42 protein-coding genes and 2 pseudogenes are annotated in these 52,964 nt (G+C 59.3%); 27 read left to right on the top strand and 17 right to left on the bottom strand.

Annotated features, from left to right (window positions below; translation table 11 throughout):
* Positions 1 to 808, bottom strand: an 808-nt coding sequence (locus tag F8N12_RS21010) for an MATE family efflux transporter (RefSeq protein ID WP_150582110.1), incomplete at its 3' end; no start/stop codon positions are given.
* A 333-nt stretch (positions 809 to 1,141) separates the two neighbouring features.
* Between F8N12_RS21010 and pdxB the strand changes: the two genes are divergently transcribed.
* On the top strand, positions 1,142 to 2,284 hold the full coding sequence (pdxB, locus tag F8N12_RS21000) for a 4-phosphoerythronate dehydrogenase PdxB (protein ID WP_150582108.1): 1,143 nt from the start codon (positions 1,142 to 1,144) through the stop codon (positions 2,282 to 2,284).
* Positions 2,285 to 2,467: 183 nt separating this feature from the next.
* Here the strand turns inward: pdxB and F8N12_RS20995 are convergent, their stop codons facing one another.
* Positions 2,468 to 2,647: a PA1571 family protein gene (locus tag F8N12_RS20995; protein WP_150582107.1), complete on the bottom strand. Its 180-nt coding sequence runs from the start codon at positions 2,645 to 2,647 to the stop codon at positions 2,468 to 2,470.
* 255 nt (positions 2,648 to 2,902) lie between these two features.
* Between F8N12_RS20995 and F8N12_RS20990 the strand changes: the two genes are divergently transcribed.
* From F8N12_RS20990 to F8N12_RS20980, 3 genes and pseudogenes are all read left to right on the top strand, one after another.
* Positions 2,903 to 4,681, top strand: coding sequence for an ABC transporter transmembrane domain-containing protein (locus tag F8N12_RS20990; RefSeq protein ID WP_150582106.1), 1,779 nt, complete (start codon positions 2,903 to 2,905; stop codon positions 4,679 to 4,681).
* A gap of 114 nt (positions 4,682 to 4,795) precedes the next feature.
* Positions 4,796 to 5,253 (top strand): annotated as a pseudogene (locus F8N12_RS20985) (REP-associated tyrosine transposase).
* Between the two features lie 255 nt (positions 5,254 to 5,508).
* Positions 5,509 to 5,763 (top strand): Fic family protein, encoded by a 255-nt coding sequence (locus F8N12_RS20980; protein ID WP_318189656.1) that lies wholly within the window; start codon positions 5,509 to 5,511, stop codon positions 5,761 to 5,763.
* A 66-nt stretch (positions 5,764 to 5,829) separates the two neighbouring features.
* On the opposite strand, the gene F8N12_RS20975 is transcribed toward F8N12_RS20980, so the two are convergent.
* Positions 5,830 to 7,758: a transglycosylase SLT domain-containing protein gene (locus tag F8N12_RS20975; RefSeq protein WP_150582105.1), complete on the bottom strand. Its 1,929-nt coding sequence runs from the start codon at positions 7,756 to 7,758 to the stop codon at positions 5,830 to 5,832.
* 213 nt (positions 7,759 to 7,971) lie between these two features.
* Here F8N12_RS20975 and F8N12_RS20970 point away from each other — a divergent pair, with 213 nt between their 5' ends.
* The gene (locus F8N12_RS20970; protein ID WP_150582104.1) at positions 7,972 to 9,891 is read left to right on the top strand and encodes an ATP-binding cassette domain-containing protein; all 1,920 of its coding nucleotides are present in this window, start codon (positions 7,972 to 7,974) and stop codon (positions 9,889 to 9,891) included.
* Between the two features lie 178 nt (positions 9,892 to 10,069).
* Here the strand turns inward: F8N12_RS20970 and F8N12_RS20965 are convergent, their stop codons facing one another.
* Positions 10,070 to 10,510: a universal stress protein gene (locus tag F8N12_RS20965; protein ID WP_150582103.1), complete on the bottom strand. Its 441-nt coding sequence runs from the start codon at positions 10,508 to 10,510 to the stop codon at positions 10,070 to 10,072.
* 104 nt (positions 10,511 to 10,614) lie between these two features.
* Between F8N12_RS20965 and F8N12_RS20960 the strand changes: the two genes are divergently transcribed.
* The 7 genes from F8N12_RS20960 (at position 10,615) to F8N12_RS20930 (ending at position 19,237) form a co-directional block, all read left to right on the top strand.
* Positions 10,615 to 11,052 (top strand): hypothetical protein, encoded by a 438-nt coding sequence (locus tag F8N12_RS20960; protein WP_150582102.1) that lies wholly within the window; start codon positions 10,615 to 10,617, stop codon positions 11,050 to 11,052.
* Positions 11,053 to 11,725: 673 nt separating this feature from the next.
* Positions 11,726 to 13,873: a fatty acid oxidation complex subunit alpha FadB gene (fadB, locus tag F8N12_RS20955; protein ID WP_150582101.1), complete on the top strand. Its 2,148-nt coding sequence runs from the start codon at positions 11,726 to 11,728 to the stop codon at positions 13,871 to 13,873.
* A gap of 32 nt (positions 13,874 to 13,905) precedes the next feature.
* Complete coding sequence (gene fadA / locus F8N12_RS20950; protein ID WP_007944141.1) at positions 13,906 to 15,081, top strand: acetyl-CoA C-acyltransferase FadA; 1,176 nt, start codon at positions 13,906 to 13,908, stop codon at positions 15,079 to 15,081.
* Positions 15,082 to 15,180: 99 nt separating this feature from the next.
* The gene (locus tag F8N12_RS20945; RefSeq protein ID WP_150582100.1) at positions 15,181 to 15,417 is read left to right on the top strand and encodes a DUF1653 domain-containing protein; all 237 of its coding nucleotides are present in this window, start codon (positions 15,181 to 15,183) and stop codon (positions 15,415 to 15,417) included.
* Between the two features lie 114 nt (positions 15,418 to 15,531).
* Positions 15,532 to 18,162 carry a type I DNA topoisomerase gene (gene topA, locus F8N12_RS20940; protein ID WP_150582099.1) on the top strand — a complete coding sequence of 877 codons (2,631 nt, stop codon included), beginning with the start codon at positions 15,532 to 15,534 and terminating at the stop codon, positions 18,160 to 18,162.
* 164 nt (positions 18,163 to 18,326) lie between these two features.
* On the top strand, positions 18,327 to 18,851 hold the full coding sequence (locus F8N12_RS20935; RefSeq protein ID WP_150582098.1) for a DUF6586 family protein: 525 nt from the start codon (positions 18,327 to 18,329) through the stop codon (positions 18,849 to 18,851).
* A gap of 152 nt (positions 18,852 to 19,003) precedes the next feature.
* Complete coding sequence (locus tag F8N12_RS20930) at positions 19,004 to 19,237, top strand: hypothetical protein (RefSeq protein WP_150582097.1); 234 nt, start codon at positions 19,004 to 19,006, stop codon at positions 19,235 to 19,237.
* Positions 19,238 to 19,324: 87 nt separating this feature from the next.
* Here F8N12_RS20930 and sulA read toward each other — a convergent pair whose 3' ends face one another.
* Positions 19,325 to 19,798 (bottom strand): SOS-induced cell division inhibitor SulA, encoded by a 474-nt coding sequence (gene sulA / locus F8N12_RS20925; RefSeq protein ID WP_150582096.1) that lies wholly within the window; start codon positions 19,796 to 19,798, stop codon positions 19,325 to 19,327.
* A gap of 10 nt (positions 19,799 to 19,808) precedes the next feature.
* Positions 19,809 to 20,417, bottom strand: coding sequence for a transcriptional repressor LexA (gene lexA / locus F8N12_RS20920; protein WP_150582095.1), 609 nt, complete (start codon positions 20,415 to 20,417; stop codon positions 19,809 to 19,811).
* A gap of 229 nt (positions 20,418 to 20,646) precedes the next feature.
* On the opposite strand from lexA, the gene F8N12_RS20915 reads away from it, so the two are divergent.
* From F8N12_RS20915 to F8N12_RS20905, 3 genes are all read left to right on the top strand, one after another.
* Positions 20,647 to 21,354, top strand: coding sequence for a TetR/AcrR family transcriptional regulator (locus F8N12_RS20915; protein WP_150582094.1), 708 nt, complete (start codon positions 20,647 to 20,649; stop codon positions 21,352 to 21,354).
* 169 nt (positions 21,355 to 21,523) lie between these two features.
* A complete protein-coding gene (nagZ, locus tag F8N12_RS20910) occupies positions 21,524 to 22,522 on the top strand; it encodes a beta-N-acetylhexosaminidase (protein WP_191623198.1) in 999 nt (332 codons plus the stop codon).
* Positions 22,523 to 22,534: 12 nt separating this feature from the next.
* Positions 22,535 to 23,272 carry an S-methyl-5'-thioinosine phosphorylase gene (locus tag F8N12_RS20905; protein ID WP_150582092.1) on the top strand — a complete coding sequence of 246 codons (738 nt, stop codon included), beginning with the start codon at positions 22,535 to 22,537 and terminating at the stop codon, positions 23,270 to 23,272.
* Positions 23,273 to 23,317: 45 nt separating this feature from the next.
* On the opposite strand, the gene F8N12_RS20900 is transcribed toward F8N12_RS20905, so the two are convergent.
* From F8N12_RS20900 to mfd, 3 genes are read right to left on the bottom strand one after another with little or no spacing between them, the layout of a single operon-like run.
* Positions 23,318 to 26,011: a DEAD/DEAH box helicase gene (locus tag F8N12_RS20900; protein WP_150582091.1), complete on the bottom strand. Its 2,694-nt coding sequence runs from the start codon at positions 26,009 to 26,011 to the stop codon at positions 23,318 to 23,320.
* Positions 26,012 to 26,022: 11 nt separating this feature from the next.
* Positions 26,023 to 26,589, bottom strand: coding sequence for a CsiV family protein (locus F8N12_RS20895; RefSeq protein WP_150582090.1), 567 nt, complete (start codon positions 26,587 to 26,589; stop codon positions 26,023 to 26,025).
* Between the two features lie 10 nt (positions 26,590 to 26,599).
* On the bottom strand, positions 26,600 to 30,049 hold the full coding sequence (gene mfd, locus F8N12_RS20890) for a transcription-repair coupling factor (RefSeq protein WP_150582089.1): 3,450 nt from the start codon (positions 30,047 to 30,049) through the stop codon (positions 26,600 to 26,602).
* A gap of 363 nt (positions 30,050 to 30,412) precedes the next feature.
* Between mfd and F8N12_RS20885 the strand changes: the two genes are divergently transcribed.
* Entirely contained in the window at positions 30,413 to 31,876 is a 1,464-nt protein-coding gene (locus F8N12_RS20885) for a glyceraldehyde-3-phosphate dehydrogenase (protein WP_150582088.1), read from the top strand.
* A 172-nt stretch (positions 31,877 to 32,048) separates the two neighbouring features.
* On the opposite strand, the gene F8N12_RS20880 is transcribed toward F8N12_RS20885, so the two are convergent.
* A complete protein-coding gene (locus tag F8N12_RS20880; RefSeq protein ID WP_150582087.1) occupies positions 32,049 to 33,347 on the bottom strand; it encodes an MFS transporter in 1,299 nt (432 codons plus the stop codon).
* A gap of 183 nt (positions 33,348 to 33,530) precedes the next feature.
* Here F8N12_RS20880 and F8N12_RS20875 point away from each other — a divergent pair, with 183 nt between their 5' ends.
* The gene (locus F8N12_RS20875; RefSeq protein WP_150582086.1) at positions 33,531 to 34,580 is read left to right on the top strand and encodes an FAD:protein FMN transferase; all 1,050 of its coding nucleotides are present in this window, start codon (positions 33,531 to 33,533) and stop codon (positions 34,578 to 34,580) included.
* A 208-nt stretch (positions 34,581 to 34,788) separates the two neighbouring features.
* A complete protein-coding gene (gene sthA / locus F8N12_RS20870) occupies positions 34,789 to 36,183 on the top strand; it encodes a Si-specific NAD(P)(+) transhydrogenase (protein ID WP_150582085.1) in 1,395 nt (464 codons plus the stop codon).
* Between the two features lie 42 nt (positions 36,184 to 36,225).
* Here sthA and F8N12_RS20865 read toward each other — a convergent pair whose 3' ends face one another.
* Positions 36,226 to 36,948 carry a glycerophosphodiester phosphodiesterase gene (locus tag F8N12_RS20865; protein ID WP_150582084.1) on the bottom strand — a complete coding sequence of 241 codons (723 nt, stop codon included), beginning with the start codon at positions 36,946 to 36,948 and terminating at the stop codon, positions 36,226 to 36,228.
* 14 nt (positions 36,949 to 36,962) lie between these two features.
* Positions 36,963 to 37,544, bottom strand: coding sequence for a PilZ domain-containing protein (locus F8N12_RS20860; protein WP_150582083.1), 582 nt, complete (start codon positions 37,542 to 37,544; stop codon positions 36,963 to 36,965).
* Between the two features lie 94 nt (positions 37,545 to 37,638).
* Between F8N12_RS20860 and F8N12_RS20855 the strand changes: the two genes are divergently transcribed.
* From F8N12_RS20855 to F8N12_RS20845, 3 genes are all read left to right on the top strand, one after another.
* Positions 37,639 to 38,889 (top strand): lipoprotein-releasing ABC transporter permease subunit, encoded by a 1,251-nt coding sequence (locus tag F8N12_RS20855; protein ID WP_150582082.1) that lies wholly within the window; start codon positions 37,639 to 37,641, stop codon positions 38,887 to 38,889.
* A 7-nt stretch (positions 38,890 to 38,896) separates the two neighbouring features.
* The gene (lolD, locus tag F8N12_RS20850) at positions 38,897 to 39,583 is read left to right on the top strand and encodes a lipoprotein-releasing ABC transporter ATP-binding protein LolD (RefSeq protein WP_191623197.1); all 687 of its coding nucleotides are present in this window, start codon (positions 38,897 to 38,899) and stop codon (positions 39,581 to 39,583) included.
* A gap of 61 nt (positions 39,584 to 39,644) precedes the next feature.
* Positions 39,645 to 40,889 (top strand): lipoprotein-releasing ABC transporter permease subunit, encoded by a 1,245-nt coding sequence (locus tag F8N12_RS20845; protein WP_150582080.1) that lies wholly within the window; start codon positions 39,645 to 39,647, stop codon positions 40,887 to 40,889.
* Between the two features lie 249 nt (positions 40,890 to 41,138).
* Here the strand turns inward: F8N12_RS20845 and infA are convergent, their stop codons facing one another.
* From infA to aat, 3 genes are all read right to left on the bottom strand, one after another.
* Positions 41,139 to 41,357 carry a translation initiation factor IF-1 gene (gene infA / locus F8N12_RS20840; RefSeq protein ID WP_002553999.1) on the bottom strand — a complete coding sequence of 73 codons (219 nt, stop codon included), beginning with the start codon at positions 41,355 to 41,357 and terminating at the stop codon, positions 41,139 to 41,141.
* A gap of 100 nt (positions 41,358 to 41,457) precedes the next feature.
* The gene (locus F8N12_RS20835; protein WP_150582079.1) at positions 41,458 to 42,165 is read right to left on the bottom strand and encodes an arginyltransferase; all 708 of its coding nucleotides are present in this window, start codon (positions 42,163 to 42,165) and stop codon (positions 41,458 to 41,460) included.
* 55 nt (positions 42,166 to 42,220) lie between these two features.
* A complete protein-coding gene (aat, locus tag F8N12_RS20830; protein WP_150582078.1) occupies positions 42,221 to 42,901 on the bottom strand; it encodes a leucyl/phenylalanyl-tRNA--protein transferase in 681 nt (226 codons plus the stop codon).
* Between the two features lie 499 nt (positions 42,902 to 43,400).
* On the opposite strand from aat, the gene F8N12_RS20825 reads away from it, so the two are divergent.
* The 6 genes from F8N12_RS20825 to cysG all read left to right on the top strand — a co-directional run bounded on the left by F8N12_RS20825 (position 43,401) and on the right by cysG (position 51,152).
* Positions 43,401 to 45,812, top strand: coding sequence for a DNA translocase FtsK (locus tag F8N12_RS20825; protein ID WP_150582077.1), 2,412 nt, complete (start codon positions 43,401 to 43,403; stop codon positions 45,810 to 45,812).
* Positions 45,813 to 45,878: 66 nt separating this feature from the next.
* A complete protein-coding gene (lolA, locus tag F8N12_RS20820; RefSeq protein ID WP_150582076.1) occupies positions 45,879 to 46,502 on the top strand; it encodes an outer membrane lipoprotein chaperone LolA in 624 nt (207 codons plus the stop codon).
* A 262-nt stretch (positions 46,503 to 46,764) separates the two neighbouring features.
* Complete coding sequence (locus F8N12_RS20810) at positions 46,765 to 48,087, top strand: replication-associated recombination protein A (RefSeq protein ID WP_150582111.1); 1,323 nt, start codon at positions 46,765 to 46,767, stop codon at positions 48,085 to 48,087.
* Positions 48,087 to 48,461: a fluoride efflux transporter CrcB gene (gene crcB, locus F8N12_RS20805; protein WP_150582074.1), complete on the top strand. Its 375-nt coding sequence runs from the start codon at positions 48,087 to 48,089 to the stop codon at positions 48,459 to 48,461. Before F8N12_RS20810 ends, crcB begins: the two co-directional genes overlap by 1 nt.
* A gap of 15 nt (positions 48,462 to 48,476) precedes the next feature.
* Entirely contained in the window at positions 48,477 to 49,757 is a 1,281-nt protein-coding gene (gene serS, locus F8N12_RS20800) for a serine--tRNA ligase (protein ID WP_150582073.1), read from the top strand.
* Complete coding sequence (cysG, locus tag F8N12_RS20795) at positions 49,758 to 51,152, top strand: siroheme synthase CysG (RefSeq protein ID WP_150582072.1); 1,395 nt, start codon at positions 49,758 to 49,760, stop codon at positions 51,150 to 51,152.
* 121 nt (positions 51,153 to 51,273) lie between these two features.
* Here the strand turns inward: cysG and F8N12_RS20790 are convergent, their stop codons facing one another.
* Positions 51,274 to 52,278 carry a glutathione S-transferase family protein gene (locus F8N12_RS20790; RefSeq protein WP_150582071.1) on the bottom strand — a complete coding sequence of 335 codons (1,005 nt, stop codon included), beginning with the start codon at positions 52,276 to 52,278 and terminating at the stop codon, positions 51,274 to 51,276.
* A gap of 90 nt (positions 52,279 to 52,368) precedes the next feature.
* Positions 52,369 to 52,964 (bottom strand): annotated as a pseudogene (locus F8N12_RS20785) (hypothetical protein); the annotation flags it as partial.

Below are 52,964 nucleotides of genomic sequence, written 5' to 3'. Positions count from 1 at the left end.
AGATGCTCGACTCGGCAAACACCGCGATGCCGATGGGCAAACCAATGCTCAGCAGACGCTTGATCACCGTCCATTGCGGCCAGTCGAAACGGCTGAACAGTTGACTCGACTGATACACCGGCGCCCAGCGTTCCCATCCCGCCATGCCCAGCGCCATCACCCACATGACAATGGCCGTCGCCCAGCCGCAACCGACGCCGCCCATGGCCGGCACGCCAAAATGGCCATAAATGAAAATGTAGTTAAGCGGAATATTCAGCGCCAGCCCGCACAGGCCAAGGACCATCGCCGGCCGCGTGCGCCCGAGCCCGTCACTGAAGCAGCGCAGTACATGATAAATCGCCACCGCCGGCAAGCCGCTGGCGATGCCGTGCAGGTATTGCATGCAGGGGCCGATCAGTTCGGGATCGACGTTCATGATGTGCAGAATCGGCTCGGCGCCAAGCAACATGGCGGTCGCCAGCACGCCCACGACCAGCGCCAGCCACAGGGCCTGGCGCACGATCGGACCAATCTCGCTGTGGGTGCCGGCACCGAAGCGCTGGGCGACTTTCGGCGTGGTCGCCAGCAGCGTGCCGGTCATCAATAGAAATACCGGCACCCAGATCGAGTTGCCCAGGGCCACCGCCGCCAGATCGCGCGGCCCGACTCGGCCGGCCATCACTGCGTCGACGAAACCCATCGCGGTCGTCGCCAGCTGCGCAACCATGATCGGTAGCGCCAGGCCGAGCAGGTTTTTCAGCTCCAGGCGAACCCGGGCAGGGCGGGTGAGGGGGGCGGCGTCAGAGCGTTCGGTCACGGAATTCAAGGGCAGAGCGTCCAGAAAAATTTATGCACAAAGGCGGCGCATTCTACGCCTTGACGCATCGGTCAGGAAAAGACCTGTGTTAGCGATTTGTAATCACCTTCGAACGTGTCTCGACCCCTGTGGCGAGGGGACTTGTCCCCGTCGGGCTGCGAAGCAGTCCCCTCCCATGCGAGCGACCCGGTTTCAATAGATACACCTGAGGGCTGCTTCGCAGCCCAACGGGGACAAGTCCCCTCGCCACAAGTGCGAGTAATGCCCCCAATGCCCCCAATGCCCGCTGGCCCACCACAGTCATCTGCGCCTACACTGCCGGTCCGCCAAAGGAGCCTGCCCATGCTGATAGTTGCCGACGAAAATATTCCGCTGCTCGATGCCTTCTTCGAAGGGTTCGGCGAAATTCGCCGGGTGCCGGGACGCTCGATCGACCGCGCGACCGTCGCCCAGGCCGACGTGCTGCTGGTGCGCTCGGTGACCAACGTGAACCGCGCTTTGCTCGAAGGCAGCAAGGTGGGCTTCGTCGGCACGTGCACCATTGGCACCGACCATCTGGACCTCGACTATTTTCAACAGGCCGGCATCACCTGGTCCAGCGCCCCCGGTTGCAATGCCCGCGGCGTGGTCGATTATGTACTGGGCAGTTTGCTCACTCTGGCTGAAATCGAGGGCGTGGACCTTGCCTCGCGCACGTATGGCGTCGTTGGCGCCGGTGAAGTGGGCGGTCGCTTGGTCAAGGTTCTGCAGGGGCTGGGCTGGAAGGTCCTGGTTTGCGATCCGCCACGTGAAGCCGCCGAAGGAGGCGATTATGTCAGCCTCGAGCAGATCATTGAGCAGTGCGACGTGGTCAGTCTGCATACGCCGCTGAAGAAACACGGCAGCGGTTCAACCTGGCACCTGTTTGATAAAAGTCGCTTGAATCGACTCAAATCCGGTACTTGGCTGATCAACGCCAGTCGAGGGCCGGTGGTTGATAACGCTGCACTGCGCCAGGTGTTGCTGGAGCGCGAGGATTTGCAAGCGGTGCTGGACGTCTGGGAAGGCGAGCCTGAGGTCGATGTGGCGCTGGCTGAGTTGTGCGTGCTGGCGACGCCGCACATTGCCGGTTACAGCCTGGATGGCAAGCAGCGCGGTACGGCGCAGGTTTATCGGGCGTACTGCGATTTTCTCGGGCAACCGGCATCGGTCAGTTTGAACGATCTGCTGCCGCAACCGTGGCTGTCGCAGGTGACTTTGCACGCAGGCACCGATCCTGCCTGGGCGCTGGCGATGTTGTGCCGAGGTGTGTACGACCCGCGCCGCGACGATGCGGATTTCCGCCGCAGTCTGGTGGGCAGCGTGACCGAACAGCGTGCGGCGTTCGACGTTCTGCGCAAACAGTACCCGTCGCGGCGGGAGATTGATGGGCTGCAGGTGCGGATTGAGGGGGAGTCGGCTGAGTTGCTGAAGATTGTGTCGGCATTGGGGGCTGCGGCTGTCTAGAAAACGTGTTGGCCCATTCGCGGGCAAGCCACGCTCCCACAAGATTAGCGTTGCCTGGAAGTGAGCACATGAGCTGTGCATGCGTGCGGCGATCCGGTTGCCCGTGACAGGGTGCGCAGCACCCTCAAATAACACTCACAAAAAACCCGGCAATCAGGCCGGGTCAGAAATACGGTGGCTACATCACTCTTGTTCGGCAGGCTTGACCAATCGCTTTTCCAGTTCGCTGCAGGCGTCCTGGATCATGCTTTCAGTGATCGGTACTTCGCGCCCCTGCTCATCAATAATCGAGCAACCCAGAGACTGGTCTGGCTGCGTGCGGATCACTTCAATCTTGTCGTTGCTGCTGTGTTGCAAGGACATGGCCTGTCTCCTCATCAGGTTGTGTACTTACTGTAAAACCGTCAGGTGACCGGGCTATGACATCTCCCTGCGATCTTTGCGCGACGGCCGGTACAGTCCACCAGAAATGCCGCTCGGTTGCCACCCGGATTTTAGACCGATAGCGTCTAGCACCTAGTCAATGCGGTCATAATTAACCTGACTCATTGTGATTTACAGAGTTCCACCCCATACAGTCCTCGAACTGACCCATCCATGCGATCCCGGAAAAACTTCATGCTCTCTGCCCGTTACCGTCGCGCGATCCGCTTGGCCAGTCGCTTCGTTCTGCCATACAAGTGGCACGCCGTGGGAGCCTTGCTCGCGCTGATCGTGACCGCCGGCATCACCTTGTCCATGGGGCAGGGGATCAAGTTGCTGGTGGATCAGGGGTTCATGACCCAGTCGCCGCACCTGCTCAACCAGTCCATCGGCGTGTTCATGCTTCTGGTGGTCGGTCTGGCGATGGGTACATTTGCGCGCTTCTATCTGGTCTCTTGGATCGGCGAGCGCGTGGTCGCCGACATCCGCCGTCAGGTTTTCAACCATTTGATCTACCTGCACCCGGGTTTCTACGAAGACAACCGCAGCTCCGAGATCCAGTCGCGATTGACCGCCGACACCACCTTGCTGCAATCGGTGATCGGTTCTTCGCTGTCGATGTTTCTGCGTAATTTTCTGATGGTTATCGGCGGCATTGTCTTGCTGTTCGTGACTAACCCCAAGCTCAGCAGCATCGTCGTGGTCGCCTTGCCGCTGGTGATCGCGCCGATCCTGATATTCGGGCGCCGGGTGCGCAGCCTCTCACGTCTGAGCCAGGACCGGATTGCCGACATCGGCAGTTATGTGTCCGAAACCCTCAGCCAGATCAAGACCGTGCAGGCCTACAACCATCAGCCTCAGGACCAGCAACGATTTGCCTCGACGGTAGAAGAAGCGTTCAACACCGCACGCAAACGGATCTTCCAGCGGGCCTGGCTGATCACGCTGGTGATTGTCCTGGTGCTCGGCGCGGTCGGCGTAATGCTGTGGGTCGGCGGCATGGACGTGATCGCCGGGCGAATTTCCGCAGGCGAGCTGGCGGCCTTCGTGTTCTACAGCCTGATTGTCGGCAGCGCGTTTGGCACGCTGAGCGAAGTGATCGGTGAATTGCAACGCGCTGCCGGCGCCGCTGAGCGCATCGCCGAATTGCTGCGCTCGGAAAATATCATTCAGCCGCCGACTAGCGGGCTGGTGACACTGCCCGAGCGCGTGAAGGGCGATCTGGTTCTGCAGGATGTGCGTTTTTCCTACCCTTCGCGACCGGAAAGTTACGCCGTTGATGGCTTGAATCTGACCATCAGGGCCGGTGAAACGCTTGCTCTGGTCGGTCCCTCGGGCGCCGGTAAATCGACAGTCTATGACTTGCTGCTGCGTTTTTACGATCCCGCAGACGGCCGCATTCTGCTCGATGGCGTACCCCTGACGCAGCTCGATCCGCTGGATTTGCGCCGTTGCTTTGCGCTGGTCTCGCAAACCCCGGCGCTGTTCTTCGGCAGCATCGAAGAAAACATCCGCTACGGCAATCCCACGGCAACACTCGAGCAGATCAAGGACGCCGCGAAAATCGCTTACGCCCACGATTTCATCGAGCAAATGCCCAACGGTTACCAGACCCACCTCGGCGACGCCGGCCTCGGTTTGTCCGGTGGCCAGCGCCAACGCCTGGCCATCGCCCGCGCGCTGCTGGTCGATGCGCCGATCCTGCTGCTCGACGAAGCCACCAGCGCCCTCGATGCGCAAAGCGAACACCTGATCCAGCAAGCGCTGCCCAGCCTGATGAAAAACCGCACCACTCTGGTCATCGCCCACCGCTTGGCCACGGTAAAAAACGCCGATCGCATCGTCGTGATGGACCAGGGCAAACTGGTGGCGGTCGGTACGCATCAGGAGTTGATTGCGAGCAATGCGTTGTATGCGCGACTGGCGGCTTTGCAGTTTAGTGATGGCAACACTGGCCATGAAGTTCTCACGTAGGAGCTGCCGAAGGCTGCGATCTTTCCTTTCCGCAACATCAGGAAAACGCATAGATCAATCAAAGCAAGTCGTTCAGCTAACCTTAGCTACTCGCATAATCAAGGAGGGCTATGAATGCCCGTTGCCGCACATGGATGTCGCCTACGCAAAGATCGCGTTTCCGAATCAGTCCGAATTTACTTGCTCACGGTTGTCACTGATCGTCGTCTTCCTGTCTTCGCCGATTGGCACGCAGGGCGATTATTGGTTGATCAACTACGCGAAGCCGACGAAAGCTCGTTGGTAACCTCAATGGCATGGGTCGTGATGCCGGATCACTTGCATTGGCTGATAGAGTTAAGAGGTGCACATTGTCTGAGCTAATGTGTCGCGTTAAATCCAGAAGCAGTCGCTCTGTAAATCTTCAACGCGGTATTCAGCAGCGCCTGTGGCAACGGGGGTACTACGATCGCGCGTTACGCCGGGATGAGGACATTAAGGATGCCGCGCGGTACATAGTCATGAACCCGTTGCGAGCCGGCTTGGCCAAACGACTCGGCGAATATCCGCTGTGGGATGCTATCTGGCTTTGAGGATCAAAAGATCGCAGCCTTCGGCAGCTCCTACAGTGGAATGACGTACAACCCGTAGCTGCCGAAGGCTCGGGCCGCGTTCGGAAGATCTTTTTGATCTAGTGGCCGCTCACTACTCGGGACTCTGGGGACCTAAGATTCTGACAGTAAGTCACTACTACGGCGGCGGATCAATCGGGCGAAGCGTCGCCTTTTGTCGAGTTCATGTTGCAGGCATTGAGTCTTGCGCTTGGGGAAGCGGCCGGATCTGAAATTATGACCGACCAAGTAAACGACCAAGTAACCGACCAAGTAAACAAATTGCTTCGCACCCTTCGCGGCAGCGCTCCACTCAAGGTGAGCGATCTGCTGGCAGCGCTCGGACTGGCGCACAAGGCGACGTTCAGGGCCAATTACCTCAATCCGGCACTAGCGGCCGGTCTGATTGAAATGACAAATCCTGAATCACCTAGAAGTCCGGTGCAGCGCTATCGACTGACTGCGTTGGGCGAAGCGGCCTCAGGAAGATAATTCGATCACCAAAAAAATGCCCGCATCAATCGATGCGGGCATTTTTGTCAGCGCCTGAAACCAGCCTCACTGATCATCGAAATACCGCTCATGCCAATCCACCAACGGCTGTGGCGAATTGAGCTTCTGGCCGTAGATCACCGAATACGACAACACGTTTTGCACGTACTGCCGGGTTTCGTCGAACGGAATGCTTTCCACCCAAACGTCGAAGCTCAAGTGATCCGCGCCGCGCAACCACTGGCGCACGCGGCCCGGGCCGGCGTTGTAAGCAGCGGAGGCGAGCACGCGATTGCCGTTGAACTGGCTGTGGACCTGGCTGAGGTAGGCCGCGCCGAGCTGGATGTTTTTGTCCGGATCGAACACCTGCTGGTGCGATGCCAATGGAATGCTGAACTTGCGTGCGGTTTCCTTGGCGGTCGCCGGCATCAATTGCATCAAGCCGCTGGCGCCGACGCCGGAGCGGGCATCGTCCATGAACGCACTTTCCTGACGAGTGATGGCGAACACCCAGCTCGAATGAAGACCACGCACCTTGGCTTCTCGCACCAAGGTGTCGCGGTGAGCCATCGGGAAGCGGATATCCAGGTCGTCCCAGTACTGCGCCTGGCTGATGGTGCGGATCGCCGGGAAGTACCATTTGAGGTCATAAGCCAGTTTTGCCTGAGCGACCATTTCGTCGCGGTTGAAGTGACGGCTGACGTGATACCACTCACGACGACCGTCGACGATCTGCCCGCGCGCATGGAATTCCAGAGCGCGACGTACGCCCGGCGTGTTGCGCACCTTGTTGATCAGGGCCTGACTCATCACTAACGGCCTGTTGTTCAACGAATAGGACGATTGCGAGCGGTCGGCTGCGAGAAATCCATAGAAATCGCGCTCCCGGGCCAGGTTCTTGTACAGGTTCTGCACTTCCGGATTTTGCGGTTGTGCCAGTTCCAGGCTGCGCGCCTGCCAGTATCGCCAGCGATTGGTGGTTGCCAGGTCAGGTGGCAGGCGTCGGGTCAGCTGATAGGCATCGTCCCAGCGCGCCAGGCGCAACAGCAAACGCAGGCGCCATTCCGACACCGTATTGTCGCGCAACTCCGGGTCGTATTTGGTCATGACTTCCAGCGCACGCCCGTCAAAACGCTTGGCCAGGGTCAGGCCGATTTCCCGGGCGATCGCGACTTTTTCATCTCGGGAAAAGTGCATGCTGCTGGCGTAGCCGTCGAGCAGGGCCATGGCCTTATCAGGGTCCTGGCGGGCCAGTCGGCGCAAGCCAAGGCTGACCACGTCGGACATCGGTTCGTCGGCGGGAATGAAGCGCGATGGCTGATTGAGCAGCTCGGGCTTTTGCGCCACGTCAATCAGCAAACGACCGCGCGGGGCGAGGCTGGTCAAACCGTTGACCAGGCTGTTTGCCAGCGGATAGTTGCGCGCCTGGGCAGCGAGCTTGGCGCGCTCCCAGCGTTTCTGTTCGGTCAACTGGCCTTCCGCAGCCCAGATGCCAAACAGCGCGTCGCATGCAGCAGGTTGGGATTTACCGGTCAGCCACAGCTTGTTGGCGCTGGCGTAACCTTCCGATTTCTGGTTATGCCCGATCTGATACTGCGCGTTCAGGCAGTCCAGTTCGGTGAAGTTGAGCTTGGGGTCGTAATACTTGACGAAGGTCGCCCAGTCGCCGCGCTCGGACAGCCAGCGCAGCCAGCGCAATTTCATCCAGTTGGCTTGCGGCAGGTCGCCATGCTCGGCGAGGAATTTCTCGATTTCGGCATTGCTCGCGCTTTTCAGGCGCGCGGTCAGTTCGTCATAGGCCAGATAAGGTTCCAGCGGATAATCGCTGAGCGCCTGGCTGTAGCGCATATACGGGCCGGTATCGCCCTTGGCCAACGCGCGCTTGGCTTCATCGTAATATTGGCGTTGGGTGGACAAGTCCACCGCCTGGGCGGTTTGAACGGCAGTGGCGGATAAAAGAAAACACGACAAAAGACTGAAAAGGCGACTGCGCATGAGACATCCGGGCAGAGAAATCATGACAAGTACCGGCATGGCCGACACTGAATAATCTGTAGCTTAGCCTTTTGCCAGCGACGGGCGAAAGCTTTGCGGCCGTGTCTGCACAAGTTCGCAACATTTCTAATGCAGAGTGCTGGTAAGTTGAAATTGCCGGCCTTCTGAAGCCTCAAGTCAGGTAGAATGCGCGCCCGGTTTTTGGAGAAGCTCATGACCCTGCTCAAATTCAGCGATGTGTCCCTTGCTTTCGGCTCTACGCCGTTGTTGGACAAGGTGTCCTGGCAGATCGCCCGTGGAGAGCGGGTGTGCATCATCGGCCGCAACGGCACTGGCAAGTCCAGCATGATGAAGCTTGTCAAGGGCGACCAGAAGCCCGATGACGGCTCCGTTTGGCGTGCCCCTGGCCTCAAGATTGGCGAATTGCCGCAAGAACTCCCGGTAGCCGACGAGCGGACCGTGTTCGACGTAGTGGCTGAAGGCCTGGACGGCGTCGGCGAACTGCTTGCGCAGTATCACCATCTGAGCCAGAACATCGTCACCGACGCCGACCTGGACAAGCTGATGCACGTCCAGCACGACCTCGAAGCCCGAGACGGCTGGCGCTTGCAGCAACTGGTAGACAGTACCCTGAGCCGCCTGCAGTTGCCGGCCGACAAGACGCTGTCCCAGTTATCCGGCGGCTGGCGTCGTCGCGTGCTGCTGGCCCAGGCCCTGGTTTCCGAACCGGACCTGCTGCTGCTCGACGAACCGACCAACCACCTGGACATCGGTGCCATCGCCTGGCTCGAAGAAGCGCTGAAGGATTTCCAGGGCGCCGTGCTGTTCATCACGCACGACCGTTCTTTCCTGCAGAACCTGGCGACCCGCATCCTCGAACTGGATCGCGGCGGCCTGATCGACTGGAACGGCGACTACGCCAGCTTCCTCGTGCACAAGGAAGCGTCGCTGGCCGCTGAAGAAACCGCCAACGCGCTGTTCGACAAGAAGCTGGCCCAGGAAGAAGTCTGGATCCGCCAGGGCATCAAGGCCCGTCGCACCCGTAACGAAGGTCGTGTCCGCGCATTGAAAGCATTGCGCGTCGAGCGTAGTGAGCGTCGCGAGCGCACCGGCAAGGCCAACATTCAGCTGGACACCGCCGACAAGTCCGGCAAACAGGTCATGGTCCTCGAGAACGTGAGCTTCGCGCATCCGGGTGGTCCGTTCCTGATCAAGGATTTCTCGATGGTCCTGACCCGCGGCGACCGTATCGGCCTGCTTGGCGCCAACGGTACCGGCAAGACCACGCTGCTCAAACTGATGCTCAACGGCCTGCAGCCGACCAGCGGCACCGTGGAGGAGGGCACGCGCATCGACGTGGCGTACTTCGACCAGTTGCGCCATCAACTGGATCTGGAAAAGACTGTGATCGATAACGTCGCCGAAGGCCGCGACTTCATCGATATCGACGGCCAGAGCCGCCACGTGCTCAGTTACCTCGGCGACTTCCTGTTCAGCCCGCAGCGTGCCCGCACGCCGGTCAAGGCGCTGTCCGGTGGCGAGCGTGCGCGTTTGCTGCTGGCGAAACTGTTCAGCAAGCCAGCCAACCTGCTGGTCCTCGACGAACCGACCAATGACCTGGATGTGGAAACACTGGAACTGCTCGAAGAGGTCTTGCTGACTTTCAACGGCACTGTGCTGATGGTCAGCCACGACCGGGCATTCCTCGACAACGTGGTCACCAGCACCCTGGTTTTCGAAGGCGAAGGCAAGGTTCGCGAGTACGTCGGTGGCTATCAGGACTGGATCCGTCAGGGCGGCTCGCCGCGCCTGCTGGGCGTGACCGAAAGCAAATCCGGCAAGGCCGACCTGACGTCTGCTGTCGTCACAGCCGATGCTGCGCCTGTTGCCGCTGCAGTCGAAGCACCGGCCGCGAAGAAGAAGCTCAGCTACAAATTGCAGCGCGAGCTGGAGATGTTGCCGGCGCAGATCGAAGCGATGGAACAGCAGATTGCTGCGGTCGAAGCGCAGATGGCTGATGGTGGTTTTTATCAGCGCCCGGCTGCAGAAACCGCTGCAGTGATCGCCCAACTGGAGCAATTGCAGGCAGAGCACGACGCGATGGTCGAACGTTGGGCCGAGCTGGATGCCTGATTGATCCGGCAATGAAAAAGCCCGGCGTTCAGCGATGAGCGCCGGGCTTTTTGTATGCCGACCTACAAGGCGCTGCAGATCCAGTGTGGGAGCGGGCTTGCTCGCGAAGGCGGCGAGTCAGGCAACTTGATTGTTGAATGCTATACCGCCTTCGCGAGCAAGCCCGCTCCCACATTAATCAGTTTTTGTTGGCCAGGCGTACCGCCAGCACATCGCAAGGCGCACCATGCAGCACGTCGTTGGCGGTTGAGCCCAGCAGCAACGCCAGACCATGGCGGCCATGGCTGCCGACCACGATCATGTCGCAGCCTTGCTCTTTGGCCAGGTGATGAATTTCCTGGCGGGGCTGGCCGTAGGTCAGGTGGCTGAACTCTTTCGAGAGTTCAGGGTACTTGATGATCAGCCGCTCGAGGCGCTCCTTGGCCTGATCGAATTGCTGTTGCTGCAACTGCGAAAGATCCATTGGCACGTCGCCACCGAAGGCCATGGCCATAGGTTCGACGATGTGCACCAGGGACAACTTCGCGCCGTTGCTCACCGACAGCTCGCGAGCGCGGTGGATTACAGGATCGCACTCTTCGGTTAGATCTACAGCGACCAGAATATGGTGGTAGGGCATGAGGTGCTCCTCCTGAGGATTGCAATGTGGGTAAGTATGGCTGGTTTCAAGCGCAATGATTTCAAGCTGATTCAAAGCGCACACGAAAAATCGGGAGTACAGATATGACGGTCTGGATAGTGGTGTCAATCCTGCTGGTGGTTTTGAGTCCATTGGCGTGGTTGCGTCCGTCCCGTGGACAGAGCGGACGCATGGCTTTGCGCATGGAAGCCCGACGCATCGGCTTGGCCATGCAATTGGCGCCGCAGGACTGGCCACACTGGCTCAGCCAGGAGCCGCCAAGCCCCTGCGCGCAGTATCATCGGCCACGCCGTGGCAATCAGCCGGCGTGCTGGAGTTACTGGCAGAAATCGCCGGGCGTCTGGGTCAATCAGTGGCAGGAAGTCTGCGAGGATCGGACGTTCCTGAATCATTTCGAAAAATTGCCGGCGAATGTTTACAAGGTCGAGGCGGACAAGCAGATGATCACCTTGTATTGGGGGGAGAAGGGCGAAGCGACGGTTTTGCAACAAATCGATGCCACCCTCAAAGCCCTCGCCTGAGCCCAAAACCCTGTAGCAGCTGCCGAGCTCCGCGAGGCTGCGTTCGACGAGCAGGTCGTCGTGAATTGAGCCCCGCAGTCGGGCAGGAACCTTCAGGCGCTTGATCATACGACTGCTGCGCAGCCGAACGCAGCCGAACGCAGCCTCGCAGGCTCGGCAGCTGCTACAGGGCTGGGCAGGCGCTCAGGCAATAAAAAGCCCGACATTCATCGTCGGGCGCGGGTGGCCAGGCAGGCCGGAAACTTCAATGGGCAAATCCTCGCTTGGCGTTTGCTGAACGTTGAATCTCTCGCCAAGTCCCAACAGCGTAGCGCCTCGTACAAATGCTGCCGCGAATTTAGGGCGAATTTTCTAACTATTAATCCTATGAATGGCCGCACATGCACTCGTGTGTTTTGAGTATGAGCGGTATGAAAGTGACCGCAAAGTCTAGTTTCAACCCTTGTTTTGGGCGATTGACAATTGTCTGGATTTCCCTGAAGGTGACGTACCCGAATCAAACGGGCGTATGAATTGAGCGTTTGCTTGTAAGAACGTTCCTACAGAATCCCGACTATCGCGTCGGCGGGTGTGCCGGGTGGATGGGCGTAGCATCGACGATAAGCGTCCCTGCCAAGCCCTCCGCCTGCGTCCGACGTGTACTGTTCAGCTTCCATATCGTGGAGATCAGTTGATGATTTACGAAGGTAAAGCCATCACGGTTAAAGCTCTTGAGAGTGGCATCGTCGAATTGCAATTCGACCTCAAGGGTGAGTCCGTCAACAAGTTCAACCGTCTAACCCTGAACGAGCTGCGTCAGGCGGTAGACACCATCAAGGCAGATGCTTCGATCAAGGGTGTGATCGTCAGCAGTGGCAAGGACGTGTTCATCGTCGGCGCCGACATCACCGAATTTGTGGAGAATTTCAAGCTGCCTGATGCCGAGCTGGTTGCTGGCAATCTGGAAGCCAACAGGATTTTCAGCGATTTCGAAGACTTGAACGTCCCGACTGTCGCCGCGATCAACGGCATCGCCCTCGGTGGTGGTCTGGAGATGTGCCTGGCAGCGGATTACCGCGTCATGTCGACCAAGGCTAAAATCGGCCTGCCGGAAGTCAAGCTGGGCATCTACCCGGGCTTCGGCGGTACCGTTCGTCTGCCGCGCCTGATCGGTGCCGACAATGCGATCGAGTGGATCGCCGCCGGCAAGGAAAACCGTCCTGAAGACGCGCTGAAAGTCGGCGCCGTCGATGCCGTGGTCGCGCCTGAGAAACTTCAGGAAGCCGCATTGGAGCTGATCAAGCGCGCCATCTCCGGCGAGTTTGACTACAAGGCCAAGCGTCAGCCGAAGCTGGAAAAGCTGAAGCTGAATGCAATCGAACAAATGATGGCCTTCGAAACCGCTAAAGGTTTCGTTGCAGGCCAGGCCGGCCCTAACTACCCGGCGCCGGTTGAAGCGATCAAGACAATCCAGAAAGCGGCGAACTTCGGTCGCGACAAAGCGCTGGAAGTCGAAGCCAACGGTTTCGTCAAACTGGCCAAGACCTCTGCCGCGCAGAGCTTGATCGGTCTGTTCCTGAACGATCAGGAACTGAAGAAAAAGGCCAAGGCCTACGACGAAATCGCCAGGGACGTGAAGCAGGCTGCCGTACTGGGCGCCGGCATCATGGGTGGCGGTATCGCTTATCAGTCGGCCTCCAAAGGCACGCCGATCCTGATGAAAGACATCAACGAGCACGGCATAGAGCAAGGTCTGGCTGAAGCCGCCAAGCTGCTGGTCGGTCGCGTTGACAAGGGTCGTATGACCGCTGCGAAAATGGCTGAAGTCCTTAACGGCATTCGCCCAACCCTGTCCTACGGTGATTTCGGTCACGTCGATCTGGTCGTTGAAGCGGTCGTCGAGAACCCGAAGGTCAAGCAGGCCGTTCTGGCCGAAGTCGAAGACAAGGTCAAAGAAGACACTATCCTCGCGTCCAACACCTCGACGATTTCCATCACCTTGCTGGCGAAAGCCCTCAAGCGTCCGGAAAACTTTGTCGGCATGCACTTCTTCAACCCGGTGCACATGATGCCGCTGGTGGAAGTGATCCGTGGCGAGAAGTCCAGTGAGCTGGCCGTTGCCACCACCGTTGCCTACGCCAAGAAAATGGGCAAGAACCCGATCGTCGTCAATGACTGCCCGGGCTTCCTGGTCAACCGCGTGCTGTTCCCGTACTTCGGCGGTTTCGCCAGGCTGGTCAGCGCGGGTGTCGACTTCGTCCGTATCGACAAAGTCATGGAAAAATTCGGCTGGCCAATGGGCCCGGCGTACCTGATGGACGTGGTCGGCATCGACACCGGTCACCACGGTCGTGACGTGATGGCTGAAGGTTTCCCGGATCGCATGAAGGACGACCGTCGTTCGGCGATCGACGTGCTCTACGAAGCCAAGCGCCTGGGCCAGAAGAATGGCAAGGGCTTCTACGCGTACGAGACCGACAAGAAGGGCAAGCAGAAAAAAGTCGCCGATCCGTCGGTACTGGAAGTGCTTAAACCGATCGTTTACGAGCAGCGCGACGTCACTGACGAAGACATCATCAACTGGATGATGATCCCGCTGTGCCTGGAAACCGTCCGTTGCCTGGAAGACGGCATTGTCGAGACCGCTGCCGAGGCCGACATGGGTCTGGTCTACGGTATTGGTTTCCCTCCATTCCGTGGCGGTGCGCTGCGCTACATCGATTCGATCGGTGTTGCCGAGTTCGTTGCCCTGGCTGACCAGTACGCTGATTTGGGCGCGCTGTACCACCCGACCGCGAAGCTGCGTGAAATGGCCAAGACTGGCCAACGGTTCTTCGGTTAAGCGTCCCAACTTTTGAGCGAGAGTGAAATTTTATGAGCTTGAATCCAAGAGACGTCGTGATTGTCGACTTCGGTCGTACTCCGATGGGCCGCTCCAAGGGCGGCATGCACCGCAACACCCGCGCCGAAGACATGTCGGCGCACCTGATCAGCAAATTGCTGGAACGCAACGTCAAGGTCGACCCTAACGAAGTCGAAGACGTGATCTGGGGTTGCGTGAACCAGACCCTGGAGCAGGGCTGGAACATCGCACGCATGGCCTCCCTGATGACACAGATCCCTCACACTGCCGCCGGCCAGACCGTTAGCCGTCTGTGTGGTTCGTCGATGAGTGCGCTGCACACTGCCGCGCAAGCGATCATGACCGGCAACGGTGACGTGTTCGTGGTGGGTGGCGTCGAGCACATGGGCCACGTGAGCATGATGCACGGTGTCGATCCGAACCCGCACATGTCGCTGTACGCGGCGAAAGCTTCGGGCATGATGGGCCTGACTGCGGAAATGCTCGGCAAAATGCACGGCATCACCCGCGAACAACAGGACGCTTTTGGCGTGCGCTCCCACCAGCTCGCCCACAAGGCGACTCTGGAAGGCAAGTTCAAAGACGAAATCATCCCGATGCAGGGTTATGACGAGAACGGTTTCCTGAAACTGTTCGACTACGACGAAACCATTCGTCCGGAAACCACCCTGGAAAGCCTGGCGGCGCTCAAGCCTGCTTTCAACCCCAAGGGCGGCACCGTGACAGCCGGTACTTCGTCGCAGATCACCGATGGTGCTTCGTGCATGATCGTGATGTCGGCGCAGCGGGCCCAGGACCTCGGTATCCAGCCGATGGCCGTGATTCGCTCAATGGCAGTGGCAGGTGTGGACCCGGCAATCATGGGCTATGGTCCAGTACCGGCCACGCAGAAAGCACTGAAGCGCGCGGGCCTGGGCATCAACGATATCGACTTCTTCGAGCTCAACGAAGCTTTCGCCGCGCAGGCCTTGCCCGTGCTGAAAGATTTGAAAGTGCTCGACAAGATGAACGAGAAGGTTAACCTGCACGGCGGCGCAATCGCTCTGGGTCACCCTTTCGGTTGCTCGGGTGCACGTATCTCCGGCACATTGCTGAACGTGATGAAGCAGAATGGCGGCACCTTCGGGGTAGCTACCATGTGCATTGGTCTCGGCCAAGGCATCTCCACCGTCTTCGAACGCGTCTAAGCGTTCCGCTGACGGAAGCCGGGGCCAAGTGCCCCGGTTTTTGTTTTTCTGGATTTATTTTGTTTTTATTTTTGAAAAAATTTGAGAGGGGGCCAAACCATGCCGATACAACCTGGGCTCTACCAACATTACAAAGGTCCGCAGTACCGCGTGTTCAGCATCGCGCAGCATTCCGAAACCGAAGAAGAAGTGGTCTTCTACCAAGCCCTGTATGGCGATTACGGCTTTTGGGTGCGTCCCCTGAGCATGTTCCTGGAGTCGGTTGAAGTTGACGGCGAACAGGTGCCGCGCTTTGCTTTGGTCCAGGCCGAACCGAGCCTTTTTTCCAAGCCATAAGCTGAGTGCGCGCTAAACCCTGCGCTTGACCTCACCTTGTAGCCACTATATATAGCGGTGCCGCGTCAGGCGCCAACCGCCTTTCACTTCTAGAATTCAGGAATTTTCTGATCCATGGGCAAATCGCTGGTCATTGTGGAATCCCCGGCTAAGGCCAAGACCATCAACAAGTATCTGGGCAACCAATACGTGGTGAAGTCGAGTATCGGCCATATCCGAGACCTGCCCACCAGCGGTTCGGCTAGCGCCAGCAAAGAGCCAGCTGCCAAGCGTGGCAAGGCCGCTGCGGGTGAAGGTCCGGTGCTTACGCCGAAAGAGAAAGCGCGCAAGCAGCTGGTCTCACGCATGGGCGTCGATCCCGATCACGGCTGGAAAGCCAAGTACGAGATCCTTCCGGGCAAGGAAAAGGTCATCGAAGAGCTGCGCCGGCTCGCCAAGGATGCTGACACCATCTATCTCGCAACCGACTTGGATCGCGAGGGGGAAGCCATTGCCTGGCACCTGCGCGAAGCCATCGGTGGTGACGACAGCCGCTACAAGCGCGTGGTGTTCAACGAGATCACCAAGAAAGCCATCCAGGAAGCGTTCTCCAAACCTGGCGAGCTGGATATCAACCGGGTCAACGCTCAACAGGCGCGCCGCTTCCTCGACCGCGTCGTGGGATACATGGTTTCGCCGCTGCTGTGGGCGAAGATTGCCCGTGGCCTGTCGGCCGGTCGCGTGCAATCGGTTGCCGTGAAGCTGGTGGTGGATCGTGAGCGCGAAATTCGCGCGTTCATTCCCGAAGAATACTGGGAAATTCACGCCGATCTGGGCACGGCCAAAGGCGCGACTGTGCGCTTCGACGTCGCCCGTGAAAAAGGCGAAGCCTTCAAGCCGCTGAACGAAGCTCAGGCCATGGCCGCGCTGGAAAAGCTCAAGGCTTCCAGCTACAGCATCGTCAAGCGTGAAGACAAGCCAACCAGCAGCAAGCCGTCGGCGCCCTTCATCACCTCCACCCTGCAACAGGCTGCGAGCAACCGCCTGGGCTTCGGGGTGAAGAAAACCATGATGATGGCCCAGCGTCTGTACGAAGCTGGCTACATCACCTACATGCGTACTGACTCGACCAATCTCTCGGCCGATGCCGTGACGATGGCGCGCACGTATATCGAAGGCGAATTCGGTAAGAAGTACCTGCCGGAAAATCCGAACGTCTACAGCAGCAAGGAAGGCGCGCAAGAGGCTCACGAAGCCATTCGCCCATCCGATGCCAACACCGAGCCAAGCAAGCTGACAGGCATGGAGCGAGATGCCGAGCGCCTTTACGAGCTGATCTGGCGCCAGTTCCTCGCCTGCCAGATGCTGCCGGCGCAATACCTGTCGACCACCGTTACCGTTGGCGCCGGCGATTTCGATTTGCGCGCCAAGGGCCGCATCCTCAAGTTCGACGGTTACACCCGTGTGATGCCGCAGATCGCCAAACCTGGCGACGATGACGTGCTGCCGGACATGGCACAGGGCGACGCGATGAAGCTGATCAAGCTTGATCCGACCCAGCACTTCACCAAGCCGCCGGCGCGTTACTCGGAAGCCAGCCTGGTCAAGGAAATGGAAAAACGCGGTATCGGTCGGCCTTCGACTTACGCTGCAATCATTTCGACCATCCAGGACCGCGGCTACGTGGCGCTGCACAACCGTCGTTTCTATTCCGAGAAGATGGGCGACATCGTCACCGAGCGTCTGTCCGAGAGTTTCTCCAATCTCATGGACTACGGCTTCACCGCCGGTATGGAAGAGAACCTTGATGACGTGGCTCAGGGCGAACGCGACTGGAAAAACGTGCTTGACGAATTCTACGGTGACTTCAAGAAAAAACTCGAAGTAGCCGAAAGTCCGGACAGCGGCATGCGTGCCAACCAGCCGGTGATGACTGATATCCCGTGCCTGACCTGTGGCCGTCCGATGCAGATTCGCACGGCCTCTACCGGTGTGTTCCTTGGTTGCTCGGGTTACAGCCTGCCGCCGAAAGAACGCTGCAAGGCTACGGTCAATCTGGTTCCGGGCGACGAAATCGCCGCAGACGATGAAGGCGAATCGGAATCGCTGGTGCTGCGCGGCAAACATCGCTGCCCGATCTGCAGCACGGCGATGGACGCTTACCTGCTGGACGAGAAACGCAAGCTGCACATCTGCGGTAATAACCCCGATTGTGCAGGTTACGAGATTGAAGAGGGCTCTTATCGCATCAAGGGCTACGAAGGTCCGAGCCTGGAATGCGACAAGTGCGGCAGCGAGATGCAGCTCAAGACCGGCCGTTTCGGCAAATTCTTTGGTTGCACCAATCCGACCTGCAAGAACACCCGCAAGCTGCTGAAAAGCGGTGATGCGGCGCCGCCGAAGATGGATCCGGTGAAGATGCCTGAACTCAAATGCGAGAAGGTCAACGACACCTACATCCTGCGCGACGGTGCTTCCGGGCTGTTCCTGGCCGCGAGTCAGTTCCCGAAAAACCGCGAGACGCGTGCTCCGTTGGTCATGGAAATTGTCCCGCACAAGGATGAGATCGATCCGAAGTATCACTTCCTCTTCGAAGCACCGAAGAAGGACCCGGATGGTTTGCCGGCGGTGATTCGTTACAGCCGCAAGACCAAAGAGCAGTACGTGCAGACTGAAGTCGACGGCAAGCCGACTGGCTGGAAAGCGTTCTACGACGGTGGGAAGTGGACGGTGGAAGACAAGCGTCCGGCGAAGGTCAAGGCATAAGCGGTTATCTGCTCGCTGAAGAGCTAGCGCGCTCGTGTTGAAAAGGCCGCATGAAACCGACAGGGTTTCATGCGGCCTTTTTGTTTTGCTTGCCGGAAGCGCAGGTGATCCACGACACTGACTGACTTGTGTGTCGTAATTATTCTGTTGTGGAGGCTGCCGTCATGGCCCACGAACTTTATACCCGTACCAATCAGAAAATCTATTTCGCTGGCCTTTCATTGGAGGCGCTTGCCCGGGCTGAAGAGGGGCGGGCGATGAATGCGCTGGCGCTGATCCAGGCCAACCGCGAATCGGCGTTATTTCATCTTTACGGTGCGCTGCTGGGGTTGTGCCATGAGATTGCTGGCTTCTATCGTTTGCCTCAAGCCGGTGCGCCGCGGGCAGAGATGCTGCTCACACGTGAAGTACTCGATGCCATCGCTATTCCTGAGATGGCCGAACTGGTGGAGTTGGCGCACAACCCGGAAACATGGCTGGCAAGGTTGCTAGGGTCTCACGCAGCGCTTTTCCAGCCACCGCGCGCACCCCATAAACCCAAGGGTGATGTGACGCAGCCGCTGATCCAGGCGGTGAATCTGGACGAAGCAGCATTGCCGCAAGAGCTGAGTCGGGACGAGTTGGAGAGCTGGCGTCAGAATCTGAAAAGCCTGGCAATTCGTTTCCGCGAAGGCCTTAGCGAGAGCTAAGGTGCGTAACCCCTGCGCAAAGCCGGAGCCTCTGTGAGTTCAGGGACGGGTGCTGGCAGAAATGTCGTTTCGGAAAGGCATCTGGTCAAGATCCCGAGCGGAGCCTGGCTGATGTCTATATAATCGCCGCCTTCCGTGGAGATCAGACCTTTATGCCAACGTCCTTTCTAGAAATTGTCGAGTTACCAGACGGCCGTATCGAGCTACGCAGAGCCGAGGACGAAGGTTCTCTGGTTACTTTGGATTTCTCTGAGGATGCCAAGGCCTTCTTGCAAGGTCAGCACGTGGAAGTCGCCAAGGCGATGTTGAGCGTCGGCGTTCAGATGGCGGGGCGTCTGGTTGAGGGTGATTTCACTACGGATGAAAGTTCTCGGGTTCTTCACTGAACCCGTTCGTCGTTCTGAATGGATACCCCTTCTGATCGGCCTCTCTATCCTTGGAGAAGCCCTGCGCATTTTTAACGCGCTGCCTGATTAACCTAACCGAATGTTCAGGCTTTGTGCGTCGCCGGTCCGGGCCGCGGTGATCAGTTGTTGCCGCGAAGTCGTGTTAAGCGGATTCAGCCAGCTGACAACGGTGTGACTACGACCCAGACGCAGGGCTTCGCAGGTTAGCTGCTGTGCGCTTTGGGCGCCACGTGGCTGCAGCAGCAGAATGCGTTCACGATTCAATCCGGCATCCCGAAGCCATGCTTGCGTGACACTGGCAGGTGGTGCGATCAACGTCAGCCACCGCGCATCCTGATCCTGACTTAGCTCCCTGAGCACAGGGGCCAGCAGGTTCAGGCAATTCCCGGCCGCACCTCGCAGCGACAATTCGCTGAAAACATCCGGTTCGGCGCTCCAGGGCGTCGTGACCACATCTTCCAGAATCGGCGCCATCGGCTGCACCATGAATGCCTCGAACAACGGCAGTTGGGCTTGCTGTGAGGTGTGTGGGAACTGCATAAAGCCTCCTTTAGCGGCGAATGACGCCAACGCTCAAGCCTTCGATCACCAGTTCCTGATCTTTCAGGTTTACTTCGATAGGGGCAAATTCAGGGTTTTCGGCCATCAACCAGACCTTGCTGCCGTCTCGCTTGAAGCGCTTGACGGTAACTTCGTCGCCGATCCGGGCCACCACGATCTGGCCATTGCGAGCCTCGCGAGTGGTGTGCACGGCCAGCAGGTCGCCATCAAAAATGCCTACGTCCTTCATGCTCATGCCATGCACGCGCAGCAGATAGTCAGCGCGCGGATGAAAGAAGGTCGGATTGATGTTGCAGGACTCTTCGATGTGCTGCTGGGCAAGGATCGGTGCGCCGGCAGCCACCCGGCCAATGATGGGCAGTGTGGAGTCGTCCGCTTTGGCTTCAAAGCCAGGGATGCGAATACCTCGAGAGGCACCGGGCGTCATCTCGATTGCGCCTTTACGGGCCAGGGCTTTCAGGTGTTCCTCAGCCGCGTTGGGCGACTTGAAGCCCAGTTCCTGAGCGATTTCCGCGCGGGTCGGCGGGTAGCCGTTATCTTCAAGGCAGCGTTTGATGAAGGCCAGAATCTCTGCTTGGCGTGGCGTCAGCTTTAGCATATTGATCGCTCTGTCTTTTTATACAGTGACTGGGATTATATACAGTGAAAGCATTCTGGCAATGCCCCATTTTTTGTCCGCCGCCAGACGGTCGATGGACGCCCCGATCAACACCCTGTTGATGTATGGTTAAATAGCTGACTGACCATTCCCAAAACGAACCGGCAGGCTTGACAAGGCTTGGGCTGAAACGTATGTTTCAAACAAGTGTTTGTCAGGCGGAGTAGCCATGGCCCAGTCGGAAACCGTTGAACGCATTCTTGATGCTGCTGAGCAATTGTTCGCGGAAAAAGGTTTCGCTGAAACCTCATTGCGTCTGATCACCAGCAAGGCCGGGGTCAACCTGGCGGCGGTGAATTACCATTTCGGCTCGAAAAAGGCGTTGATCCAGGCCGTGTTTTCACGGTTCCTCGGGCCCTTCTGTCTGAGCCTCGACAAGGAGCTCGAACGTCGTCAGGCCAAGCCTGACAACAAGCCGACCCTTGAAGAGCTGCTGGAGATTCTCGTCGAGCAAGCCCTCGTCGTGCAGCCTCGCAGTGGCAACGACCTGTCGATTTTCATGCGCTTGCTCGGTCTCGCCTTCAGCCAGAGCCAGGGCCATTTGCGTCGCTATCTCGAAGACATGTATGGCAAGGTGTTCCGCCGCTACATGATGCTCGTCAACGAAGCGGCGCCGCGCATTCCGCCGATCGAATTGTTCTGGCGCGTGCACTTCATGCTCGGTGCGGCGGCATTCAGCATGTCAGGCATCAAAGCGCTGCGCGCAATTGCCGAGACTGATTTTGGCGTCAATACGTCCATCGAGCAGGTAATGCGCCTGATGGTGCCGTTTCTTGCCGCCGGCATGCGTGCCGAGACCGGCGTGACCGACCCTGCCATGGCCACTGCGCAGCTGCGTCCACGCAGCAAATCGACACAGGTTGCTGCCAAGGTTTGACCTCTCACGGGTGGGCGGGGCAGCTGACATCCGCTAAGCTAGCCGCCCATGTCGACTCTCGTCTTGAATTCGCTCCGTATATAAACGCCACGCTGGCGGGCATGACCCGTCCTGGCAACCGCGTGCGAGCCGGATTCATCGTATTAAAGGAATTGCTATGACTGCTGGCCTGCAAGGCTCGTTGATGGTGGACGTCGCCGGTACCTGGCTGACGGCCGAAGATCGCCGATTGATGCGCCAGCCTGAAGTAGGCGGCCTGATCATTTTTGCGCGAAACATCGAGCACCCGCGCCAGGTTCGCGAGTTGAGCGCCGCGATTCGTGCCATCCGTCCCGATCTGCTGCTGGCGGTGGACCAGGAGGGCGGTCGTGTGCAACGCCTGCGCCAGGGATTTGTCCGGCTGCCGGCAATGCGCGCAATTGCCGACAACCCGGACGCGCAATACCTGGCTGAGCAGTGCGGCTGGATCATGGCTACCGAAGTGCTGGCGGTCGGTCTGGACCTGAGCTTCGCCCCGGTGCTGGATCTCGATTACCAGCGCAGCGCTGTCGTCGGCACCCGTTCCTTTGAAGGTGACCCGCAACGCGCGGCGTTGTTGGCCGGTGCCTTTATTCGTGGCATGAACAGCGCCGGCATGGCCGCCACCGGCAAGCACTTTCCCGGCCACGGCTGGGCCGAAGCGGACTCCCACGTGGCCATCCCCAACGATGAGCGCAGTCTTGAAGAAATCCGTGCCCGCGATCTGGTGCCGTTCGCCAGGCTGAGCAAGCAGCTGGCAGCGGTCATGCCTGCTCATGTGATTTACCCGCAAGTCGATTCCCAGCCTGCTGGTTTCTCCCGGCGTTGGTTGCAAGACATCCTGCGTGGCGAGTTGCAGTTTGACGGCGTGATCTTCAGTGACGACCTGTCGATGGCCGGTGCGCACGTAGCAGGCGACGCGGCCAGTCGCATAGAAGCCGCTTTGAGCGCCGGTTGCGACATGGGTCTGGTCTGCAATGATCGCGCTGCTGCCGAGCTGGCCCTCAGCGCTGCTCAACGCTTGCGTGTTCAACCGTCCTCGCGCATTGCTCGGATGCGCGGGCAGTCGTACGCGAATACCGAGTATCGCCAGAGCCCACGCTGGCTGACGGCCATCGGCGCGCTCAAAGAAGCTCAACTGATTGAATAAGGATTCATGGTTATGACCGTTTACGCGATTATCGGTGGCACCGGCCTGACGCAACTCGAAGGCCTGAGCATTCGTCAGTCACTGGCGGTCGACACCCCCTACGGCGCGCCTTCGGCTGAAGTGCAGGTCGGCGAATATGCCGGCAAGGAAGTGTTGTTTCTCGCCCGTCACGGTCACCCGCACCGTTTCCCCCCGCATCAGGTGAATTATCGCGCCAACCTCTGGGCGTTGAAGCAGGCCGGGGCTGAAGCCATTCTTGCCGTCAATGCCGTCGGCGGCATTCACGCGGCAATGGGTACCGGGCATTTTTGTGTACCGCATCAGTTGATCGACTACACCAGCGGCCGCGAACACACCTATTTCGCCAACGATCTGGAACACGTCACCCATATCGATTTCAGTTTTCCCTACAGCGAACCGCTGCGTCAGCAGTTGCTGGCCGCGCTGGCGGACGAGGGTGTCGCTTACAGCGATCAGGGCGTGTACGCCTGTACCCAGGGCCCACGTCTGGAAACGGTCGCGGAGATCGCCCGCCTGGAGCGCGATGGTTGTGACATCGTCGGTATGACCGGCATGCCCGAAGCAGCATTGGCCCGCGAACTGGAACTGGATTACGCCTGTCTGGCGCTGGTGGTCAATCCGGCGGCCGGGAAAACCACGGCTGTCATCACCATGGCTGAGATCGAGCAGGCACTGCAGGACGGCATGGGCAAGGTCAAATCGACATTGGCCCGAGTGCTTAAGGGTTGAGGCAGGCACTGTGATCCGATAGCAGTCGAGCCAGCGCTGTGAAACTCAGCGCTTCTCCAGCTTGTCCGGCAACGGCGCGAACAACGCTTCAATGTCGTCGCTCTGCAGTTTCCAGTCACCGGCGGTCCGCCCGTCCAGCACGCCTGCCGCCAGGTCGGATTTTTCCTTCTGCAGGTGCTGAATTTTCTCTTCCACCGTGCCGCGAGCAATCATCTTGTAGACGAACACCGGCTTCTCCTGCCCAATGCGGTAGGCCCGGTCTGTGGCCTGATTTTCCGTCGCCGGGTTCCACCACGGATCGTAATGAATCACTGTGTCCGCTTCGGTCAGGTTCAAACCGACACCACCGGCTTTCAGACTGATCAGAAAGATCTGACGTTTGCCGCTCTGGAAATCTTTCACCGGCGTGCGACGGTCGCGGGTTTGGCCGGTCAGTAACGCGTAGGCCACGCCCCGTTTGGTCAGCTCGATTTCGATCAGCGACAACATGGAGGTGAACTGCGAAAACAGCAGCACCCGTCGGCCTTCTTCGAACAATTCCTCGAGCATCTCCATCAGGCTGTCGAGCTTGCCCGAAGAACTGCCTCGCGCGGGCAACGCGGCGTCGTTGACCAGGCGCAGATCGCAGCACACCTGACGCAGTTTGAGCAGCGCTTCGAGAATGATGATCTGACTGCGCGCAACACCTTTTCGGGTAATCTCGTCGCGGACTTTCTGGTCCATCGCCAGGCGCATGGTTTCGTACACATCGCGCTGGGCTTCATTGAGCTCGACCCAATGGATGATCTCGGTTTTCGGCGGCAGCTCGGTGGCCACCTGTTCCTTGGTTCTGCGCAGCAGGAATGGCTTGATCCGGCCGTTGAGGTGCTCAAGCCTGACTTCGCTGCCACGCTTCTCAATCGGCACACGGTAATCGCGGTTGAAGCTTTTGACGTCGCCAAGCCAGCCCGGCAACAGAAAGTGGAACAGCGACCAGAGTTCACCCAAATGGTTTTCCAGCGGCGTGCCGCTCAGGCACAGGCGCTGGCGCGCATTCAGTTCACGGGCAGCCTGGGCAGCTTTGCTGTTCGGGTTCTTGATGTACTGCGCCTCGTCCAGCACCAGCACATGCAGCGGTTGCTCGGCCAGCAGATCAACGTCCTTGGGCAGCAGCGCATAAGTGGTCAGAATCAGGTCGTAGTCGGCGAGGTGCTCGAAATGCTTTTTGCGACTGGCGCCATACAACGCCAGTACTTTCAGTTGTGGCGCGAAGTGTGCGGCCTCGTCGAGCCAGTTCGGAATAAGGCTGGTGGGCATCACCACCATGCATGGCCGATCAAGTCGGCCGGCCTGTTTCTCGCTGAGAATGTGCGCCAGCGTTTGCAGGGTTTTCCCCAGGCCCATGTCGTCCGCAAGTATGCCGCCGACTTCCAGTTGCCGCAGCGACTGCATCCAGCTCAGGCCGTCCAGTTGATAGGGGCGCAGGGTCGCATTCAAACCCTCGGGGACGGTCGCGGTGTAATCGCGGATGTCGCGCAACCGCTGGGCAAACGTGCGGATCTGCTCGCCGCCTTCCCAAAGCAATGGCAGGCCTTCCAGCGGATTCAGGCGCGTTGCGTCCGCTTTGCTCAGGCGTAAGGTGACTTCACCGGGGTCTTGCAGATAGAACTCGCCAAGCGTTGCCAACACTGGCTTCAAGCGTCCGAGGGGCAGGGCGACCTGCAGCGGGCCGTGTTCGGAATTCGGCCGATTGGGAATGTTCACCAGAATCAGCTCGTCATCACGACGACGGGCGAGGCGTTCCGGGTTGAGGATTTCGGTGTGGGAACGCATCAGATTAAGCAGGATCGGCAACAGGCTCAGCCGCTCGCCATTGACGATGATCCCCAGTTCCAGATCGAACCAGTCGCGCTCCGGCGCCTGCTCGACCGTGGCGTACCAATCGTCGACGGCGGTCAGGTCGAAACCGAAATCCTCATCGATCTGCAGTTCCCAATTCTGCGCTCGCAACTTGGGCAATTCGTTGAGGGTGAAGGTTAGCCAGGCGCTGTCATTGACCATCTCATAGAGTTCGCCTGCGCTTTCCGGCAAGGCCTTGCTTTGCCGGGTGGCGATCTTGAAGCCGAGGATTCTTAACTGTTCCCTGTAGGCTTGTTCGACTTCCGGGTGGCGTTTGATCCGCAGTGTTTGTGTTTCCTGGCGAATCAGCACGTCAGTGTTTTTCTGTCCGCTGACGTATTCATCCAGATAATTGAAGGACAACGCGGCGCGATGCTGGATGTAGCGCTGCATCTTGCCGTTGCGCGGTTCGAAGGCGCTGAATTCGATGCTCGCCAGCCACAGTCGCGGGATTGGCTGAACGTTGTCCACCAGCACTTGCGGCGGTGCTTTCGGGCCGCGGTTTTCCAGCACCGCTTGCAGTTTTTCCAGCAGATCGGCGTCCTGTGCGGCGGCGGGATACGCCAGGGTTTCCTGGACTTTGAGCAGCACCGCTGCGCAGTGTTTGCAGTTGCTGCGCACCGGGCAAGTACAGGTTGCATCGACCATCAACAGAGTGGCTTTGGCTGACTCGCGCAAGCGAATGGTCTGACGGTAAACGTTACCACCCGAACCTTCACAGGCCGCAGTAATGGTCGCGTCACCTACCTCGACAATCCTGACGCGATTCTCCAGCGCGTAGCGGCGGCCACGCTCCAGACTTTGCTCCTTGAATCGGCTGACCCAGGAAGGTGCGAGGGGTTTGCTCAGGGTTGCAGGCATATGGACTTCAATCAGTCCGGAATTTCTTCAGGGACTGGGCGAGGTGGCGGTGCGGTCAGCGAGGTGATCTTGATCAGCAGACCCAAATGACCGTTGTCGAGAAAGTTGAGCTGGCCATTCCTGGTGTGGCTTTCCTGCTTCAGGCGTTCGCTGGCGGTGACCATGCCGTTGGCATCGATTTGATTGACCCAGAAATCTGCATCAACGTCGGTGAAGCGCCCCATCTTCAAACTCAGCGTGCCCTCGATCGGGAATTGGCCAAACTGCTCGGCGCCTTCGCTGATCGCGACCTTGCTGGCTTCTTCGCCGAGGTTCTGCTGCCAGGCTTTATGCAGCAATACCGTGTATTCCTTGCTCGCCGTGAGCTTTTCAACTTCCGGGTTGAGGCTTGGCGTGCGCAGGCTGTCGGCGCTGAGACGTTCGGCCCCGCCAGCCCAGTCTTCGGGCGCGGCTCGGCTGACAATGGCCGGCACGGCATTCTGGCGGACCAGAATCATTTCGACCTGATACAGATCGTCGGCGAATGCTGCTGGGGTGACCAGAGTCATCAGCAAAGTCAGCGTGTGAAACAGGCGCATGCGGCGTCCTTCAAGCAGTTTTCGGAATGAGGCGCTCGAACAGCGCCTCTACAGTATTAAAGCGCTCTTCCGGACGCTCCATCGGCACCTGGAATTTGAACATCGTTGCGCCTTCGAATTTGTAGCGTTTCGGCTGGCTCTGGATGAGTTTTATCAGCGTCAGCGGGTCCACCGGCGTTTGCGCAGCGAACTCTATTCGGCCGCCTTGCGGGCCGCCGTCGACTTTCTTGATGCCCAGTATCTCGGCCTGCAGCTTCAGTGCGGTGATGCGCATCAGGTTTTTGGTCGGCTCCGGCAGCAGGCCAAAACGGTCGATCATCTCGACTTGCAGGTCCTTGAGGCCTTCCTCGTCCGTGGCCGAAGCAATGCGTTTGTACAGGATCAGGCGGGCATGCACATCCGGCAGGTAATCCTCGGGGATCAATGCCGGAACGCGCAGATTGACTTCCGGTCCGCCACCCAATGGTTGATCGAGGTTAGGCTGCTCGCCTTTGCGGATCGACTTTACCGCACGCTCGAGCATTTCCATGTACAGCGTAAAACCGACCGCTTGAATTTGCCCGCTCTGGCCGTCGCCCAGCAACTCGCCGGCGCCACGGATTTCCAGGTCGTTGGTGGCGAGCACGAAGCCCGCGCCGAGGTCCTGAGTATTAGCAATCGCTTCGAGACGCTTTTCCGCATCGGCAGTGATTTGCTGGCGCGGTGGCGTCAGCAGGTAGGCGTAGGCCTGGTGATGGCTGCGACCGACCCGGCCGCGTAGCTGGTGCAGCTGCGCCAGGCCGAATTTATCGGCGCGCTCGATGATGATGGTGTTGGCGCTCGGCACGTCGATGCCGGTCTCGATGATGGTCGAGGCGATCAGCACGTTGAAGCGCTTGTGGTAGAAGTCGCTCATTACCTGTTCGAGTTCACGTTCACGCATCTGCCCGTGGCCGATGCCGATCCGCGCTTCCGGGACCAGTTCGGCGAGGTCGGCGGCGCATTTCTCGATGGTTTTCACGTCATTGTGCAGGTAATAGACCTGCCCGCCGCGCAGCAGCTCCCGCAGCAAGGCTTCCTTGACCGTGCTTTTGTTCTGCTCCATGACAAAAGTGCGCACCGACAGACGACGCGCCGGCGGGGTGGCGATGATCGACAGGTCGCGCATGCCCGACACCGCCATGTTCAGCGTGCGCGGAATCGGCGTGGCGGTCAGCGTCAGGATGTCGACTTCGCTGCGCAGGGCTTTGAGCTGTTCTTTCTGGCGGACGCCAAAACGGTGCTCTTCATCGATGATCACCAGACCGAGGTTTTTGATCTTGACGTCGTCCTGCAGCAACTTGTGCGTGCCGATGACGATGTCGATCTTGCCCTCGGCGAGGTTGGCGACGGCGGCATTCACTTCCTTGGTCGACTTGAAGCGACTCATCACTTCCACGGTCACCGGCCAGTCGGCGAAGCGGTCGCGGAAACTGTTGTAATGTTGTTGGGCGAGGAGGGTAGTCGGCACCAGAATCGCCACCTGGCGGCCACCATGCACGGCAATGAACGCCGCGCGCATGGCCACTTCGGTCTTGCCGAAACCGACGTCGCCGCAGACCAGTCTATCCATCGGTTTTGGTGCGAGCATGTCGGCACGCACGGCTTCGATGGTGGTTTGCTGGTCGGGGGTTTCTTCGAACGGGAAGCCGGCGCTGAACGTCGCGTAATCGGCCTTCGGATCGGCGAAGGCGTAACCTTCGCGGGCCGCGCGGCGCGCATAGATGTCGAGCAACTCGGCGGCGACATCGCGCACTTGTTCAGCGGCTTTGCGCTTGGCTTTTTGCCAGGTTTCGGAACCGAGGCGATGCAGCGGGGCCAGGGCGTCGTCGCTGCCGGTATAGCGGGCGATCAGGTGCAGGTTGGCGACCGGCACATACAGCTTGGCGTTTTCGGCGTATTCGAGGGTCAGGAACTCGGCGGCCTGGTCATCGATTTCCAGGATGGTCAGCCCGAGATAACGGCCGACACCATGATCGATGTGCACCACTGGCGCGCCTTCGCGCAGCTCGGTGAGGTTCTTGATCACCGCGTCGTTATTGGCGTCGGCGCGTTTTTCGCGGCGACGACGCTGCATCACGCGCTGCCCGAACAACGGGCTCTCGGCGACCAGCGCCAGGGCCGGATCGTCTAGCACCAAGCCTTCGTCGAGCGGCGCGATGGTAATTGCCAGGCGCTCTTTGCTGGCGACGAAATCCGGCCAGCTGTCGACAGTCTTTGGTCGCAACTTCAGGCGTTCGAGCAACTCCAGCAGCACTTCCCGCCGGCCTGCCGACTCGGCGGTGAACAGCACGCGGCCAGGAAATTCATCGAGGAAACCGGCCAGCGCCGCCAACGGCTGAGTTGCCTTGGCTTCGATGGCCAGGTCAGGCAACGCGCGAGCGGGGAAGCGCTCACGGCCGACTCCGGTTTCCACGTCCTGCTGACTGGCAACTACCCGAGGCCAGTTTTTCAGGCGCGCGAAGCAGTCTTCCACCGGCAGGAACAATTCGGCAGGTGGCAATAAAGGACGAGCCGGATCGACGCGGCGTTCTTCGTAACGATTGCGCACGTCGTTCCAGAAGTTTTCCGCCGCCTGTTCGATGCCCGGCAGGGAAAACACCTGGGTGTCCTGGGGCAGATAATCGAACAGCGTGGAGGTTTCATCGAAAAACAGCGGCAGGTAGTACTCGATACCGGCCGGGGTAATCCCGCTGCTCAGGTCCTGAAAGATCGGGCAACGCCGAAAGTCGACATCGAAGCGTTCCCGGAAGCGCGCCTTGAAGCGCGTGACCGCATCTTTCTGCAGTGGAAATTCACGCGCAGGCAACAGGCGAACGGTTTCCACTTTGTCGATGGAGCGCTGGTTTTCCGGATCGAACGTACGCAGCGTCTCGATTTCGTCGTCGAACAAGTCGATGCGATAGGGCAATTTGCTGCCCATCGGGAACAGGTCGATCAGCGAGCCGCGCACGGTGAATTCGCCGTGCTCGTACACGGTGTCAACGTAGCGGTAACCGCTGGCTTCAAGGCGAGTGCGCATGTGTTCGACATCGAGCTTCTGGCCGATGTCCAGCACCAGGCTGCTGCCGAGCAGGAATTTGGTTGGCGCGAGGCGATGCAGCGCTGTGGTAATCGGCACCACCAGCACACCATGACTCAATTCCGGCAGCCGGTATAAGGCGGCGATGCGCTGGGAAATGATGTCCTGGTGCGGCGAGAACAGATCGTAGGGCAGCGTTTCCCAGTCCGGGAAATGCAGCACCGGCAAATCCGGGGCGAAGAAGCTCAGCTCCTGCTCCAGCCGTTCGGCACTTTGGCTGTCGGCGGTCAGCAGCAAGGTAAAGCGCTTGGCAGCGCTGGCAGCCTCGGCGATGGCCAGGCTCAGGGCGGCACCAGGCAAATTGCCCCAGTGCTGTTTACCTGCCGCGGCAGGGAGTAGCGGTAGACGCAGAACGGGCACGGAAGGTTGAGCTCCAAGCGTTGCGACAAAGTCGGTAATTGTAACGGCCCAGGGTGCCGCCTGTCAGTTGCAGACTGTGTCTGATACGCACGTTAGATGAAATGTAGTGGTAAAGACAAAATCCTCCGGTTTTTTGTTCAAAAATGATGAATATGTAGTGGCAAATCCATCATGTGTTACGGAGGGTTACGGACACTATGGCCAGCGGTTCAAAAAATTGACTATCCCGCAGGCCCCGGGTTTACTGGGCTTGAGCGAAGCGTAAATTTTTTGAACAGAAAAATGTTACCGCTCGCGCGACAGGTGCGCATTGCTACGAGGAACACTCGGCGGCATAATGTAGCCCCTTTTTTCTGCCCCTACATGTGGAAGGTTCCCGTGACTCAGAAGCCCGACCAGTGTCTTGGTGAATGGATCGACCGTGAAGCACTCGCAGAAGCGATGATTCCGCTTATCGGTCAGCTGTACCGCAATAACAATGTGGTGAGCTCGATCTATGGCCGCAGCCTGATCAATCGTTCAGTCATCGCGATTCTCAAAGCTCACCGCTTTGCCCGTCACCGCCAGTCCGATGACAGCGAATTGTCCGTCCACGAAACATTCCCGCTGCTCAAGGCAATGAGCGAGCTCAAGCTCGGTGCTGCTTCGGTAGACCTGGGCAAGCTGGCCGTCAAGTTCAAGGCCCAGGCCAATGGCCGTAACGCCGAGCAGTTCGTTCGTGAAGAACTGGCTGACGTCGTTGGCCAGCAAAACGTCAACGCTCGCAAGGGCACCGACGTTGTCCTGTACGGTTTCGGTCGTATCGGCCGTCTGCTGGCACGTATCCTGATCGAGAAAACCGGTGGCGGCGACGGTCTGCGTCTGCGTGCCATCGTGGTCCGCAAGGGCGCTGAAAACGATCTGGTCAAGCGCGCAAGCCTGCTGCGCCGTGATTCGGTGCATGGCCCGTTCGATGGCACCATCACTATCGATGAAGCCAACAACACCATCACCGCCAACGGCAACCTGATTCAGGTGATCTACGCGAAAAATCCTACCGAAGTGGATTACACCCAGTACGGCATCAAAGATGCGCTGCTGGTGGACAACACCGGTGTTTGGCGTGATGCCGACGGTCTGGGCCAGCATCTGGCCTGCCCGGGCGTTGATCGCGTTGTGCTCACCGCGCCTGGCAAAGGCAAACTGAAGAACATCGTTCACGGTATCAACCACAACGAAATCACCGCTGACGACAAGATTGTGTCTGCAGCATCCTGCACCACCAACGCCATCGTGCCGGTGCTCAAGGCTGTCAACGACAAATTCGGTATCGTCAACGGTCACGTCGAAACAGTTCACTCGTACACCAACGACCAGAACCTGATCGACAACTTCCACAAAGGCGATCGCCGTGGCCGTAGCGCCGCGCTGAACATGGTCATCACCGAAACCGGTGCTGCCACTGCTGCGGCCAAGGCACTGCCTGAACTGGCCGGCAAGCTGACCGGTAACGCGATCCGCGTTCCGACGCCGAACGTGTCGATGGCCATTCTCAACCTGAACCTTGAGAAAGCCACCTCCCGCGAAGAGATCAACGAGTACCTGCGCCAGATGGCCATGCACTCCGATCTGCACAAGCAGATCGACTACGTCAATTCCCAGGAAGTGGTATCCACCGACTTCGTTGGCTCGCGCCACGCCGGTGTGGTGGATGCTGAAGCTACTATCTGCAACGATAACCGCGTTGTGCTGTACGTCTGGTACGACAACGAATTCGGTTACAGCTGCCAGGTGGTTCGCGTGATGGAAGACATGGCCGGTGTAAACCCGCCAGCGTTCCCGCGCTAAGCCTTAGCCGCACATAAAAACGCCCCGACTTTGGTCGGGGCGTTTTTGTTTGTGTGTCTGTTGGCTCTTTGTTGCCAGCACCGGCTTCATCGCTAGCAGGCTAGCTCCCACACTGGATCTGTGGCGTTCACAAGTCCCCTGTGGGAGCTAGCCTGCTAGCGATGGCGATCTATCAGGCACCGCCGACCACGGCTGCCTGCGCAGTCCGCAGTTGATGCCGATTGCCTTTGAACAACACCAACGTCGCAATCAACCCCAACACCGCCGCGCCACTGAGCCAGATCCCCGGCGCCGCCTTGTTGTCCAGCACGTGGATCAGGTACGTGCACGCCGCCGGTGTAAAACCGCCGAACGTTGCAGTCGCCAGGCTGTAGGCAAGGGAGAAACCGGTCGTGCGAACTTCCACCGGCATGATCTCGGTCAAGGCTACGACCATGGCGCCGTTGTACGAGCCATACAGGAACGACAACCACAACTCGACGATCAGCAGATGGCTGAAGCTCGGGTTCGCAACCAGCCATGACAGTGCTGGATAAGCCGTGAGGATCGCCAGAACCGTCGCCGTCACCAGCAGGGGTTTGCGTCCGATCCTGTCAGACACAGAGCCCATCACCGGCAGCCAGAAGAAATTTGACAGACCAATGCACACCGTCACCAGCAACGTATCCAGATCCGACAGATGCAGTTCGGCTTTGCCGAAGGTCGGGGTGTAGGCGGTGATCAGGTAGAACGACACAGTGGTCATCACCACCAGCGCCATGCCGGCGAGGACGATGCCGAAGTTCTGACCAATCGAGCGGACAATGTCTTGCAGGGTAGGGCGGTGCTTGCGCGCCTGGAATTCCGGGGTTTCTTCCAGCGAACGGCGGATCACGAAGATCACCGGCACGATCATGCAGCCGATCAGGAACGGCACGCGCCAGCCCCATTCACCCATTTCTTGTGGGCTGAGCCAATGGTTCAAGCCCATGCCGAGCAGGCCGGCGAAGACCACCGCGGCTTGCTGACTGGCGGATTGCCAACTGACGAAGAAGCCTTTGCGGCCTGGTGTGGAGATCTCGGCGAGGTACACCGACACACCGCCCAGTTCCACGCCCGCCGAGAAGCCTTGCAACAAACGACCGAACAATACGATCAGCGGCGCCGCGACACCCAGCGTCGCGTAACCCGGCACGCAGGCAATCAATAGTGTGCCGGCGGCCATCATTGCCAGTGTGATGATCAGGCCTTTGCGGCGGCCGTGACGGTCGATGTAAGCCCCTAGGAAAATCGCCCCCAGCGGACGCATCAGGAAGCCGGCCCCGAAAGTGGCCAAAGACAGCATCAGGGAAGCGAAAGCGCTGTCGGCAGGGAAGAAGGTTTTAGCAATGGCCGTGGCGTAAAAACCGTAGACCATGAAGTCGAACATCTCCAGGAAGTTTCCGCTGACGACGCGAAAAATTGCTTTGCCGTTGCTCGTATTGGAAAACATTTGCAGGTACTCACGCTGGTAAATCCTGTTTGAAAACGCTGCGCCTGTGGGGTGATCGGGTTTACGATTGCTTCGCAGTCGGACGGGGGCAAGAGCCCTCGCCATACAGGCTCGCTCCCACAGGTTTGGCGTCTGGCTGACGGGCGCTGGCAGACCTCGCTCTCATGCGCTCTGAGGCTCATAATGGCGGCCGCGGTTTTGGGGGGAGATGAAGATTTGTTAACTGGACGGTGGAGTGGACTTGTGGTGCTGGCCGGCATCTTGGCCGGTTGTGGCAACGGCGACAGCCTGGAACGCTTCGACGGTCCGACCATGGGCAGTCGTTATTCCATTCAATACGTAAGACATTCCTCCACACCCGGACCGCAAACGGTGCAGACCGAAGTAGAAAATATCCTCGCCGAAGTGGATCGACAATTCTCGACCTACCGCAGCGACTCGGACATCGAGCGTTTCAACGACCTGCCGGCCAACCGCTGTCAAACGATGCCCGCACCGGTCCTCGAATTGATCCGTGTCGGTGAACAACTGTCGCAGCAAAGCGCCGGTTCCTATGATCTGACGGTGGAGCCGCTGGTCAATCTCTGGGGCTTTGGGCCCCAGGCGCGCGGGGTCAAAGTTCCCACAGCCCGGGCGCTGGCCGACGTGCAGCGGCGCGTCGGTTACCGGCATCTGCGCATCGACGGTGATCAGCTGTGCAAGGACGCTGCGGTCGAAGTCGACTTCAACAGCATCGCTTCGGGTTACGCAGTCGACACCATCGCCGCACGGCTCCACGCCATGGGAATCGACAGCTACCTAGCCGAAGTCACCGGCGAACTCAAAGCTGCCGGTAAAAAGCCCGACGGCTCATCGTGGAAGGTTGCGCTCGAGGAGCCCCGTGACGATCAGCAAGTGGCGCAGCGCATCATCAACGTCGACGGCAACGGCGTGTCCACGTCCGGCGACTACCGCAACTACTTCGAGGTGGATGGCAGGCGTTATTCCCACACCCTTGACGCCCGTACCGGCGCACCGGTCCTGCACACGCTGGCGTCAGTCACGGTCATTCATCCTTCAGCGTTGATGGCCGATGGACTATCGACGCTGTTGCTGATTCTCGGTCCTGAAAGGGCGTGGGACTATGCCGAAACCCATGATATTGGTGCATTTTTTGTGCTGCGTGCCGATACAGGATTTGTGACTCGAACCAGCGCGGCTTTCGAGCGTCTCGTTGCGCGCAAAACCGAATGAATACAACGATTGGAGCATTGAATACTGGCGTTGTAGTGCAGGCAAAAGTAGCCTACGACGCGACCAAGGGTTAATGTGCCCGGCGTTGACGCTTCTATAGACTGTATCCGGGTTCTGCATTGGCCCCAAATTGTTCCTTCACGCCGCAGACCGGCGTGATTTAGCCGCAGGTGCCAAGGGCGCTCGCGGCCTGTTCTGAGGAGTACGCATGGCTGTCTACAACTACGACGTGGTGGTGTTGGGTTCCGGCCCCGCCGGAGAAGGCGCGGCAATGAACGCCGCCAAAGCGGGACGCAAGGTGGCCATGGTCGACAGCCGTCGCCAGGTCGGCGGCAACTGCACCCACCTGGGTACCATCCCGTCCAAGGCACTGCGTCACTCGGTCCGGCAGATCATGCAGTTCAATACCAACCCGATGTTCCGGGCCATTGGTGAGCCGCGCTGGTTCTCATTCCCGGACGTGTTGAAAAGCGCTGAAAAAGTGATTTCCAAGCAAGTCGCTTCCCGCACCGGTTACTACGCCCGTAATCGCGTCGACGTGTTTTTCGGTACCGGCAGTTTCGCCGACGAGCAAACCATTGAAGTGGTCTGCGCCAGCGGCGTGGTCGAAAAGCTTGTGGCCAAGCACATCATTATTGCCACGGGTTCGCGCCCGTATCGTCCGGCTGACATCGATTTTCACCACCCGCGTATCTACGATAGCGACACCATCCTCAGCCTTGGCCACACCCCGCGCAAACTGATTGTTTACGGCGCTGGCGTGATTGGTTGCGAGTACGCGTCGATCTTCAGTGGTCTGGGGGTATTGGTAGAACTGGTGGACAACCGTGGTCAGCTGTTGAGCTTCCTCGACTCGGAAATTTCCCAGGCGTTGAGTTATCACTTCAGCAACAACAACATCACTGTCCGCCATAACGAAGACTACGACCGCGTCGAAGGCGTCGACAACGGCGTGATCCTGCACCTCAAGTCCGGCAAGAAGATCAAGGCCGACGCGTTGCTCTGGTGCAATGGCCGTACTGGCAACACCGATCAGCTGGGGCTGGAAAACATTGGCGTCAAGGTCAACAGCCGTGGCCAGATCGAGGTTGACGAGAACTACCGCACCGGCGTCCAGAACATCTACGGTGCCGGTGACGTGATCGGGTGGCCCAGCCTGGCCAGTGCCGCGCACGATCAGGGCCGTTCGGCCGCTGGCAGCATCATCGACAACGGCAGCTGGCGATTCGTGAATGACGTGCCGACCGGCATTTACACCATTCCGGAGATCAGCTCGATCGGCAAGAACGAGCAGGAGCTGACTCAGGCCAAGGTGCCCTATGAGGTCGGCAAGGCGTTCTTCAAAGGCATGGCGCGAGCCCAGATTGCCGGCGAACCGCAGGGCATGCTGAAGATTCTGTTCCACCGCGAAACCCTGGAGGTGCTGGGCGTACACTGCTTCGGTTATCAGGCGTCGGAGATCGTGCACATCGGTCAGGCGATCATGAACCAACCGGGTGAGCTCAACACGTTGAAGTATTTCGTCAACACGACGTTCAACTACCCGACCATGGCCGAAGCCTATCGGGTAGCGGCGTACGATGGCCTCAACCGGCTTTTTTGAGCGGCTCCGGCCGGTGGCCTGAGCCGGCCGGGGAGACCGATTTCAGCAACTCTCGAGCGTGGCGCTGGCCAAACCGGGAAAGTCTGTAATCAGGCTGTCAACGCCGAAGTCGGCGAGTCTGCGCATCAGCGCGGGCTCGTTGACTGTCCACACCGACACATGCAACCCCTGACGCTGCGCCTTCTGCAGGCGTTCCGGCGTACACAGCGTCCAGTTCAACGCGAGAAATTCGCAGCCATAGCTTTGCGCGACTTTTAACGGGTCGAGCCAGGCGTATTCGGCCACCAGTCCGCGAGACACGTCTGGCACCAGATCCAGTGCGGCCTTCAACACCTCTCGTGAGCTCGAAGTGATGGTGATCTTGTCGAGCATGCCGAAATGTTGAGCCATTTCCCGAATTGCCAGCACGGTGGTCGCCGCGCGGGTGCGTGACGCGCTTTTGACTTCCAATTGCCAGTGCTCGAAGGCGCATTTTTCGAACAACTCTTCCAGCGTCGGAATCGGGCATGGCTTGATCCAGCCCGGGCCACCCTTGCGTGCGTCGTAGGTCACCAGGTCTTTGGCAGTGTGTTCGACAACTTTGCCACGGCGCTCTGTGGTGCGCTTGAGTGTCGGGTCATGAATGACCATCAACTCGTTGTCCTTGGACAAATGCAGGTCCAGTTCGCAACGGCGCACGCCGTGCTTGAGGCATTCCTGAAAGCTGGTCAGGGTGTTTTCCGGTGCTTCGCCCTTGGCGCCGCGATGGCCGTAGATGAGGGTCACGGTTCTTCCTTAATTTAAATGCCGGTGTCGTTTTGTTCGCGGGCCAGACGCCGTTCCTGTGCCTGCTTTTGCAAAATATAACGGGCGAGCAGCTGGCGCTGGGCGTCGGTGGGGCGCTGGAACTCGGTACCGATGTCATAGCCGTCGCCCTTGGCATCGCAATGGGTCACCCGTGCGCGTAACAACAGGCCGAGGGCTTGCGGCATCAATACCAGTTTCACCGATAGGTGCGCGCCCGTCGCGATCGGCGTCGGGTACTGAAATTCGATTCCGCCTTCAGAGATGATCACCGGTTGTGGCTCGCCGATTTGCCCCAGCACGGTGATGGCAATCACCTGGCTCAGCAGGTCTATGCGTTTGTTCTGCGATTTCAGGAAAGCGGCGATGCTGCGATCACGCTCACTGATCTGGCGCAGCAAGTGTTGCGACTCGAATTCACTCAGATGCAACTCACTGAGCAGGTTGAAGAGTGGAGAAGCATCCTGCAACACTTCCTGATCTGCAGCTTCGGGAACGGACAGGGGCCGAATTTCCAGTGCGATCGAATCCTCGATACGGTAGTATTCGCGGCGATCTTCTTCATCTAATGTCGACATGGCGAACCCATGGTAGCGGCGGTGGTCTGAGTGTAAAGCTGGTTATCGACCCCCGCCACAAGGACGTTCCTTTTCCCTCCGAACAAGCCCCGACATGTTCAGACCTCTCTTCGTATTTATTGGCACGCGTTATACCCGTGCAAAGCGTCGCAATCATTTTGTGTCATTCATTTCCCTGACCTCGATGATCGGGCTCGCCCTCGGCGTGGTCGTGATGATCGTCGTCCTGTCGGTCATGAACGGCTTCGACCATGAAATGCGCACCCGCGTGCTGGGCATGGTGCCCCACGCGACCATCGAGTCCGGTGAGCCGATCAGTGACTGGCCGAGCCTCGCTGCCAAGGTCAAACAGAACCCGCAGGTGACGGCGGTTGCCCCGTTCACGCAGATGCAGGGGCTGCTGACCAACAACGGCAAAGTCTCGAAAGTGTTGCTCAATGCCATCGACCCGGCACTGGAGCGGCAGGTCTCGATCATCGACAAGTTCATGCTGCAAGGCAAACTCGATGACCTCGCGCCCGGGAGCTTCGGTATTGTCATTGGTGACAAGGCGGCGGCGAAGCTCGGCGCAGCCATCGGCGACAAACTGACGTTCGTTGCGCCGGAAGTCACCGTGACCCCGGCCGGAATGTTCCCGCGCATGAAGCGCTTTACCGTGGTCGGCATTTTTCACGTCGGCGCCGGTGAAATTGACGGTTACCTGGGCGTCACTAACCTGCAGGACCTGGCGAAGCTGCATCGCTGGAAACCAGATCAGGTGCAGGGCATCCGCCTGAAATTCGACGACCTGTTCCAGGCGCCACGCACAGCCTGGACCATCGCCCAGCAGCTTGGCGAAGACCGTTATTACGCTCGCGACTGGACCCGCACCCACGGCAACCTGTATCAGGCGATCCGTATGGAAAAAGCCATGATCGGTTTGCTCTTGCTGCTGATCGTTGCGGTCGCTGCATTCAACATCATTTCCACGCTGGTGATGGTGGTGAATGACAAGAAAGGCGACATCGCGATTCTGCGCACCCTTGGCGCCACGCCGGGGACGATCATGGCGACGTTCATGGTTCAGGGCACGGTCATTGGCGTGGTCGGTACGCTGATCGGCGCAGTGGTCGGGATCTTCGCCGCGCTGAACGTCAGCGCCGCCATTTCCGCCCTCGAAGGTTTGATCGGCCACAAATTCCTCAACGCCGACGTGTACTTCATCGATTACCTGCCGTCGCAAGTGCAGAGCCAGGATGTATTGATGGTCTGCGGCGCCGCGTTGGTTCTGAGTTTCCTCGCCACCCTGTATCCAGCCTGGCGTGCCGCGCGCACCCAGCCTGCGGAGGCGCTACGTTATGAGTGAGTCAGGCATGAGTGATAAAGCAATCTTGAGCTGCCGTAACCTGGGCAAATCCTACGAGGAAGGCCCGGAGTCGGTGGAGGTCCTGGCCGGTCTGCAACTCGAGTTGCATCCAGGTGAGCGTGTCGCGATTGTCGGCACATCGGGCTCGGGCAAAAGTACTTTGCTGAACCTGCTGGGTGGCCTTGATACACCGTCGAAGGGCAGCGTCTGGCTGGCCGGCGAAGAACTGTCGGCACTCAACGAAAAAGCCCGTGGTCTGCTGCGTAACCGCTCGCTGGGTTTCGTTTACCAGTTTCACCATCTGCTGCCGGAATTCACCGCGCTGGAAAACGTCTGCATGCCGTTGTTGATCGGCAAGACACCGATCCCCGAAGCGCGTCAGCGTGCAACGGCATTGCTCGAGCGGGTAGGGCTGGGCCATCGCCTGGAACACAAACCTTCGGAATTGTCCGGTGGCGAACGTCAGCGTGTGGCCATCGCCCGGGCGCTGGTCAACAAGCCGGGTCTGGTGATGCTCGATGAGCCGACCGGCAACCTCGACTCCCACACCGCCCAGGGCATTCAGGATCTGATGCTCGAACTCAGCACCTCGATGCGCACCGCGTTCCTGGTGGTGACTCACGACATGAATCTGGCTCGTCAGATGGATCGAGTCCTGCACCTGCAGGAAGGCTGCCTCACTCCAATTGACTGACTGAAACCCGACGCACTGAGCAGTGCGTCGGGTCATTTATTTTTATACGGTGCCCCAGCGAATGTTCAGACCGTTATCGATATTCATCGGCACGCGCTATACCCGCGCCAAGCGCCGCAATCGCTTCGTTTCCTTCATCTCGATGACCTCGATGATCGGCCTCGCCCTGGGGGTGCTGGCGATGATCGTGGTGTTGTCGGTCATGAATGGTTTTCAGCGCGAAATGAGCTCGCGCATTCTCGGCATGGTGCCGCACGCGACCATCGTCGGCGTCAATCCGATCGACAACTGGCAGCCAGTGGCTGCTGCGGCCATGAAAAATCCGCAAGTGACGGCCGCCGTGCCGTTCACCGAGATGGAAGGCATGCTGTCCTACAAAGGCTCGATGCAGCCGATTCAGGTCAGCGGTGTCGATCCGGCGCTTGAAGGCAAGGTGTCGATTGTCGCCGAACACGTTGTTCAGGGTCGTCTGGATGCCTTGAAACCCGGCGAGTTCGGCGTGGTGATTGGCGAGATCACCGCGCGGCGTTTTCGCCTCAATGTCGGCGACAAGATCACCCTGATCGTGCCGGAAGTCAGCACCGCACCGGGCGGCATCACCCCGCGCATGCAACGGCTGAACGTGGTCGGCGTGTTCAAGGTCGGTGCTGAACTGGATGGTTCGATGGCGCTGATCCACGTCGCCGATGCCGCGCAGATGCAGCACTGGCAGCCAAATCAAGTGCAGAGCGTGCGTCTGGCGGTCAAGGATTTGTACGCAGCGCCGAAGGTCTCCAGCGATATTGCCGGCGGCTTGGGCGCAGCGTACCGGGCTGACGACTGGACTCACACCCAGGGCAGTCTGTTCAGTGCAATGAAAATGGAAAAAACCATGATCGGCCTGCTGTTGTTGATGATCGTCGCGGTGGCCGCGTTCAATATCATCGCGACCTTGATCATGGTCGTGAACGAGAAGGGCGCGGACATCGCGATCCTGCGCACCATCGGCGCTACCCCACGGCAGATCATGGCGATCTTCATGGTCCAGGGTACCGTCATCGGCATCGTCGGCACCCTGCTCGGCGGCGTGCTGGGCGTGATCGCCGCTCTCAACGTCAGTGAGCTGGTCGGCTGGGTAGAGCGCGTCAGCGGCCAGCACATCTTCAGTTCCGACGTATACTTCGTCAGTAACTTACCGTCTGAACTGCAGGCTGGGGATGTGGTGTTGATTTGCTCGGCGGGGTTTGTGCTGAGCTTTCTGGCGACGCTGTATCCAGCGTGGCGAGCGGCGAAGATCGAACCGGCAACGGCTCTGCGCTATTCGTAAGCCGTCTGGCCGCTGTCGCGAGCAAGCTTGCTCGCGACAGCGGCCCGCCAGCCACCCAGTCTCCAACTGAACACGCCCATCCCCATGGTCCTGGCCAAGGCTGCGGTCCTTTGATCTGCCTTGGCTCCATGCGGCGAAGCCGATACATCCACAGGGCTGCCGCGAGTCCAGCATCCCAAACCGCAAAAAACCCAGACCGCAGACAAACAAAAACGCCCGGCATAAACCGGGCGTCTTGTATTGACTTGATTAACGAGCGCGGTAAGTGATGCGCCCTTTGCTCAAGTCATAGGGCGTCAGCTCGACGCGCACTTTGTCGCCGGTAAGAATACGAATGTAGTTCTTGCGCATCTTGCCGGAGATATGCGCGGTTACGACGTGCCCATTTTCCAACTCCACACGAAACATGGTGTTGGGCAGGGTGTCGACGACAGTGCCTTCCATTTCGAAGCTGTCTTCTTTCGACATGCAGTAAAGCCCTCGGTGTCCAATGAATGGCCCGGTGCAACTGCGCCAGGCAAAAGCGGCGTGCATTGTGCCCGAAAAATGGGGTTTAAGCCAAGGGGTTCTAGTTCAGGATGACCCAACGCTGATTAATCAGCAGTTCTATGGGCCGATATTGCGTCTTGTAGCTCATCTTCTTGCAGTTCTTGATCCAGTAGCCCAGGTAGACCGCTTCCAGTTGCAGTCGCCGGGCTTCGGCGATTTGCCAGAGAATAGCGTAACGCCCCAGGCTCCGGCGTTCTTCCTCGGGCTCGTAAAAGGTGTACACGGCCGACATGCCATTGGGCAGCAAGTCCGTGACAGCCACAGCCAGCAACCGGCCTTCGAGGCGGAACTCGTAAAAGCGCGAAAAGGGCAGGTCACGCACCAGGAATGTCGAAAATTGATCGCGACTTGGCGGATACATATCGCCGTCAGCATGCCGCTGTTCGATATAGCGCTGGTAGAGATCGAAGTACTCTTCGCTGAATTTTGGCTTGGCCGGGCGCACCTGCAGATCGACGTTACGCTTGAGGATGCGTTTTTGCTGACGATTGGGAGTGAACTGCGCAACGGGAATCCGCGCCGGGACGCAGGCGTTGCAGTTTTGGCAATGTGGCCGGTAGAGATGATCGCCACTGCGCCGAAAGCCCATCTCCGACAGGTCTGCGTAGACATGCACGTCCATGGGCTGGCTAGGATCGAGGAACAGGGTGGTGGCCTGCTCTTCGGGCAGATAGCTGCAAGAGTGCGCCTGAGTGGCATAAAACTTCAAACGCGCCAACTCGGTCATGATCGACCCTCGGGATAAGCTTTTGTTAAGTGTAAGCCAAGCACGCCGAAGTCGCTCAGCAAACCCAGCTGGCGCCGTCGGGTTGATCCAGATGACGTGCCAGATAGCCGGCGAATTCCCTGCGCGGAATCGCCCGGGCGCCCAGGCTGTGCAGGTGATCTGTGGGCATCTGGCAATCGATCAGGACGAAACCGGCTTCTTTCAGGTGCCGCACCAGCACGGCAAAGCCGAATTTTGAGGCGTTGTCGGCGCGACTGAACATTGATTCGCCGAAAAACAGCTGCCCCATCGCCAGCCCGTAGAGCCCGCCGACCAGCCGCTCGCCATCCCAGACTTCGACTGAATGTGCGTAGCCGCGTTGGTGCAGTTCGAGGTAGGCGTCCTGCATGGCCTGCGTGATCCAGGTGCCGTCGGCGTATTCACGAGGCGCGGCGCACGCGCGTATGACTGCGGCGAAGTCCCGATCGAAGGTGACTTGGTAGCGCTGCTGGCGGAGCAATTTATTGAGACTGCGCGAGACATGCAATTCGTCGGGAAACAGGACCGTGCGCGGATCGGGTGACCACCAGAGAATAGGCTGACCCTCGGAGAACCATGGGAAGCAGCCGTGCCGGTAGGCTTGAATAAGACGATCGGCGCTGAGGTCGCCGCCCGCAGCGAGCAACCCGTTGGGATCACGCATGGCTTTATCCAGCGATGGGAAGCTCAGGGTGTTGCGTTGTAACCAAGTCAACATGGCATTCAGGCTTGCAGAAGGGGAGGGCGGGTGATGGGCAACGGCCCGTCGTCAGTGTGCAGTCAAACGCATGGATTGTCCTTCAGGATAATCGCAACATCACAGGATGCATTTGCAACTTGCCCGTGCCGGCAGGGTCGTAAGCGGGCTCGCTGGCAGAGTCCGGGCGCTGTCACGCGGCAGCGGCCGTGCATCGCCTGGTCTATAACAACATCGCATAAGCCTTTGTCACACAAGAGAATGCATGCTCAAATTGAAGCGCTGATTGCGGTTGATGGATTCGGGTATTCCCGTCTGCCGAAACATGGCATCGCGCGAGCAAACCCGTACAATGCAGGCTTGTTACAGAATAATCAGTACGCACTGTGTTTTTAAAAGCCTGGACGCAGTGTAAAAAGTATTCCGGCTTGCGTCGGTTTGCTGTTTACCTGCCTGGATTGGGCAGTTTATATAGTCAATCAACAGATGGACGCGCCACTGGCGCAGGAAAAGAAGCGTTTTGAAGAAATCCACCGCAGCACCCAAACCAGCCGTCGTGCCGCTCTGGCGCCAGCAATTGCACTACCGACTCAAGGAAGGTGCATTGATCGCCATCGGCGCCCTGTGCCTGTTTCTGATGATGGCCCTGTTGACTTATGGCAAGGACGATCCGGGCTGGAGCCATAACAGCAAGATCGACGACGTGCAGAATTTCGGCGGTCCGGCGGGTTCGTACAGCGCTGACATCCTGTTCATGGTGCTGGGTTACTTCGCGTACATCTTTCCGTTATTGCTGGCAGTCAAGGCGTATCAGATCTTTCGCCAGCGGCATCAGCCGTGGGAATGGAGCGGCTGGCTGTTTTCCTGGCGTCTGATCGGCCTTGTGTTCCTGGTCCTTTCCGGGGCTGCGCTGGCCCATATCCATTTTCATGCCGCCACCGGCTTGCCGGCCGGCGCGGGTGGTGCGCTCGGCGAGAGCCTGGGTGACCTGGCCCGCAACGCGCTCAATATCCAGGGCAGCACTTTGCTGCTCATCGCCCTGTTCCTGTTTGGTCTGACGGTGTTTACCGACCTGTCGTGGTTCAAGGTGATGGACGTCACCGGCAAAATCACCCTCGATTTGCTCGAACTGTTTCAGGGCGCGGCCAATCGCTGGTGGGCAGCCCGCGTCGAGCGCAAGCAACTGGTTGCGCAACTGCGTGAAGTCGATGATCGCGTGCATGATGTGGTCGCGCCAACGGTGACTGACAAGCGCGAGCAGGCCAAAGTCAAAGAGCGCCTGATCGAACGCGAACAGGCGCTGAGCAAGCATATGTCCGATCGCGAAAAGCAGGTGCCGCCGGTGATTGCCCCCGCGCCGCCGAAGCCGTCCGCACCGAGCAAACGTGTGGAAAAAGAGAAGCAGGCGCCGTTGTTTGTCGACAGCGCGGTGGAAGGCACCTTGCCACCGATCTCGATTCTCGATCCGGCGGAGAAGAAACAGCTCAACTACTCTCCGGAATCGCTGGCGGCTGTCGGGCATCTGCTGGAAATCAAGCTCAAGGAATTCGGCGTCGAAGTTGCGGTGGATTCGATTCACCCGGGCCCGGTGATTACCCGCTACGAAATTCAGCCAGCCGCGGGGGTCAAGGTCAGCCGTATTTCCAACCTGGCCAAAGACCTGGCGCGTTCGCTGGCCGTGACCAGCGTGCGGGTAGTGGAAGTGATTCCGGGCAAGACCACTGTCGGTATCGAGATTCCCAACGAAGACCGGCAGATCGTGCGCTTCTCCGAAGTGCTCTCGACCCCCGAGTACGACAATTTCAAATCGCCGGTGACCCTGGCGCTCGGTCATGACATCGGCGGCAAGCCGGTCATCACCGACCTGGCGAAGATGCCGCACTTGCTGGTGGCCGGTACGACCGGTTCCGGCAAGTCGGTGGGCGTGAACGCGATGATCCTGTCGATCCTGTTCAAGTCCGGGCCGGAAGACGCCAAGCTGATCATGATCGACCCGAAAATGCTTGAACTGTCGATCTACGAAGGCATTCCGCATTTGCTTTGCCCGGTCGTGACCGACATGAAAGACGCGGCCAACGCCCTGCGCTGGAGCGTGGCGGAGATGGAGCGTCGCTATAAACTGATGGCGAAGATGGGTGTGCGTAACCTTGCCGGCTTCAATGCCAAGATCAAGGAAGCCCAGGACGCCGGCGAACCGCTGACCGATCCTCTGTACAAACGCGAAAGCATTCACGACGAAGCGCCGCTGCTGACCAAGCTGCCGACCATCGTGGTGGTCGTTGACGAATTTGCCGACATGATGATGATCGTCGGCAAGAAGGTTGAAGAACTGATCGCCCGTATTGCGCAGAAGGCGCGTGCGGCCGGCATTCACTTGATTCTCGCCACCCAGCGACCGTCGGTGGACGTGATCACCGGTCTGATCAAGGCAAACATTCCGACGCGGATGGCGTTCCAGGTGTCGAGCAAGATCGATTCGCGGACCATCATCGATCAGGGTGGCGCCGAGCAGTTGCTCGGCCACGGTGACATGCTCTACATGCCGCCGGGCACCAGTCTGCCGATCCGCGTGCATGGCGCATTCGTGTCGGATGACGAAGTTCACCGTGTGGTGGAAGCCTGGAAGCTGCGCGGTGCGCCGGAATACAACGATGACATCCTTGCCGGTGTCGAAGAAGCCGGCAGCGGTTTCGAGAATGGCGGCAGCGGCGGTGGCGACGACGATGCGGAAACCGATGCGCTCTACGACGAAGCCGTGCAGTTCGTGCTGGAAAGCCGTCGTGCGTCCATCTCGGCAGTGCAGCGCAAGCTCAAAATCGGCTACAACCGCGCCGCGCGCATGATCGAAGCCATGGAAATGGCCGGGGTCGTGACCTCCATGAATACCAACGGCTCGCGTGAAGTCCTGGCACCTGGCCCGGTTCGCGACTGATCTGAAATTGAAGGGGTGGCGTCCTGTGACGCCACCCGCACTCCCACGAATGTTATGAGGACTCCCATGCGTCTTATCCGCATGCTGTTGCTGCCGGTACTGGCTTTGACCACGCTTTCGGCCCATGCCGATGACAAGGACGTGACGCGTCTGACTCAGCTGCTGGAAAAATCCCAGACCTTGTCCGCCCGCTTCTCGCAGCTGACCCTGGATGGCAGCGGCACTCAGTTGCAGGAAACCACCGGGGAGATGTCGCTGCAGCGTCCGGGGCTGTTCTACTGGCACACCGACGCGCCGGCCGAGCAGACCATGGTCTCCGATGGCAGGAAAGTGACGCTGTGGGATCCGGATCTCGAGCAAGCCACCATCAAGAACCTTGATCAGCGCTTGACGCAGACGCCGGCCTTGCTGCTCTCCGGCGACGTGTCGAAGATCAGCCAGAGTTTCGACATCAGTGCCAAGGAAGCCGGCGGCGTAATTGATTTCACCCTCAAGCCGAAAACCAAAGACACCCTGTTCGACAGCCTGCGTCTGTCGTTCCGCAACGGTCTGGTCAATGACATGCAGATGGTCGACAGCGTCGGTCAGCGTACCAACATCCTGTTTACCGGGGTGAAGGCCAACGAGCCGATCGCCGCGTCCAGATTCAAGTTCGATATCCCGAAGGGTGCGGACGTGATCCAGGAGTAACACGCAGAAGCCCATACGAGCGAGTTTTGTGGTGGGGGGCTCTTGTGGCGAGAGACTTTTGTGGCGAGGGGGCTTGCCCCCGCTCGGCTGCGAAGCAGTCGCAAAAACAGCGTTCGCGTATAACCGTTACGGCGCGGTTGCAGTTTTTGCGGCCGCTTCGCGACCTAACGGGGGCAAGCCCCCTCGCCACATTCAGATGCTCTTACCACTGATTTCGCCAGACATGAGTACTGCGCCCCAAGTGAGGTTTTAACAATACGTGATGGACCTGTTTCGCAGTGCCCCGATTGCTCAGCCACTGGCCGCGCGTTTGCGTGCGGCCAATCTGGACGAGTATGTCGGTCAGGAACACCTGCTCGCTCGCGGCAAGCCTCTGCGTGAGGCGCTGGAGCAGGGGGCTCTGCACTCGATGATTTTCTGGGGCCCGCCCGGTGTCGGTAAAACCACCCTGGCGCGTCTGCTGGCGGAAGTCTCCGACGCGCACTTCGAGACCGTTTCGGCGGTCCTGGCCGGGGTCAAGGAAATCCGCCAGGCCGTGGAAATCGCCAAGCAGCAGGCGGGGCAGTACGGCAAGCGCACCATCCTTTTCGTCGACGAGGTGCATCGCTTCAATAAATCGCAGCAGGATGCGTTCCTGCCATACGTCGAAGACGGCACGCTGATTTTCATCGGCGCCACCACTGAAAACCCCTCGTTCGAACTCAACAACGCCTTGCTCTCGCGTGCGCGTGTCTATGTGCTCAAAAGCCTCGACGAAGCGGCGCTGCGCAAATTGGTGCATCGCGCGCTTACTGAAGAGCGCGGCCTCGGCAAACGGCACCTGAGCCTCAGCGACGAAGGTTTTCAGATGCTGCTGTCAGCCGCCGATGGCGATGGCCGGCGCCTGCTCAATCTGCTCGAAAATGCTTCGGACCTGGCGGAAGATGACAGCGAGATCGGCATCGACTTGCTGCAGAGTCTGCTCGGCGACACCCGTCGGCGGTTCGACAAGGGCGGCGAAGCTTTCTACGATCAGATTTCCGCCCTGCACAAATCCGTACGCGGCTCCAACCCCGACGGCGCGCTGTACTGGTTCGCGCGGATGATCGACGGCGGTTGCGATCCGCTGTACCTGGCCCGGCGCGTGGTGCGCATGGCCAGCGAAGACATCGGCAACGCCGACCCGCGCGCCCTGAGCCTGTGTCTGGCGGCGTGGGACGTGCAGGAGCGCCTTGGCAGCCCTGAAGGCGAACTCGCCGTCGCGCAAGCCATCACCTACCTGGCCTGCGCGCCAAAGAGCAACGCGGTTTACATGGGTTTCAAAGCGGCAATGCGCAGCGCCACCGAACACGGTTCGCTGGAAGTGCCACTGCATCTGCGTAACGCGCCGACCAAACTGATGAAGCAATTGGGTTACGGCGACGAGTACCGCTACGCCCATGACGAACCGGACGCTTATGCGGCCGGCGAAGATTACTTTCCGGATGAGCTCGACCCTCAGCCGTTCTATCGGCCGGTGCCGCGCGGCCTCGAGTTGAAGATCGGCGAGAAGCTCAATCACCTCGCTCAACTCGACCGTCTCAGTCCCCGGCAGCGGAGAAAATAGTGCTCCCATTGATCGTTGCAGTTTCCATTGGCGGCGTCGCCGGTACGCTGTTGCGTTTTGCCACCGGCAACTGGATCAACGCGAATTGGCCGCGGCACTTCTATACCGCGACGCTGGCCGTTAATATCGTAGGCTGTTTGCTGATCGGCGTACTTTACGGTCTGTTTTTGCTTCGCCCGGAGGTGCCCATCGAGGTCCGTGCCGGGCTGATGGTCGGCTTCCTCGGGGGGCTGACGACTTTTTCATCCTTTTCACTGGATACGGTGCGCCTGCTGGAAAGCGGGCAGGTGCCGCTGGCCCTCGGCTATGCGGCCATCAGCGTATTCGGCGGGCTGCTTGCCACCTGGGCCGGCCTGTCACTGACCAAACTTTGATAACGAGAGACCGACATGCTCGATTCCAAACTGTTACGTAGCAACCTTCAGGACGTAGCGGACCGCCTCGCATCCCGTGGCTACACCCTGGATGTTGCGCGCATCGAAGCGCTGGAAGAACAGCGCAAGACCGTGCAGACGCGCACCGAAGCCCTGCAGGCTGAACGTAATGCGCGTTCCAAATCCATCGGTCAGGCCAAGCAGCGCGGCGAAGACATCGCGCCGCTGATGGCGGACGTCGAGCGCATGGCCAACGAATTAAGCGCCGGTAAAGTCGAGCTGGATGCGATCCAGACCGATCTGGATTCGATCCTGCTGGGCATTCCGAACCTGCCGCACGAATCCGTGCCGGTCGGCAAGGACGAAGACGACAATGTCGAAGTGCGCCGCTGGGGCACGCCGACCACGTTTGATTTCCCGGTTCAGGACCACGTCGCCCTGGGCGAGAAGTTCGGCTGGCTGGATTTTGAAACCGCGGCCAAGTTGTCCGGCGCACGTTTCGCCTTGTTGCGTGGCCCGATCGCACGTCTGCACCGCGCCCTGGCGCAGTTCATGATCAATCTGCATACCAGCGAACACGGCTACGAAGAGGCCTACACGCCTTATCTGGTGCAGGCACCGGCACTGCAAGGCACCGGCCAGTTGCCCAAGTTCGAAGAAGACCTGTTCAAGATCGCCCGCGAAGGTGAAGCGGACCTGTACCTGATCCCGACCGCTGAAGTGTCGCTGACCAATATCGTTGCCGGCGAAATCGTCGATTCGAAATTGCTGCCGATCAAATTCGTCGCGCACACCCCGTGCTTTCGCAGTGAAGCCGGCGCATCGGGTCGCGATACCCGCGGCATGATCCGGCAACATCAGTTCGACAAGGTCGAAATGGTCCAGATTGTCGAGCCATCGACGTCGATGGAGGCGCTGGAAGGCCTGACTGCCAACGCCGAGAAGGTTTTGCAATTGCTTGAATTGCCTTACCGGACACTGGCTTTGTGCACGGGTGACATGGGCTTCAGCGCGGTCAAGACCTACGACCTGGAGGTGTGGATCCCGAGCCAGGACAAGTACCGCGAGATTTCTTCCTGCTCCAACTGCGGCGACTTCCAGGCCCGGCGCATGCAGGCGCGTTTCCGCAACCCGGAAACCGGCAAACCGGAACTGGTGCACACCTTGAATGGCTCCGGCCTGGCGGTGGGCCGTACGCTGGTGGCGGTATTGGAAAACTACCAGCAGGCTGACGGCTCGATCCGTGTGCCGGACGTGTTGAAGCCGTACATGGGTGGCCTTGAGGTCATCGGCTAAATGGACTATCTGCCGCTGTTTCACAATCTGCGCGGCAGTCGTGTGTTGGTCGTCGGCGGGGGGGAGATTGCTTTGCGCAAATCCCGCCTGTTGGCCGAAGCCGGTGCGCTGCTGCGGGTCGTCGCACCTGAAATCGAACCGCAACTGCACGAACTTGTAGTCGGCAGCGGTGGCAATTGCCTGTTACGTGGTTACGTGGAGGCGGATCTGGACGGTTGCGGCCTGGTAATTGCTGCCACTGATGATGAGCCGTTGAATGCGCAGGTCTCCGCCGATGCTCATAGGCGCTGCGTGCCGGTCAACGTGGTCGATGCGCCTGCGCTGTGCAGCGTGATTTTCCCGGCGATCGTCGATCGTTCGCCGCTGATCATTGCCGTCTCCAGCGGCGGCGATGCACCGGTGCTGGCGCGCTTGATCCGGGCCAAACTGGAAACCTGGATTCCTTCGACCTACGGCCAACTGGCCGGTCTCGCTGCGCGCTTTCGCAGCCAGGTCAAAGGCCTGTTCCCGGATGTGCAGCAGCGTCGTGCGTTCTGGGAAGACGTTTTCCAGGGCCCGATTGCCGACCGTCAGCTGGCCGGGCAGGGCGGGGAAGCCGAGCGTCTGTTGCTGGCGAAAATTGCCGGTGAAGCGCCGCCGGCCACTGGCGAAGTCTATCTGGTGGGTGCCGGACCGGGTGATCCGGATTTGCTGACGTTCCGCGCCCTGCGTCTGATGCAGCAAGCCGATGTGGTGCTGTACGACCGTCTGGTCGCACCGGCCATTCTCGATCTGTGCCGGCGCGATGCCGAGCGGGTGTATGTCGGCAAACGTCGCGCCGATCATGCGGTGCCTCAGGATCAGATCAACCAGCAACTGGTCGATCTGGCCAAGGCTGGCAAACGCGTTGTACGGTTGAAAGGCGGCGATCCGTTCATTTTCGGCCGCGGCGGTGAAGAGATCGAAGAGTTGGCGGCGCACGGCATTCCGTTCCAGGTTGTGCCAGGGATCACGGCTGCCAGTGGTTGCGCCGCGTATGCCGGGATTCCGCTGACCCACCGCGATTACGCGCAGTCAGTACGCTTTGTCACCGGTCACTTGAAGGACGGTTCAACCGATTTGCCGTGGGCTGACCTGGTGTCGCCGGCGCAGACCCTGGTGTTTTACATGGGCCTGGTGGGTTTGCCGGTGATCTGCGAGCAGTTGATCAAACACGGGCGTTCAGCCGAGACGCCGGCGGCGCTGATTCAGCAGGGCACCACGGTCAATCAGCGGGTCTTTACTGGCACGCTGGCCGACCTTCCACGCATGGTGGCGGAGCATGAAGTGCATGCGCCGACACTGGTGATCGTCGGCGAAGTAGTGCAATTGCGCGCGAAACTGGCATGGTTCGAGGGCGCTCAGGCGCAGGTCTGAACACACAGGTGGCCCTTCGCGAGCAGGCTCGCTCCCACATGGGATTTGTGTCGTTCACAAACCCTGTGGGAGCGAGCCTGCCCGCGAAGAAGCCTTCAAAGCCAACGCAAAACTCAAATCGTTATTCAGGCTTACGCCAAATCCCTTTCCCATTCAACCGCGCCCGATCATGCGGCGCCGCAAAATCCTGCTCCGGCCCTTTCGGCACAATCCCTGTCGGATTAATCGTCTTGTGACTGCCGTAGTAATGATTCTTGATGTGGGTGAAGTCCACCGTCTCGGCAATCCCTGGCCACTGGTACATCTCGCGCAGCCAGTTCGACAGATTCGGGTAGTCGGCAATCCGCCGCAGGTTGCATTTGAAGTGGCCGTGATAAACCGCGTCAAAACGAATGAGGGTGGTGAACAGGCGGACGTCGGCTTCGGTCAGGTATTCGCCCGCCAGGTAACGCTTGGCATCCAACACCGCTTCCAGCCGATCAAGTTCGGTGAATACATCATCGAACGCCTCTTCATAGGCCTGCTGCGACGTCGCAAACCCGGCGCGATACACGCCGTTGTTGACCGCCGGGTAGATCTGCTCGTTCAACGCATCAATTTCATCACGCAGCGGCGCCGGGTACAGGTCCAGGTTGTTGCCGGTGAGCGCGTCGAACGCGGTGTTGAACATGCGGATGATTTCCGCGGATTCATTGCTGACGATTCGATTCTGCTGCTTATCCCAGAGCACTGGCACGGTGACACGGCCGGTGTAGTCAGCGGTGTCGGCAGTATAGCGCTGGTGCAGGAAGCTCAGATCATCCAGCTTGTCTCCACTGGATCCGTGGGATTGGTCGAACGTCCAGCCGTTTTCCAGCATCAAGTAGCTGACTACAGACACATCGATCAGGCTTTCGAGGCCTTTGAGTTTGCGCAGAATCAGCGTGCGATGCGCCCACGGACAGGCGAGTGATACATACAGGTGATAGCGGCCGGCCTCGGCGGCGAACCCGCCGACACCACTCGGGCCTGGCTTGCCGTCTGCGGTCACCCAATTGCGGCGCTGCGCTTGCTCACGCTGGAATGCACCGTCTTTGCTGCTTTCGTACCACTGGTCATGCCAGCGACCTTCAACTAACAAACCCATGTTCAGGACTCCTCAACCAATAAGCGTTGGAGAAGAGTCTATTCGCATAGGTTCGATAAAATAGTGCAAAGGTTGGGGGCTTATGATCGGTTAAATCGATTTGTCTCGTGCGTCCCAGTATTGCTGGGCGGTGGCGAATGCTTGCGCACGGGGTTGCCCGAGACCGCGCAGGGCTAGCGCCATGGTCGAAATCAGGGCCATTTGCGGATAGCTGTCCACCACATCGCCGCGCCATACGGCTTTCAAATGCTCGACGTCCAGCGAGGCCGGTTTAACGTGACGCTGGCTCGACATCTGCGGCCATTCCTCGTCCCAGCTTTCGCCGCCAGTGGTGCCGTAGAGGTGGCTGGCGGCATCCGGGTTGATTTCAATTTCGCCACCGTCACCCTTGACCACAATGGCAGTATCACCGAGCAAGCCGCTGGCATCGCGATGTACGGCCTGATAGCCGGGGTGGAAAATACTTTGCAGGCCACAGCGCGCGCCCAGCGGATTGAGAATCCGCGCCAGGGAATGGATCGGCGAACGCAGGCCCAGGGTATTGCGCAAATCGATCATGCGCTGCAACTGCGGCGCCCAGTCCACCAGCGGCATGAACGCCAGGCCGCCGTTGTCCAGCGCCGCGCCGGCCTGTTGCCAGTCGCGGCACAAGGGAATGTTCAAGTGTCCGAGCAGTTGCTCGCTGT

It is taken from the genome of Pseudomonas fluorescens, assembly GCF_902497625.1.
Classification (GTDB): domain Bacteria; phylum Pseudomonadota; class Gammaproteobacteria; order Pseudomonadales; family Pseudomonadaceae; genus Aquipseudomonas; species Aquipseudomonas fluorescens_BQ.
The sequence above is the reverse complement of the archived record's forward strand: the minus strand, read 5'-3'. Positions and strand labels throughout refer to the sequence as shown.

Coding starts and splice junctions, on each gene's coding strand:
- pdxB (WP_150582108.1), top strand. CDS start 1,142: ATGCTGATAGTTGCCGACGAAAATATTCCGCTGCTCGATGCCTTCTTC.
- F8N12_RS20995 (WP_150582107.1), bottom strand. CDS start 2,647: ATGTCCTTGCAACACAGCAGCAACGACAAGATTGAAGTGATCCGCACG.
- F8N12_RS20990 (WP_150582106.1), top strand. CDS start 2,903: ATGCTCTCTGCCCGTTACCGTCGCGCGATCCGCTTGGCCAGTCGCTTC.
- F8N12_RS20980 (WP_318189656.1), top strand. CDS start 5,509: ATGACCGACCAAGTAAACGACCAAGTAACCGACCAAGTAAACAAATTG.
- F8N12_RS20975 (WP_150582105.1), bottom strand. CDS start 7,758: ATGCGCAGTCGCCTTTTCAGTCTTTTGTCGTGTTTTCTTTTATCCGCC.
- F8N12_RS20970 (WP_150582104.1), top strand. CDS start 7,972: ATGACCCTGCTCAAATTCAGCGATGTGTCCCTTGCTTTCGGCTCTACG.
- F8N12_RS20965 (WP_150582103.1), bottom strand. CDS start 10,510: ATGCCCTACCACCATATTCTGGTCGCTGTAGATCTAACCGAAGAGTGC.
- F8N12_RS20960 (WP_150582102.1), top strand. CDS start 10,615: ATGACGGTCTGGATAGTGGTGTCAATCCTGCTGGTGGTTTTGAGTCCA.
- fadB (WP_150582101.1), top strand. CDS start 11,726: ATGATTTACGAAGGTAAAGCCATCACGGTTAAAGCTCTTGAGAGTGGC.
- fadA (WP_007944141.1), top strand. CDS start 13,906: ATGAGCTTGAATCCAAGAGACGTCGTGATTGTCGACTTCGGTCGTACT.
- F8N12_RS20945 (WP_150582100.1), top strand. CDS start 15,181: ATGCCGATACAACCTGGGCTCTACCAACATTACAAAGGTCCGCAGTAC.
- topA (WP_150582099.1), top strand. CDS start 15,532: ATGGGCAAATCGCTGGTCATTGTGGAATCCCCGGCTAAGGCCAAGACC.
- F8N12_RS20935 (WP_150582098.1), top strand. CDS start 18,327: ATGGCCCACGAACTTTATACCCGTACCAATCAGAAAATCTATTTCGCT.
- F8N12_RS20930 (WP_150582097.1), top strand. CDS start 19,004: ATGCCAACGTCCTTTCTAGAAATTGTCGAGTTACCAGACGGCCGTATC.
- sulA (WP_150582096.1), bottom strand. CDS start 19,798: ATGCAGTTCCCACACACCTCACAGCAAGCCCAACTGCCGTTGTTCGAG.
- lexA (WP_150582095.1), bottom strand. CDS start 20,417: ATGCTAAAGCTGACGCCACGCCAAGCAGAGATTCTGGCCTTCATCAAA.
- F8N12_RS20915 (WP_150582094.1), top strand. CDS start 20,647: ATGGCCCAGTCGGAAACCGTTGAACGCATTCTTGATGCTGCTGAGCAA.
- F8N12_RS20905 (WP_150582092.1), top strand. CDS start 22,535: ATGACCGTTTACGCGATTATCGGTGGCACCGGCCTGACGCAACTCGAA.
- F8N12_RS20900 (WP_150582091.1), bottom strand. CDS start 26,011: ATGCCTGCAACCCTGAGCAAACCCCTCGCACCTTCCTGGGTCAGCCGA.
- F8N12_RS20895 (WP_150582090.1), bottom strand. CDS start 26,589: ATGCGCCTGTTTCACACGCTGACTTTGCTGATGACTCTGGTCACCCCA.
- F8N12_RS20885 (WP_150582088.1), top strand. CDS start 30,413: ATGTGGAAGGTTCCCGTGACTCAGAAGCCCGACCAGTGTCTTGGTGAA.
- F8N12_RS20880 (WP_150582087.1), bottom strand. CDS start 33,347: ATGTTTTCCAATACGAGCAACGGCAAAGCAATTTTTCGCGTCGTCAGC.
- F8N12_RS20875 (WP_150582086.1), top strand. CDS start 33,531: ATGGCGGCCGCGGTTTTGGGGGGAGATGAAGATTTGTTAACTGGACGG.
- sthA (WP_150582085.1), top strand. CDS start 34,789: ATGGCTGTCTACAACTACGACGTGGTGGTGTTGGGTTCCGGCCCCGCC.
- F8N12_RS20860 (WP_150582083.1), bottom strand. CDS start 37,544: ATGTCGACATTAGATGAAGAAGATCGCCGCGAATACTACCGTATCGAG.
- F8N12_RS20855 (WP_150582082.1), top strand. CDS start 37,639: ATGTTCAGACCTCTCTTCGTATTTATTGGCACGCGTTATACCCGTGCA.
- lolD (WP_191623197.1), top strand. CDS start 38,897: ATGAGTGATAAAGCAATCTTGAGCTGCCGTAACCTGGGCAAATCCTAC.
- F8N12_RS20845 (WP_150582080.1), top strand. CDS start 39,645: ATGTTCAGACCGTTATCGATATTCATCGGCACGCGCTATACCCGCGCC.
- infA (WP_002553999.1), bottom strand. CDS start 41,357: ATGTCGAAAGAAGACAGCTTCGAAATGGAAGGCACTGTCGTCGACACC.
- F8N12_RS20835 (WP_150582079.1), bottom strand. CDS start 42,165: ATGACCGAGTTGGCGCGTTTGAAGTTTTATGCCACTCAGGCGCACTCT.
- aat (WP_150582078.1), bottom strand. CDS start 42,901: ATGTTGACTTGGTTACAACGCAACACCCTGAGCTTCCCATCGCTGGAT.
- lolA (WP_150582076.1), top strand. CDS start 45,879: ATGCGTCTTATCCGCATGCTGTTGCTGCCGGTACTGGCTTTGACCACG.
- F8N12_RS20810 (WP_150582111.1), top strand. CDS start 46,765: ATGGACCTGTTTCGCAGTGCCCCGATTGCTCAGCCACTGGCCGCGCGT.
- serS (WP_150582073.1), top strand. CDS start 48,477: ATGCTCGATTCCAAACTGTTACGTAGCAACCTTCAGGACGTAGCGGAC.
- cysG (WP_150582072.1), top strand. CDS start 49,758: ATGGACTATCTGCCGCTGTTTCACAATCTGCGCGGCAGTCGTGTGTTG.
- F8N12_RS20790 (WP_150582071.1), bottom strand. CDS start 52,278: ATGGGTTTGTTAGTTGAAGGTCGCTGGCATGACCAGTGGTACGAAAGC.